A 55,868-nucleotide genomic window follows, 5' to 3' on the forward strand; every position below is an offset into this window, starting at 1 on the left:
CATGCTGCGCCTGGGCCTCACGCTGCTGGTCATGACGGTCGGCAGCAGCGGCATGTACGTGGTGTCGGTGATGCTGCCCGCGGTGCAGGCCGAATTCGGCGTCGCGCGCGCCGATGCCTCGCTGCCCTACACGCTGCTGATGCTGGGCTTCGGCTTCGGCGGTGTGCTGATGGGCAAGCTGGCCGACCGCGTTGGCGTGATGTGGCCGCTGCTGATGGGCTCCGTGTTTCTCGGTGCGGGGTACATCGCCACGGGTCTTTCGGGCGGCATCGTTTCATTCACCATCGCGCAGGCGCTGCTGGTCGGCCTGCTCGGCAGTTCGGTGGCTTTTGCGCCGCTGGTGGCCGACACCTCGCTGTGGTTCGTCAAGCGGCGCGGCATCGCGGTGGCGGTGTGCGCGAGCGGCAACTACCTCGCGGGCGCGGTGTGGCCGCCGATCGCGCAGCACTTCGTCGAAACGGTGGGCTGGCGCCAGACCTACATCGGCATGGGCATCTTCTGCGGGCTGACGATGGCGCTGCTTGCCCTGTTCTTCCGCGCGCGGCCACCCGCGCTGGCCGAGGCTCCACCCGTCAACGCATCGAACAATGCCGCCGCAGTGCGCGACATGACGCGGCCCTTCGGCCTGAGCATGGGCGCGGCGCAGGGCCTGCTGTGCGTGGCCGGCGTGGCCTGCTGCGTGGCGATGGCGATGCCGCAGGTGCACATCGTGGCCTACTGCGGCGATCTGGGCTACGGGCCGGCGCAGGGCGCGATGATGCTGTCGCTGATGCTGGGCTTCGGCATCGTGAGCCGGCTGGTGTCGGGCGCCATCTGCGACCGCATCGGCGGGCTGCGCACGCTGCTGCTGGGCGGCTTGCTGCAGTGCGTGGCGCTGCTGCTGTTCCTGCCCTTCGACGGATTGGTGCCGCTCTACGTGATCTCGGCGCTGTTCGGGCTGTTCCAGGGCGGCATCGTGCCGTCGTACGCGATCATCGTGCGCGAGCACTTTCCGCCGAAGGAGGCGGGCGCGCGCGTGGGCACGGTGCTGATGTTCACGCTGTTCGGCATGGCGCTGGGCGGGTGGATGTCGGGCAAGGTGTTCGACCTCACGGGCAGCTACCACGCGGCCTTTTTGAATGGCATCGGCTGGAACCTTGTGAACGTGAGCATCGCGGCCTTCCTGCTGTTCAGGACGCTTCGGCAGCCAGGCGGCCGAGTGTCTGCATTGCCTGCTCGCTGAGCGCGCTCCACGGGTGGCCGTAGTTCAGCCGCAGGCAGTTGGTGAAGGCGCGCGTGGCCGAGAAGATCGGCCCGGGCGCGACGCTGATGCCCAGCTCCAGCGCCTTGCGGTGAATCTCCAGCGCGTTCGCCCGCACCGGTAGCTCGACCCACAGGAAGTACCCGCCCAGCGGCCGCGTGGCGTGCGTGCCCGGCGGAAAGTAATGGCCCACGGCCTGCGCGAAGGTGGCCTGCTGCATTGCCAGCGTTTGCCGCAGCTTGCGCAGATGTTTGTCGAGCCCGCCCTTTTCGAGATAGCCCGCGAGCGCCAGCTGCGCGGGCGCCGAGGTGCTGAGCGTGGTCGTGAGCTTCTGCCGCGCGACCCTGCGCGCGAAGCGCCCGGCCGAGGTCCAGCCGATGCGATACCCGGGCGCGAGGCATTTCGAGAACGAAGAGCAATGCAGCACCAGCCCCTGCGTATCGAAGGCCTTGGCCGGCGCGGGACGCCGTTCGCCGAAGTAGAGCTCTGCGTACACGTCGTCCTCGATCAGCGGCAATTCGTGCCGCGCCAGCAGCTCCACCAGCGCCTTCTTCTTCGCATCGGGCATCAGGCTGCCCAGCGGATTCTGGAAGGTCGTCATGAGCCAGCACGCGGTGGGCTTGTGCGCCGCGATGGCCAACTCCAGCGCTCCGAGGTCGATGCCTTCGCCCGGATGCGTCGGCACCTCGATGGCCCGCAGGCCCATGCGCTCCAGCGCCTGCAGCGCGGCGTAGAAGGTGGGCGACTCGACGATCACCGCGTCGCCCGGCCGCGTGACCGCCGCGAGGCAGAGATTCAGCGCTTCGAGCGCGCCGTTGGTGATGACGATCTCGTCGGCCGGCACCGGCATGCCGTCGGCCAGGTAGCGCAGCGCGATCTGCCGGCGCAACGCCGCGCTGCCGGGCGTGAGGTCGTCCACGGTGCTCCATGGGTCGAGCGACTTGGCGCTGGCGGCCATGAACTGCCCGAGCCGCGCCAGCGGAAAAAGCAAGGGGCTCGGAAAGGCCGAGCCGAAGGGCACGACCTTGCGCGACATGCTGGCTTCGAGGATGTCGAAGACCTTGTCGCTCACGTCCAGCGACAGCGGCCCCTCGGCCGGGCGCGAGGTGAGGGTGGACTCGGGTGGCACATCGCGAAGGCCGCCACCGGTGACGTAATAGCCCGATCGGTCGCGCGCCCGCACCAGCCCGCGCGCTTCCAGCAGGTAGTAGGCCTGGAACACGGTCGATGCGCTGACCCCGCGGCTCTGCCCGGTGTGGCGCACCGAGGGCAGGCGGTCGCCGGTCTTCAGGGTGCCGTTGCGGATCGAGGCCTCGATGTCGGCGGCCAGGGCTTCATATCGCTTCATCGCAGGGTGTTCTTCATTCGGCAGCACTTTATCTGCACCGGTCAATTGGAGCGGATCTGCATCTGTTTTTTTGGGCCCGCCTGGGCCACACTCGACCTCATGTCGAATCTCATGCGCGCGGTGCGCGCCGTTCTCTGGAGTTTCATCGGACTGGGTGGCCGCCGCGCCGACGCCGACAAGCGGACCGCGCAAGTCGGCATCCTGCCGCTGATAGGCGTGGCATTCGTGATGGTGCTGCTGCTGATCGCGGGGCTGCTGGCACTGGCGCACTACGCTGCCGGCACATGAAGCGCGGATTTCGCTTCCTCGTACTCGGGCTGCTGCTGCTCGTTGTGCAGGGCATGGCAAGCGCAGCAACGCCCGCCACGGTGCCCGACACCATCGAGCAGCGCGTGGCCGCCTGCATCGCATGTCACGGCCGTGAGGGCGCGACCACCAATGCGGGCTACTTTCCGCGGCTGGCGGGCAAGCCGGCCGGCTACCTGTTCAACCAGCTCGTGAGCTTCAGAGACGGCCGGCGCTTCAACAGCGACATGGCGTACATGGTCCAGCACCTGTCGGATGCCTACCTGCGCGAAATGGCCGAGTACTTCGCCGGGCTGCAGCTCCCTTACCCGCCAATTTCTCCCACCAGCGATGCCACGCCCGAGCAGCTTCAGCGCGGCCGCCAGCTCGTGCGCGAAGGCGATGCGGCGCGCGGCATACCCGCCTGCGTGCAGTGCCACGGCGCGGCGCTCACGGGCGTGCAGCCGGCCATTCCGGGGCTGCTGGGGCTGCCGCGGCTCTATGTTTCGTCGCAGCTCGGCGCATGGCTCACGAACGAGCGGCATGCGCTGCCGCCCGACTGCATGGCCGACATCGGCCGGCGCATGAGCACCGCCGACATCAACGCCGTTGCGAGCTGGCTGGCGGTGCAGCCGATGCCGGCCGACACGAAGCCCGCGGCCTCGCTGCCCGCGCCGCTGCCCGTGACCTGCGGCGGCATGCCGAAGTGACGGAGCCGCGCCCATGAAACTGCGACACCTGGCCTGGACGCTGCTGACATTGATCGTGCTCGGCGCAGCCGCCGCCGGCGGCATCGTGGCGATGAACCTGCGTGGCGAAGACCCGCTGCCCGCGCAAGCCGAAGCCTTTGCCGCCACGCCGCAGCTCATCGAGCGCGGACGCTACCTCGCGCTGGCCGGCAACTGCGCGGGCTGCCACACCACGCGCGGCGGCCAGCCCTATGCGGGCGGCCTGCCGATCGATACGCCCTTCGGCACCATCTATTCGAGCAACCTCACACCCGACGACAAGGCCGGCATCGGAAGCTGGAGCAGCGCGCACTTCTGGCGCGCGATGCACAACGGCCGCAGCAAGGACGGGCGGCTGCTGTACCCGGCGTTTCCGTACCCCAACTTCACCCAGGTGACGCGCGAGGACTCGGACGCGATCTACGCCTACCTGCGCAGCGTGCCGCCCGCAGCTGAGCCCAACAAGGCGCACCGGTTGCGCTTCCCCTACGACACGCAGGCGGCGCTGGCCGTGTGGCGCGTGCTGTCGTTCAAGCCCGAGCCCTTCGTGGCCAATGCCGGCAAGCCGGCCGAGTGGAACCGAGGCGCATACCTCGTCAACGGCCTGGGCCATTGCATCGCCTGCCACGGCAGCCGCAATTCGCTGGGTGCGACCGAGACGAAGCTGGGCCTTTCGGGTGGCCTCATCGCCGTCGAGAACTGGTACGCGCCATCGCTCACCGATCCGCATGAAGCCGGCGTGGCCGACTGGCCTGCGGCCGACGTGGTGGCCCTGCTCAAGAGCGGTGTCGCACCGCGCGGCTCGGTCATGGGCCCGATGGCCGACGTGGTGTTCCGCAGCACGCAGTATCTGAGCGACGCCGACCTGACGGCCATGGCGAGCTACCTGAAGGACCTGCCTGATGCGCCGAAGCCCGAGGCGACGGCCGTTGTTGCGAAGGCCCCCATCCGCCGCGATGCCGGCACGATGACGCGCGGCGCGAAGATCTACGACCAGCGCTGCGCCTACTGCCATGGCGATCAGGGGCAGGGCGCAGCGGGCGCCTACCCTCCGCTCGCGGGCAACCGCGCCGTCAACATGGCGCGGCCCACCAACCTGATCCAGGTGATCGCGCACGGCGGCTTCCTGCCCTCGACCGCCGGCAATCCGCGTCCCTACGGCATGCCGCCGTTCGGCCAGACGCTGGACGCCGCCGAGGTCGCGGCCGTGCTCACCTACGTGCGCGGCTCTTGGGGCAACGACAGCGCACCCGTCACGCAGCTCGACACGATGCGGCGCTGAGTCAGATGTTCGTGCTGGAAGGAATCCGGCTCGGTAACAAGTGCTCGTAAGGCCGCGCGCGCGTCGTGTTGCGCTGGCGGATGGTGGCCTCGATGCCCACGAGCGCATTGCGGAAGCGCTCCAGTGGCCCGCCTTGCCCCGCGATGGCCGGGTCGAGCAGCACCGGCAGATGCGGGAACACGTTGTCCTTGTACTCGCCCAGCGGCCGGTAATACACGCCGCCGAGTATGTGGAACAGCAGGATCTGCTCCTGCGCCGCCAGCCGCGATGGCAGCATCTGCGACCAGCTTGCTTCGTTCTGACCCGCACTGCTCGTTGGTGCCGGCACACCGCCCGCGCCAGCGCTGAAGGGCGCATAGGTCATCACCGAGTACTGCGGGAAGTTCACCGCCGCATGCTGCGCGCTGGCGTTGAAGATGATCGCGGTCAGCACGTCGATGAGCTGCGCGCGCGTGGTGATCGGCCGGAAGCCGTGCACCTTGCCGCTGGTCGCGAGCTCGGTGGCCCAGGCCTTGAGCTCGTAGTCGCCGGTCACGTCGGCGTCGCTCAGGTAGTAGGTGGCCACGTAGTCGCCGACCCATTGCGCGATGGCGTTCCACACCAGCAGCGCGTCGTCGCGGTACGGGTAGTCGGGCAGCGCCGCCGTGTCGTCCACGCCGCGCGTGCGCAGGTCGTTGGGCAGCATCATGCGGTCGTAGAAGTCGTAGGCCAGCCGGTCGCGGCCGCACTGCTGCTGCAGCGTCTCGATGGGGGCGGTGAGGATCACGTCGCCCGTGGTCAGCGGTGCCATGATGATCAGCGTCGCAAACTCGTTGATGAACATCGCGCCTTCGAGGTGCGGCGACAGCAGCCGGCTCAGCGGATGCGCGGTCGCGAACTGGCGCTGCGTGGCCATCGTGAAGGCCTCCGACATCAGGTGCGTGCGGCCCAGGTGCACGAACATCTCGTGGTAGTTGAAGTCCGCCACCTGCACGGCAGTCTTTGCCGATTGCCAGGCCCAGTAGGCCTCGGCGTTGGCGGTGTCGTCCACGCGCAGGAAGATCGGGCTCAGCGTCGGGTCTTGCCCGCACTGGATTGCGACCGGCACCAGCGAGCGGCTGGTCTTCGGCCGCGCGAACAGCGCGATGGGCGCGTGGATGTAGGCCGTGCCCGTGAGCGGCTTGACCTGCGGGCCCGCCGGCGCCATGTCGCCCAGGCCTTCGTAGTCGAGCAGGTAGAGCCGGCCCGACGAGGCCGCATCGGCCAGGCTGTCGCCGGCGCCCATCACCTGCCGGTACTGCGCGTCGCTCAGCGGGAACTTGGTGGGCAGCGCCGTCGCACGCTGGATCAGCATCGGGTTGGGTCCGGACACGCGCATGGCCGCGAACAGGTCGTTGTCGTGCAGCAGTTGCGAGATGGCGGGCTTCTCGATGGTGACGAAGAGCGCGTCGTACTGCGCCACCGTCTTCGGTCCGTTCAGCGCGCCCAGCGGGCCTTGCGACAGCAGGTCGTGGTGAATCTGCTTGAGCTGCGTGGCGATGTCGCCCGCCGTACCCGTGAGCGTGCCCAGCAGGCTCAGTACCGCGGCGGGCAGCGTCGCCAATCCGCCGTTGGCCGCCAGCAGCTGATCGAAGCTGGCCTGCAGGCCAGCCAGGCGCGTGCGCAGGTTGTCGAGCGACTGCAGGCTGCCCGAGGCCAGCGCGCTGGTGGCGAACGAGGCCGCGAAATTGGTGACGGCTTCCACTGCCTTCGCGATGGTCTTGAGCTGGTGCTCCAGCGCCGGCAGCTCGGTCGCTGGCACCACCGCACCCATCGGCACGCCGGCCAGGTTGATGTGCGATTCGGTCCAGAGGTAAGTCGCCTGCCGCCCCACCAGTTCGAGCCGCCGCAGCGTGGCGCTGATCGGGTCGATCTTCTGCGGCAGCGTGGGCTTGAGCACCGGCAGGGTCGCCGATGCGGTGGATGGTTTGCCGGCCAGCAGGCCCAGGCCGCCCGCCGAGGCGGACCATTTGAGGATGTCTCTGCGCTTCATCGGGGAGTTCCCTGTTGTTTTGAATCTCGGGAAGGCCGACGGGATGTCCGGCCACTGAATAGAACGATCGTTCTATTTGGTGGGCGGATTCTGCGGAGGGGCTCCGGCGTTGGCAATGAGGGTTGGTGCCTAGCCCAAAGGTGCTCACCCGGCGCTGCCGGGGGGCTCAGGCCGTGTGCGGGTGCCGGGCGCCGTCGTAGAGCGTGCGTGCAAGGTCGCGATGCCTTGCCAGCAGTGGCGTCAGCTCCAGCCCGGTAAAGCCGCCGTCGCGGATGCGGACCGCCCCGTTGATCACGCTCAGCGACACCGAAGCCGGCGTGCAGAACACCAGCGCCGCCACCAAGTCATGCCCCGCACCCGCATGCGCCACCCCGCGCATGTCGAAGGCGACGATGTCCGCCGACATGCCCGGCGCGATCGCGCCGATGTCGTCGCGCCCCAGCACGCGCGCGCCGCCCAGCGTGGCGATCTCCAGCGCCTCGCGCGCCGTCATCGCCGCCGGGCCGTAGCCCACGCGCTGCAGCAGCATGGCCTGCCGCGCCTCGCCCAGCATGTGCGCGCCGTCGTTCGATGCGCTGCCGTCCACGCCCAGCCCCACTGGCACGCCTGCGCGGCGCATCGCGCCGATGGGCGCGATGCCCGAGGCCAGCCGCATGTTGGAACAGGGGCAGTGCGCCACGCCCGTGCCGGTGCGGCCGAACAGCGCGATGCCGGCCTCGTCGAGCTTCACGCAGTGCGCGTGCCAAACGTCGCGGCCGACCCAGCCCAGGTCTTCGGCGTACTCGGCCGGCGTCATGCCGAACTTCTCGCGCGAGTACGCCACGTCGTTGTCGTTCTCGGCCAGGTGCGTGTGCAGCGACACGCCGCGTTCGCGCGCCAGCTCGGCCGAAAGCCGCATCAGGTCGCGCGACACCGAGAACGGCGAACACGGCGCGAGCACGATGCGGCGCATCGAGTGGCGCGAGGCGTCATGCCAGCGGCCGATGAGGCGTTCGCTGTCGCGCAGGATGGCTTCTTCGGTTTCCACCACCTCGTCGGGCGGCAGGCCGCCGGCGCTGCGGCCCACGCTCATGCTGCCGCGCGCCGCGTGAAAGCGCATGCCCATGGCATCGGCCGCCTCGATCGAATCGTCGAGTTTCGAGCCGTTGGGAAACAGGTAGAGATGGTCGCTGGTGGTGGTGCAGCCGGAGAGCATCAGCTCGGCCATCGCGGTCTGCGTCGACACGCGGATCATCTCGGGTGTGAGGCGTGCCCACAGCAGGTACAGGTTAGTGAGCCAGCCGAACAGCTCTGCGTCTTGCGCCTCGGGCACCGCGCGCGTGAGGCTCTGGTACATGTGGTGGTGCGTGTTGACCAGGCCCGGCATCACCACATGGCCGTGCATGTCGATGGCCTCGGCCTGGCCGTTGCGCAGCGCCTCGTGATACGCGACGGGAAGGTCGGCCGTGGGGCCCGCCCAAGCCACCGCGGGGCCGTCGCACACCACGGCGCCGTCGGCGATTTCACGCCGGGCGGCGTCCATGGTGAGCAGAACGTCGGCATGTCGAAGAATCATCAGCATGCCGGCATTCTTGCCGGGGCTCAGAGGTCGGGCAAGCCCATGGCCGGGTCGCTCACCGTGTGCTTGCCGGTTTCCACGCGGCCGGCGAAGCGGCGGTAGTAGGCCGGGTCAGCATCGCAGGTGACTGCGAAGTCGTACCACTGGCCGCTGCTCGCGAGTTCCCAGTGTTGGTCCACACTGGCACCGCCGTTCACCGTCGCGGTCCATGGACCGTCGTTGCGATAGGCCTTGGCGTTGATGGTGAACTTGCACGCTGCCTTGCCGTCGTTTCGCATGGACAGGTAGACATTGCCATTGGTGATGTCGTAGCACACGCGTACTTCAGGCTGTGCCGCACCGCCTGCGCGCAGGGTGTTGAGATTGCCCTTGAAGTGGCGGTGGAAGCCGTTGGGCCCGAGCACCCACAGGTCGTAGAGGCCGGCGTCGTCGGTCATCGCGGCCCAGGTGTCGTCGAGCGTCTTGCCCGCCTCGACCATGTAGCGGCGCGGCAGGCGGTCCAGATGAAGCTTGTCGTAGACATGGAACACGGCGGCCGCTTTGCCGGTGTTGGAGAACAGCAGCTTGAGCTTGCCGCCGACCGCATCGGCCAGGGCGCTGGTGTGCAGTTCGTACGGCAGGGCGCGCGAGGGACGCGTGCCGGTGGGCTGGTTCGGCAACTGGGGATCGAGCGGCAGCGGCACCTGCGTCAACGCTTCCTGGTCGAGGCGCAGCTTGTCGGCCTCGGTCCTGTTCTTGCGGCCGGTGAGTGTGGGCAGGGCCTCGCTGTTGGGCGTCGCGAAGTTGAAGGCGCTCGTGAGGTCGCCGCACACGGCGCGGCGGTAGGGCGAGATGTTGGGCTCCTTCACGCCGAAGCGCGCCTCGATGAAGCGCAGCACCGAGGTGTGGTCGAACACCTGCGAGTTGACCCAGCCGCCGCGGCTCCATGGCGAGACCACATACAGCGGCACGCGCGGGCCGGGGCCGAACACACGGCCGTCGGGTGCAGGCTGCGAACGGCTGCCTTCCGGTGGCTGCTGCGTGAAGTACTCGTGCACCAGGTCGGCATTGGCGAGCGTCGTCTTGCCCGCGGCGGGGCTCCTGGAGTCGATGGGGTTGATCAGCGATGGCGCGGACGGCGACGGCACATGGTCGAAGTAGCCGTCGTTCTCGTCGAAGTTGACCAGCACCACGGTCTTGCTCCAGACCTCCGGCACGGCTGTCAGCGCGTCCAGTATTTCCTGCAGGAACCAGGCGCCTTGCACCGGGCTGGATGGGCCGGGGTGTTCGCAATAGATGGAAGGGGCGTTGATCCAGCTCACCTGCGGCAGGCGGCCGGCCTTGATGTCGCTCCGGAACGCATCCAGGTACTCCTCCGGCTTGTTGCCCGGCAAGGTGTTGGCGATGCCCTTGTAGAGTGGGTTGCCCGGGTTGTCGCTGGCGGGGTCGTAAGCGTGATAGGGCGTCGCCTGGCCACTGTTGGAATAGGGCGCGTTGGGGGCGCCGCCGCTGGAGACCGGAAAGGGCGAGGCCTGGTTGGCGCGCCTGAACTGGCGGAAGGCGCCGAGCATGTTGTCGCCCCATTCGTCGGGCATGTTCTGGTAGCAGATCCAGCTTACGCCAGCGTCTTCCAGCCGCTCGGCGTAGGTCTTCCACGTATAGCCGGTGTTCACGGCGGAAGCGCGTCCGTCGAGCCAGTCCCACTCGTTGTTGACGAAGGCAACGTTCTGCGCGGTCGAGCCGTTGGTGCCTGTCAGGTGGAAGGAGCGGTTGGCGTCCGTTCCGGTGTGCATGGCGCAGTGGTAGCTGTCGCAGAGCGTGAAGGCGTTGGCCAGCGAGAACTGGAACGGCACTTCCGCTTCCTTGAAGTAGCCCATGGCTGCGCTGGTCTTGTAGCGCGGCCATTGGGAGAGGCGGCCGCCGTCCCATGCTTCCTGGCTGTCGAGCCACTCGTGCGGCGTGCCGCTCACGCGCTGTGCGTTGCCCTTGGTCTGGTCGAGGTGGTAGGGCAGCACGAGCTTGCCATCGGCATCGCTCTGCTGCCACACGTTGCGCCCGCCCGGCAGCGGAACGGTGAAGCGGTCGCCGAAGCCGCGCACGCCCGGCAGCGTGCCGAAGTAGTGGTCGAAGGAGCGGTTTTCCTGCATCAGCACGACGATGTGCTCGACGTCCTGGATGGTGCCGGTCTTGTTGTTGGCCGGGATTGCAAGTGCGCGGCGGATGCTGGGTGGGAAGGCGCTGAGGGAGAGGGCGGCAAGGCCGGTGGTGGCCGTGCCGGTGAGGAATTTGCGGCGTGAATTCATGGGCAGCTTGTTGTTGTGGTTCTTCGGGCGATCAGGGAGCGCAGCGCTTTTCGGGCTTGACACCCGTATCCGGTGGGGGTGATGTGGTGTCCGGTGTGGGCAGGCCGGCGAAGCCGCCACCGTCGCTGCCGCCGCAGGCTGAAGTCACGCAGGCAATGAAGAGCAGCGCGCACGCGAGAGGCGTGCGCGAAGTGATGAATCGCATGGGGAGATCCTCTCGGTGTTGTGCCGCCGAGGCTAGGAAGCCCGGGTGACATCGAGATGAACCCTTCGCTGCCGAGGTGTAAGCGCGCATTGCGCGCGCTCCACGCCTCGTTATCGATGCATGGCGATGCTCAGAGGTCGGCCATGCCCATTGCCGGATCGCTCACCGTGTGCTTGCCGGTTTCCACGCGGCCGGCGAAGCGGCGGTAGTAGGCCGGGTCTGCATCGCAGGTGACTGCGAAGTCGTACCACTGGCCGCTGTTCGCGAGCTCCCAGTGTTGATCCACGTTTGCGCCGCCGTTCACGCTTGCAGTCCACGGGCCATCGGTGCGATAGGCCTTGGCGTTGATGGTGAACTTGCACGCCGTCTTTCCGTCGTTGCGCATGTTCAGGTAGACGTTGCCGTTGGTGATGTCGTAGCACACGCGTACTTCGGGAGCAGCGTTGCTCGTGCCCAGCGCATTCACATTGCCCTTGAACTGGCGATGGAAGCCGTTGGGCCCGAGCACCCACAGGTCGTAGAGGCCGTTGTCCCCGGCGACGGGCGTCCAGGTGTCGTCGAGCGTCTTGCCCGCCTCGACCATGTAGCGGCGCGGCAGTCGGTCGAGATGCAGCTTGTCGTACACGTGGAACACGGCCGCGGCCTTGCCGGTGTTGGAGAACAGCAGTTGCAGCTTACCGCCGGTCGCGTCGACCTTGGCGCTCGCGTGCAGTTCGTAGGGCAGCGCGCGCGAAGGCCGCGTGCCCGTGGCCTGCTGCGGCAGTTGCGCGTTGGCCGGCGGCACCACCTGCGGCAGCACGTCCTGGTCGGCGCGGACCTTGTCGGCCTCGGCCTTGGTGCGGTTGCCCGCGAGCACCGGCAGCACCTCGGTGTTGGGCGTCGCGAAGTTGAAGGCGCTCGTGAGATCGCCGCACACCGCGCGGCGGAACGGGCTGATGTTGTCTTCCTTCATGCCGAAGCGGGCTTCGACGAAGCGCAGCACCGAGGTGTGGTCGAACACCTGCGAGTTGACCCAGCCGCCGCGGCTCCACGGTGATATGACGTACATCGGCACGCGCATGCCGGGGCCGTACACGTTGCCGTCGGGCGTGGGCTGCGCGGTGGGAATACCGGGCGGCGCAGGGTGCGTGAAGTACTCGTAGCTCATGTCCTGCGCGGACAGCGTGCTCTTGCCCGCGAGCGTCGACGCATCGGGGTTGGGCGAAGGCGCGGAGGGCGAGGGCACGTGGTCGAAGTAGCCGTCGTTCTCGTCGAAGTTCACGAACAGCACGGTCTTGCTCCACACCTCGGGCACGGCGGTGAGCGCGTCCAGCACCTGCTGGATGTACCAGGCGCCCTGCACCGGGCTCGACGGGCCGGGGTGCTCGGAGTACACGTCGGGCGGAATCACCCACGACACCTGCGGCAGCCGGCCGTTCTTCACGTCGGCGCGGAACGCATCCATGATCGCGCCCGCGTCGAAGGCGGCCTGGTCGGCCACCGGCAGCGTGTTGGCTGTGCCCTTGTAGAGCGGGTTGCCCACGTCGTCGCCTGGCACGTAGGCCGGTGATTTGCCCTGAGGCAGCGAGGTGCTCACCGGCTTGCCCGATGCTTCGTTCGCCTTGCGGTAGGGCTTGAAGCCCAGCAGCGGGTTGCAGCCGTAGTTGTTGGGGATGTTCTGGTAAACCATCCAGCTGACGTTGGCCTCCTGCAGCCGCTCGGCGTAGGTTTTCCATTCGTAGCCTTCGGTCGACGGGCCGGTGGAGCTCCAGGCGTTGACGTTGTTCACGTAGGCCACGTTGGCGCCGGTGGGGCCGTTGGTGCCGGTCCAGTGGAAGGAGCGGTTGGCGTGCGTGCCCGTGTGCATCGCGCAGTGATAGTCGTCGCAGATCGTGAAGGCGTTGGCCAGCGCGAACTGGAACGGCAGCTCGGCTTCCTTCAGGTAGCCCATCGACTGCAGGTACGGCGTCTTGCCGGCCTTCTTGTAGCGCGGCCACTGGTACATGCGCCCGCCATCCCAGGCGTTGTGCGCATCGACCCAGGTGTGCGGCGTGCTCGACACGCGCTGGGCGCTGCCCTGCGTGCTGTCGAGGTAATAGGGCAGCACCACGTTGCCGGCGTCGTCGAGTTGCTGCCAGACCTTGCGGTCAGCGGGAAGCGGGATGGTGAAGCGATCGCCGAAGCCGCGCACGCCCATGAGCGTGCCGAAGTAGTGATCGAAGGCGCGGTTCTCCTGCATCAGGATGACGATGTGCTCGACGTCCTTGATGGTGCCCGTGGCGTTGTTGGCCGGAATGGCTAGGGCGCGGCGAATGCTCGGCGGGAAGGCGCTGAGCGCGAGGGCGGCAGCGCCCGTGGTGGCGGTGCTGGTGAGGAATTTGCGGCGTGAGGTCATGGATGTGTTGTTGTGGTTTTCATGGACGGGGTCAGCGGCACAAGTCGTGATGATGAGCGCAGGCACGAGGCGCCTGCGCTCATCCTCTCATTGGAATGTACCGGCGCTCAGAGGTCGGCTGTGCCCATTGCCGGGTCGCTCACCGTGTGCTTGCCGGTTTCGACGCGGCCTGCAAAGCGGCGGTAGTAGGCCGGGTCGGCATCGCAGGTGACTGCGAAGTCGTACCACTGGCCGCTGGCAGCGAGATCCCAGTGCTGGTCCACGCTCGCACCGCCATTCACGCTTGCGGTCCACGGACCGTCGTTGCGATAGGCCTTGGCGTTGATGGTGAACCTGCACGCCGTCTTGCCGTCGTTGCGCATGGTCAGGTAGACGTTGCCGTTGGCGATGTCGTAGCACACGCGCACTTCGGGCGTGGCATTGCTCGTGCGCACCGCGTTGAGGTTTCCCTTGAAGTGGCGATGAAAGCCATTGGGCCCGAGCACCCACAGGTCGTAAGCACCAGCGTCGTCGGTCATCGCGGCCCAGGTGTCGTCGAGCATCTTGCCCGCCTCGACCATGTAGCGGCGCGGCAGGCGATCGAGATGCAGCTTGTCGTACACGTGGAACACGGCTGCGGCCTTGCCGGTGTTGGAGAACAGCAGTTGCAGCTTGCCGTTGACCACATCGGCCTTTGCGCTGGTGTGCAGTTCGTACGGCAACGCGCGAGAGGGCCGCGTGCCGGTGGGCTGGCGCGGCAGCACCGGCGTAGAGGGCAGCGGCACCTGCGCCAGCGCTTCCTGGTCGAGGCGCAGCTGGTTCGCCTCGGTCTGGGTCCTGCGTCCCGCGAGGGTGGGCAGCACTTCGTTGTTCGGTGTCGCGAAGTTGAAGGCGCTCGTCAGGTCGCCGGCAATCGCGCGGCGGAACGGCGAGATGTTCGTTTCCTTCACGCCGAATCGCGCTTCGAGAAAGCGCAGCACCGAGGTGTGGTCGAACACCTGCGAGTTGACCCAGCCGCCGCGGCTCCACGGCGAGATGACGTACATCGGCACGCGCGGGCCGGGGCCGTAGACGCGGCCGTCCGGCTGGGGCACGCCGCTGGGTGTACCGGGCACCAGCGGGTGGTTGTAGCGCTCGAACGCGACATCGGCGTCGCCGAGCGTGGTCTTGCCCGCCGCGCTCTTGTCCGGGTTGATCGACGGCGCGGAAGGCGAGGGCACGTGGTCGAAGTAGCCGTCGTTCTCGTCGAAGTTGACGATGAACACCGTCTTGCTCCACACATCGGGCGATGCGGTGAGCGCGTCCAGCACCTGCTGGATGTACCAGGCGCCCTGCACGGGGCTCGAAGGCCCGGGGTGCTCGGAGTAATCGGCGGGCGCGACGATCCACGACACCTGAGCGAGCTTGCCGCTGGCCACGTCTTGCTTGAACGTGCCGAGCAGGCCGCCGTCGGGCATGGTGTTGGCGATGCCCTTGTAGAGCGGGTTGCTCGCGTCGTCGCTGGCGGGGTCGTAGGCCGGCAGCGTCGTGCCCACGGGTGGGCCGGCGTCGCCGTCGTAGCGTTCGTTGTTCTTGCCGGATACCTTGTTGGCCGCGCGGTATTGCTGGAAGCCGGCCAGCGGGTTGTCGGTGAAGTTGTCGGGCAGGTTCTGGTAGACGATCCAGCTGACCTTGGCCTCCTGCAGGCGCTCAGGGTAGGTCTTCCAGTTGCAACCGAAGGTGGTCGAATCGACACCGGGGTTGTCGGCCGGGTCCCATGGAAAGCGCAGGTTCTCCCAGGTGTTGTCCACCGAGGCGACGCCCGCCACGCCAGTGCTGGTCTGGCCCGAGGGGCCGTTGGTGCCGCTCCAGTGGAACAGGCGGTTCGAGTTGGTGCCGGTGTGCATGCCGCAGTGGTAGCTGTCGCACACGGTGAAGGCGTTGGCCAGCGCGTACTGGAACTGCAGTTCGGCCTCTTGCAGATAGCCCATCGATTGCGTGAAAGGCGCCGTGCCGGTGGCCTTGTACTTCGGCCATTGGTTGAGGCGCCCGCCGTCCCAGGCGTTCTGTGCGTCGAGCCAGCTGTGCGGCGTGCCGCTGACGCGCTGCGCGTTGCCCAGGGTCTGGTCGAGGTGGTACGGCAGCACCACCTTGCCGTCGGCGTCGCTCTGCTCCCACACGCGGCGCCCGCCGATCAGCGGAATGGCAAAGCGGTCGCCGAAACCGCGCACGCCCATGAGCATGCCGAAGTAGTGGTCGAACGAGCGGTTCTCCTGCATCAGGATCACGACGTGCTCGACGTCCTGGATGGTGCCGGTCTTGTTGTTGGCTGGAATGGCGAGTGCGCGGCGGATGCTCGGCGGAAAGGCCGAGAGTGCGAGGGCGGCGGCGCCAGTCGTGGCTGTGCCCGTGAGGAATTTGCGGCGGGAGGTCATTGTGTTGTTCCTGGCGGCGCTCAGGGCGCGCAGCGCATCTCGGGCTTCGGGGTGTTGTCGGGCGGGGTGGGGGTGGTCGGCGTCGTCGGCGTGCCGCCGAAGAAGCCGCCACCGCTGCCACCACCGCACGCCGAGAGCGCGCAGGCCAGGAACAGCACGGGCGCAAGCCGCGTGCGGATAAAAAGAAGTCGCATGGTTCGGTCCTTTGTTATGTGGTTCTGGAAGGTGCGGGAGGGGACGCACCTGGGCCACGAGACTAGGGAGAACCCGTTACCAACTGGTTAACTCGCGGTGACGCAGCGAAGTCAGGCGCGTGACAACGCCCCGCCCAGTGGCGGCGTCGAAATCAGTGGAATGACGGCGTGGCGCGGCCTGGCGCCGCGTTCACGCGCAGCGCTCAGGGCTCGTTGCTGATACCGCTGGATACATGCCCGGCGGGCACGTGGCGCGAGGCCGCATCGACGTGACCGGTCTGGTCGTCGAAGAAGAAGTCGGGTTCGAACTCGCGCAGGAACTCGCCCTTGGGCAGGCCGCCGAGGAACATGGCCTCGTCGACGCGGATGTTCCACTTCATGAGCGTGCGGATGGCGCGCTCGTGCGCCGGTGCGCTGCGCGCGGTAACGAGCGCGGTGCGGATGCGCATCTGCGCATTGCCGGCCATCTGCAGCCGGTGCAGCGCCATCAGCAGCGGCTTGAACGGGCCTTCGGGCAGGGGCAGGTCGGCCTTGCTGAGTTCGTGTGCCTGGAAGGCGTCGAGGCCCTCGGCCTGGAACACGCGCTCGGCCTCGTCCGAGAACAGCACCGCGTCGCCGTCGAAGGCAATGCGCACTTCGTTCGGCCAGGCGTCGCTGGCTTTTACCGATTCGACCAGCACGCGCGCGGCCGGAAAGCCGGCGATGAGCGCCTCGCGCACGTCCTGCGCATTGACCGAGAGGAACAGGTGCGCGCGCAGCGGGCGCAGGTAGCCGAAGGGCGGGCGGCCCTGCGTGAACACGCCGCGCTGCAGCTTGATGTCGGCCGCCGCGCTCGACTTGAAGATGCGCATGCCCGAGACCGGGTCGTTGCGCGAAAGAATCACCACCTCGACGCGCTGCACGCCGTCTTCGTTGAAGCGCAGCAGCTTGCGGATCAGCGAGTACGCAATGCCCGGTGCGGCCGGCACGTCGATGCGGTCGAGCTGCAGCTTCATGTAGCCCTCGTTGTCTCCGGCCTCGAAGATCTTGTTTTCTTCTTCGAGGTTGAACAGGGCACGCGAGGAGATCGCGACCACGAGCTTGTCTTCGAGCGTTACGGGCATGGTGCGCCTTGCTGGCTGGCCGTTGTTACTTGATGAACTGATTCAGCTGGATGATAGGCAGCATTACCGCCAGCACAATCAGCATCACCACCCCGCCCATCGCCACGATGAGCAGCGGCTCGAGGATGGTCGCCAGGTGCATCGCGCGGCGCTGTACTTCGGCACTGAGCTGGTTGGCCGCGCGTTGCAGCATCAGCGGCAGGGTGCCTGTCTGCTCGCCGAGGCGCGCGAACATCGACACCAGGCCCGGAAAGCGCTTCTTCTGCGCCAGCGCCGAGGCCAGCGGCGCGCCTTCGCGCACCAGCACCAGCGCGTCGAGCGCGTCGGCGCGCATCGCGCGGTTGCTCAGCGTTTCGGAAGCCGCCTGCAGCGCACGCAGGATCGGCACGCCGGCCGTGGCCAGCATGGCGAGCGTGCTCGCGAAGCGCGCCGCGTTGTAGCCGCGCGCGAGCTTGCCGACCAGCGGCAGCTTGAGCCAGGCGGCATCGAACTTCAGGCGGAAGGCCTCCTGTGCCAGCGCCAAGCGCGCGCTGATGGCCGCAAGCACGACGGCGCACAGCATCCACCAGCCGTAGTTGCGCACGCCCGCGCTCAGCGACAGCATCACGGTGGTGAGAAAGGGCAGCGAGCGCTTGGTACCCGCGAACACCTGCGCCACCTGCGGCACCACGTAGCTCACGAGGAAGATCACGATCACGATCGCCACCAGCGTGACGATGGCCGGGTACAGCGCCGCGCCGATCAGCTTCTGCTGCAGTGCCTGGCGCTCTTCGAGGTCGTCGGCGAGGCGATCGAGCACGAGGCCGAGGTTGCCGCTCTGCTCGCCAGCGCCGATCACGGCCGTGTAGATGGGCGAGAACTCGCGCGGATGCGCCGACAGCGCACGCGCGAACGGCGAGCCCGCGTTGACTTCGGCGCGCAGCGACGCGACCAGATTGCGCTGCTGCTCGGACTCGGCTTCGTCGGTGAGTGCCGTGAGCGCGCGTTCCAGCGGCAGGCCCGAAGAGACGAGGCCCGCGAGTTGCCGCGTCCACACCGAGAGGCCGGTGGAATTGAAGACGCGCTTGCCGCCGCCGAGCCAGCGGCTGAGGGTGCTGCGCTGGCCGGTGCCGTTGACGTGATCGCTGCCGACCGGCTTGACCGACAGCGGAATGAGCGCCTGCGCCCGCAGCAGGCTGCGCGCGCTGCGTGCGGTGTCGGCCTCGAGCACGCCTTCGCGGCTCTGGCCGCTGGCGTCGATGGCTTCGAAGGAATAGGCGGGCATGGGGAGCGCCGGAGCGGCTTAGTCGCGCGTGACGCGCAGCAACTCGGCGCGCGAAGTGACGCCAGCCTGCACCAGCCGTTCGCCGTCTTCGCGCATCAGGCGCAAGCCGCCACGCGCGCCGGCCTTGAGCAGTTCGCTCTCGGCCGCCTTGCTGTGGATCAGGCCCTGCACGGTTTCGTCGGCCACAAGCAGCTCGAAGATGCCGGTGCGGCCCTGGTAGCCGGTTTGGCCGCACACTTCGCAGCCCGCACCGGCGCACACCGTGCAGACCTTGCGCACGAGGCGCTGCGCGAGCACGCCGAGCAGCGACGAGCTGAGAAGAAAGGGCTCCACGCCCATGTCGGTCAGGCGCGTGACGGCGCTGACGGAATCGTTGGTGTGCAGCGTGGCCAGCACCAGGTGGCCGGTCAGCGAGGCCTGGATGGCGATCTGCGCGGTTTCGAAGTCGCGGATTTCGCCGATCATGATGACGTCAGGGTCCTGCCGCAGGATCGCGCGCAGGGCCTTGGCGAAGGTGAGTTCGATCTTGGCGTTGATCTGCGTCTGGCCCACGCCCGGCAGCTCGTACTCGATGGGGTCTTCCACCGTCATGATGTTGCTGCGGCTCGCGTCGAGCCGGGCCAGCGCGGCGTACAGCGTGGTGGTCTTGCCCGAGCCCGTGGGCCCGGTCACGAGGATGATGCCGTGCGGCTGCGAGATGAGCTTTTCGAAGCGCTCCAGCGTGTCGCCCTGCATGCCCACCGATTCGAGCGTGAGCTTCGATTCGCTCTTGTCCAGGAGGCGCAGCACGGCGCGCTCGCCATGCGCGCTCGGCAGCGTCGACACCCGCACGTCGACCGCGCGCGTGCCGATGCGCAAGGAGATGCGCCCGTCCTGCGGCAGCCGCTTCTCGGAGATGTCGAGGTCGGCCATGATCTTCAGGCGCGAGATCAGCGCGGCGTGCAGTGCGCGGTTGGGCTGCACCACTTCGCGCAGCGTGCCGTCGATGCGAAAGCGCACGGACGAGGTGCGCTCGTAGGGCTCGATGTGGATGTCGCTGGCGCCGTCTCGAGCGGCCTGCGTGAGCAGCGCGTTCAGCATGCGGATGATGGGCGCGTCGCCAGCGCTCGCCAGCAGGTCTTCGACCGCGGGCAGCTCCTGCATCATGCGCGAGAGGTCGGCGTCGTTCTGCACTTCGCTCACCACCGCGGCGGCGCTCGACTCGCCCTGCGCGTAAGCCGCGCTGATGCGCTGCGCCAGCGCGCCGTCGGCCAGCACCTCGAAGGCCTGCACGCCGTACTTGCGCGACACCTCGCCGACCGCGCTGCGCGCCGGGTGGCTCGACATCCACAGCGTGTAGCGGCCGTCGTCGGTCTCCTCGAGCAAAAGCTGCTGGCTGCGTGCGAAGGCGTAGGGCAAGGGGTAGCGCATGGACATCAAGGCAGTATCAAGGCAGTTCGCGCGTGCTCACGGGGTCGGCGGTCGGCGGCAAGGCGCCGCGCAGGGTGCTCGGCGCCAGCTTGCGGTTGTCGGCGGGCAGCGCGGGCGGCGGGATCAGTTGGGTGCCTTGCTCGCGCAGGCCTCCCCGGCTGTTGCTGGTGGTGCCCAACGGCGGCGACTCCGGCAGCACGGGTGCGGCATTCACGTTGCGCAGCATCACGTTGTCGGTGTTGGGCTGGGCCGCCTGCTGCAGGCCACGGATCTGGTCGTAGCGATCGAATGCGAAGGCTTCGGTCGACGTGGCGTCGCGCATCACCACCGGGCGCAGGAACATCATCAGGTTGTTTTTGACGCGCGAGCGGTTCTCGCTCTTGAACAGGTTGCCGACTACCGGGATGTCGCCGGCAAACGGCACCTTTTCAGTGTTGGTGCCGTAGGTGTCCGACAGCAGGCCGCCTAGCATGACGAGCCCGCCGTCTTCCACCAGCACGCTGGATTCGAGCGAGCGCTTGTTGGTGGTGGGGCCGTTGGGGTCGGTGGTGGTGCCGGGTGCGACGTTCGAGATCTCCTGGAAGATCGTCATCTTCACGGTGCCGTTCTCGTTGATGGTCGGACGCACGCGCAGGGTGAGGCCGACGTCCTTGCGCTCGACGGTGGTGAACGGGTTCACGCCCACCGAGCCCGAGGTGCTGGCGTAGGAGCCGGTCGGGAACGGCACGTTCTGGCCGATGACGATCTTGGCTTCTTCGTTGTCCAGCGTCAGCAGGTTGGGCGTCGAGAGCACGTTGGCGTCGTTGTCGTTGCTGAAGAAGTTCGCCACTGCACCCAGGATGTACTGGCCACCGATCTTGCCGGCAATGCCGAGGTTCAGGCCAGACTGGACCGACGTTGCCAGGCCGGAGGCATCCTTGGTGGCCAGCGCCTGGGTCAGCGCCAGGATGTTGCCGCCGTTGAGGGAGGAGTTGGTGCCGATGACGGCGTTGTTGCCCAGCGCGCTTTGCCACTGCACGCCGAACTTGGCGGCCTTGGTGGCGTTGACCTCGACGATCAGCGCCTCGATCATGACCTGCGCGCGCCGGCCGTCGAGCTTGTCGATCACGGCGCGCATCTGGCGGTACTGCGGCTCGGGCGCGGTGATGATCAGCGAGTTGGTCGTCGGGTCGGCCTGGATCTGGCCGCCGGTCGAGGGCTGGTTGGCGTTGTTCAGCGGCGCGTTGGCGGCGGCCGAGCCACCGCCCTGGCTGCCGCCGCTGTTCAGGTTCACCTGCATGGCTTGCGGCGCGCTCTGCTGGGGCGCCGCACCGCCACCCGCAGCGCCTGCCGCGCCCGACGTGGTGTTCTGCTGGTTCGCCGCCATCGCGGCGCGCAGCGTGGCCGCCAGGCGCACCGCGTCGGCGTTCTTCAGATAGACCACGTAGATGTTGCCGGCCAGGCCATTGCTGCTTTCGGTCGGCGCACGGTCGAGCTTCTCGACCAGCGTGCGCACCAGCGCCACGCGCGCCGGGTTGGCCGCGCGCAAGATCAGCGAGTTGCTGCGCGGGTCGGCCATGAGGGTGGTGCGGAACGACGCGTCGGTCGCACCAGGTGCGGCGCCGCCCGGGGCGCCGGAGCCGCCGCCGTCGACCAGGCGCTGCACCAGCGGCACCATGTCGGTGGCAACCGAGTGCTTGAGCTGGATGACCTCGATGTCGGAAGCATTCGGCACGTCGAGCGACGCGATGATGCGCGCCAGCCGGCGCATGTTGTCGGCGTAGTCGGTGATCACGAGCGAGTTGTTGCCCGGGTTCACGTTGATGGTGTTGTTCGGCGGAATCAGCGGGCGCAGCACCGGCAGCAGGTTGTTCGGCGACTCGTAGTTGAGCCGGAAGATCTGCGTGACGATCTGGTTGCTGCCGCTCGACGCCGTGGCGCTGATGGAGGTGTTGACGGTGCTGCTCTGCAGCTTGGCGTCGGCCTCGGGCACCACCTTGTAGAGGCCGTCGGCCTCCACCACCGCGAAGCCCTGCAGGCGCAGCGCCGAGGCGAACTGGTTGAAGGCGGCGGCAGGCTGGATGGCGCGGTCGGTGACCAGGTTCATCGTGCCCTTGACGCGCGGGTCGACCACCACGTCGCGGCCCGTGACCACCGCCATGGTGCGGGCCACGGCCTCGATGTCGGCGTTGGAGAAGTTCAGCGTGATCGGCTCGCCGCGGCGCGGCGCATCGCCGGTCTGCGCGAACGCGGCGGGTGCACCCTGCAGGAACGTGGCGGCGATCAGCACGCGCACGGCGAGTGCGACGGTGCCGGTCGAAAACAGTGGCTTCATCATGAGGATCAACCCAGGGTGATGATCGAACGCGCGTTCTCGCGCCGTCCGATGATGTTCAACAAATTGGAAAGCGCGTCTTCGCGGCCGGGCGCGGCACTGGCTTCGCCGTTGAAGCGGAAGGAAGTGCCGTTCCAGCTGCCGCTGCCGTTCAGTTCGAGGCTGCCCTCGCGCGTGCTGAGCAGCAGCGTGGGGCGGGTGCCGCCTTCGAGCGTGAGCCGGTAGCTGCCCATCGGCCGCAGGGTCGACAGGCTGGAGGAAACATCGGTGGCGTCGAGCGTGGCCTGGCCGGCAACGCGCAGCGCGGGGCCGTCCCACTGCATCGAGAAGGCCTTGGTGGACAGGTCGAGCGCGCCTTCGAGCTTGAGCGTGTTCCAGGGCGCGCCCAGGCCGGTGAGCAGGGTGGCGGGCCAGCGTGAGCGGCTGTCCTGCCACGCGAGCTGCATGCCGCCGGCGCGCGGACTGGCCTTGAGTTCGAGCGGCTGCGCGGCGCAGCAGGGCAGGTCGAGGCTGGCGGCGATGCCGCTCCAGCCCGGGCGCATGCGCCAGTGCAGCAGGCCGGGCAGCGACACCGCCTGCGCGCCGCCTGCGCCGCTGGCGAAGACCACGGCGGCCGTGCCGTTCCAGACGGTGCCGCGCGGGTTGGCCAGCACGAGGCGACCATGGCTCCAGTTCGACAGCGCCGCCGCGAGCCAGCGCGCCGGCGCGAACAGCACCACCGCCAGCAGCGCGCCGACCGTGATGCCGAGCAAGGCCCAGCGCCAGCCGCGGCGCGGCCGGGGTTCGGAGATGGGGGGGCGGGTCAGCATGCGGGCTTGCTGCTGCTCATCGCGCCGCGGGCAGCGCCATGACGACGGTGCCGTCCCAGCGGACCTGCGGCGTCTTCGGCGCGTCCTTCGCGCCGGGCGATGGTGTGGCGGCTGGCGCTGCGGTTGGCGCGCGGGTCAGGTGGACTTCGCGCGGCACGGCATGGGCGTTGCCGCGGGCCTGGCCGAGCCATTGGGCGACGGTGGCTGCTGGCGCGGACCGCAGCGAGACGGCGGCAGAGCCGTCGCCGCCGGCCGTTACGAGCTGCGCGTTGCCGGCGCCGAAGCTGTCGCGCACCGAGGTCTCGAGCGCGCGCAGCGCGTCGTCGCGGTTCAGGCGCGGCTGCGATTGCAGTGCCTTGGCGCGGTTCTGCAAGGTGGCCATCTGCTGCAGTTGCGCATCGAGTTGCGCATGTTCGGCCGGTGCCGCGGCCAGCGTGCGCAGCGCGGGGGCGAGCGCAATCCACCAAAGCAAGGCCAGTGCCACGAGTGCGGCGGCGGCGTAGACCATGCGGCGCTCGCGCACCTCCAGGGTGGCCCAGTGGGCCTTGATCTGTTCGCTGAAATTCATCGGTTGGCCTCGGCCTGTACCAGCAGGAGATCGCCTTCGGTGCGCACGTTGTAGCCGCGCGGCGCCATCGCGCCGGTGATCTGCGAGACCTCCGACGGCTGCAGCCCGAGGCCGCGCAGGCGCAACTGCCCGGCGCTGTAGTCGACCGCGCTCGGCACCTTGCCGGGCGGCAGGTTGGCGGCGAGCGCGCCGACCATGGGTTCGAAGTCGCTGCCCGCCACGTCGCCCACGGCCTGCTGCAATGCGGCAACTTCGCGCTGCATCTGCACCGGCGCGTCGACCACGATCTTTACCGAGGGGAAGGTCTGGGTCAGCATGGCCTTGGCGGCCTGGCGTTTCGATTCGAGCGCGCTGCGTTCCTTCCAGGCCCAGGCGTTGAGACCGATCAGCTGGGTCAGCAGCAGCACGACCACGCCCCAGCGCGCGGCGCGCCACTCGGGCGCATAGCGCAGCGTTTGCAGGACCGATGCGAATTTCTTGCCGGCGCGTGCGCGGCCAGTCGCGGCGAGGTCGAACTGCGCGAGCTCCCAGGACGTGCGCGCGGCCTGCAGCCAGCGCTGCGGCGATTGCACGATGGGCACGCGGCGTTCGAGCAGTTGCTCGGCTGCTTCGGCCACGGCGGGCTCGGTGGTGATGACGGCGGTGTCCAGCGGCAGGCCGCCCGACAGGGCCAGCCCCGCGCCGGCCAGCGGCAGCGAGACCACGCCGTCGGCGTCGCACACCGTGAGCTGCGGCGCCTCGGGCTCGCCCGTGACCAGCAGCAGCGGCGGGCCATCGACCGGCTGCGGCGCGAACTCGGGGACGATGCGCACCACGCGCCGCCCGGCCGCTTCGAGCCCTTGCACGACGCTGCGCAGCCAGATGCGGTTGCAGGCCGCGACCCACACGGGCGCGCCGGCCTTGGCATCGGGCTCGAGCGCGAAGTGCAGGGCCTCGGGCTCGTCGAGCAGATGCTCTTCGAGTAGACCGTCGAGCACGGCGCGCAGCTTCGACGCGCTGCCCATGCTGCCCTTGGGCAGCGTGACGCGGTGCCACGAGAGCGCGACGGAAGGAATGCCGAGCATGACCTCAGCGCTCGAGGGCAGGAGCGCCAGCAACGCGCGGCCCTGGTTGCGCAATGCAATGCCGTCGTCGCCTGCCTGGGCCCAGTCGTACTCGCCCGCGGCATCGGCCGGAGGGAGGGGGGCAATGAGCAGCAGGGGAGTCATGTGGATCTTGGAAAAGCCGGTGATTGTAGGTGCGCGTCTGACAGGCTGACGCTCTTGTTTCGATAGCGTGTTGCGCAGACGCCATGCGCGTTCGAAGGCTTTTTGTCTACAAATAGGGCATCGAAATCAGGGTTTGACCGTAGTGTCCGTTGCGCCGGCGCCGCGGGTGCGCCAGATCGTCGTTACCGTGACACCGTTGCGCTGTAGAAGCGAGCGCTCCTCGACGTAGGTGCGCTCCAGCCGCAGCCTGCCGTAGACCTCGAAGTACTGCGTGCCCACGCCGTGCTGCGTTGCATTGAAGGGAGTGCTGCCGCTGGGGAGCGCTAGATTGGCCGAGGGAAGGTCCTTGAAGAAGGTGCGTGTGCGGCGCTCCACCAGCTGGCGCGCGCTGGCGATGTTGAGCGACTCCATGCTGGCGCTGATGGCTTCGGCGCTCGCGGTGTTGAGGTTGAGCGTGGTCTTCACCGGCAGGATCGTCACGTAGGGTTCGAGCGCGGCGGCGGTCGAGGGCGACAGGCCCAGCCACACCAGCTGCGAGACCTGCTGCGGCATCAGCGGCGCGGCGCTGGGGTCGTCGCCACCGCCACTGCTGCTGCCATCGGTCGCGGTGCCCGTGGCAAGGGCGGCCACCAGGCCTGTGGTCATCCGACTGAGTTCCGACGCCGGCAGGCCCAGCAGGTTGAACAGCCGGGTGAAGGTGGCGACGCTGGCGGGCACCGGCTTGCCGTTGTCGACCAGCGACAGCACGTTGAGCTTGGACTGCGCATCGACGATGCGGCCTGAGAGGAAAGCATCGGGCAGTCCTTCGAGGCTGTCGCTCGACACGTTCTTGTCGGCCGCCAGAAAGCTCGTGAGCCGCGCTTCCTCGAGCGGCACGGCCCAGGGCTCCGTCAGGTTGTCGGCGCCACCGGTGCGGCCGTCTTCGCTGAGGATCAGGCGCGACCAGTCGAGCGCGCCGATCAGCACCCAGGCAGCCTGCACGCGTGCGCGCTCGGCGCCTTCGACCTCGGCCGCGCGCCATTGCTGCCACAGCGCCGCGGCGGCGAAGGTGGCCACGAGCATCACGGTCAGCATCGCGGCGAGCAGGGCGGCGCCGGACTGGCGCTTCTTTGTTGCCGTCATGATGATTTCGCCGATCCGACGGTCGGCTTGACCCAGTCGCGCGTGAGCGTGCCCGAGAGGCCGTCGCCGGGTGGCAGCGTGATGACGAGGCGCACGCCGTCGGGCATGGCGACGACGGGGCCCGCGGGATTGTTGGGGTTGGGCGCGACGGTGGGCAACTGGCTGGCCGGCACCCAGACGTTGTCGCGGAAGAAATAGAGCTGCCAGCTGCTGGCTGGCACCAGCGGCACGTCGCTGTAGCCGCCTCCGGCCGCGCCAGCGCCGCCGTCCTGTGCCCAGGCGGCCGCGAAGTTCCAGGCCTGCTGCCATTCGCCGCGCGTGGTGAAGGGCTGCGATTGCCAGCGCCGCCAGCGCACGCCGTCGGAGTCGGACTTCAGCATCCAGGCCACCACCTGCACTGAAGGCGCCGTGTCGTCGCTGCCACGGCGCGTGAGCCGTAGCACGCGGCCGTCCCAATCGATCGGGCGGGTCTGTGCGAGCGTGGTCACCGCGTCGAGGTCGGCGCCCCACTGCGCGAGCGTTGCCTGCAGCGTGAGGACGGCGTCGGCTCGCTGCTGGTTCTGCGTCGTGGCGCGGGACATGCTGTCGAGCCCGCGCCAGCTGATGAGCGAGAGCAGGGCCATCACCGCGATGGCGACGAGCAGCTCGATCAGCGTGAAGCCGCGGGGCTTGGGGGCGAGCATCAGTACCTCCCCACGATGGTGGAGATGCGCAGGATTGGCGCGTCGGCCTCGTCGCGCACCTGCACGTCGACGCGCCGGAAATTCGGGTTCAGCGTGGACGTGGTCGAAGTGGTCACGTTGAACGAGACGCCAGCCTGCAGGCAGATGGAGCCCGAGTCGCCCACCGCTGGCATCTGCCGCGACAGGCGGGCCTTGGCGAGTTCGTTCTCAGCGCACAGGTCGGCCAGCACGAGGTCAGACTGGCGCTGTGCATTGCGTGTGAGCGACATCGTGGCCTGCGAACCCGCGGCCAGCGCCAGCGCGACGATGCCGAGCGCGATCAGCACTTCGATCAGCGTGAAGCCGCCGATGCGCGAGGACTGGGCAGGGCGTCGCGCGTTCATTGCACGGCCGATACGGTGAAGGGGCGCACCCCATCGGTCGCGATGCGCAATGCACGCGCGGGCGGGCCGGCGGAATAGAGCATGACCTGCTGCGCCGTGATGATCGGATCGGGCCCAAGCTGCAGCGCGGGAACCAGCGTGCCGTTGGTGAGAGAGGCCTGTGCGGTGATGCCTTCGGCGGCCCAGCCGTTGGGCAGCGAGCCGGGCGGGAGGCCGTCGAACACGAAGCTGCCTTCGACGGGCCGCCACCGCACCACGATGCCGCTGGCGCGCGACTGGGCGCGGGCCGATTCGAGCAGGGCGGCGAGCCGGTCGGCTTCGCGGTCGAGCTTGGCGGCGTTGGTGTCGCGTATGGCGAAGCTGACGGCAGCGGTGGCGATCGCGATGATGGCGATCACCACGATCAGCTCCAGCAGCGTGAAGCCGCGGGCCGGTTGGATGTGGGGGCGTGGATACCGGTTGCGGCGCAGCGCGCCCGAGCCGCTATTGCCAGCTGCCGATGTCGGCATTCTTGCCCTCGCCGCCGCTCTGGCCGTCGGCGCCGAACGAGAGCACGTCGATCTCGCCCTTGATGCCCGGGTTCATGTACTGGTACGGATGGCCCCAGGGGTCGTTGGGCAGCTTCTCGACGTAGGCCTTCCAGTTGGGCGCGGCCGGACCGGTGGTCGGGCGCGTGAGCAGCGCCTGCAGTCCCTGCTCGGCGGTGGGGTAGCGCTGGTTGTCCAGGCGGTAGAGCTTGAGCGCCTGCATCAGGTTGTTGATGTCGGTGCGGGCGGCCGTCACGCGGGCGTCGTCGGCGCGCTCGATCACGTTCGGCACGATCAGCGCCGCCAGCACGCCGATGATGACCAGCACCACCATCAGTTCGATCAGCGTGAAGCCGCGTTGGGCGGTGCGGGTGGCGGCACGGAGGAATTTGTTCATAGCTTGGGCGGACATGATTCGGAAAGCGCGCTGCATGATAATCCGCAGCCATGACAAGTCCCTACTCAGCCGCTCGCTGGCATGCCCCACTTGCAACGACTGGGCTTTGGGCGCTGGCGGCCGGTGCCGCGGTGTTCTGGGCGCTGCGCCTGGCTTCGCCAGCCGACGCCGTGGCGGCCGCCGCAACGATGCCGCGGCCTTCGGTGACGGCCGATTCGGATGCGGTGGCCCGGCTGCTGGGCGTGCTGCCTGCGTCTCGCACGGCCCAGGTGGCGCCCGAAGCGGCCAGCCGCTTTGCGCTGTCGGGTGTGGTGGCCGACCCTTCGAAGCAGGGGGCCGCGTTGATCTCCATCGATGGCAAGCCGCCGCGGCCGTTCCGTGTGGGCTCGGTGGTCGGCGACAACTATGTGCTGCAGTCGGTGGGCCTGCGCTCGGCGACCATCGGCACGCAGGCCGACGGGCCGGCGGCGTTCACGCTGCAATTGCCGGTGCGCGCGCCGATCAGTGTTTCCAGCCCTGGGCTGCCGGCGGTGCCGATGTCTGCGCCGCCCGGGCCTCTGCCTGCGACGATGCCGGCTGTGATGGCCCCGCCGCAGTTGCCGCAGCAACAGCAGCAACTGGGTGGCCCGTTGCAGCCGCCTGCTGCGATGGCGCCGCCGCAACAGGCACCTGCGCAATAGCAGCGGACAGCTGAACGAGCGAGCGACCCACCAACGATCGAAGCCGGCCTTGAGCCGGCTTCCGCTTTTTCAGGCCTGCAGAAAGAGCCGGTACGCCGGATTGGCCGTTTCCTCGACGTAGGGGTAGCCCAGCGTTTCGAGGAAGGCGTCGAACTCGGCGGCTTCGCCGGCCGGCACCTGCAGGCCCACGAGGATGCGGCCGTAGTCGGCGCCCTGGTTGCGGTAATGGAACAGGCTGATGTTCCAGTTCGGCTGCATCAGGCTCAGGAACTTGAGCAGCGCGCCGGGACGCTCGGGAAACACGAAGCGCAGCAGGCGTTCGTCATGCGCGAGGCCGGTGCGTCCGCCCACCAGGTGCCGCAGATGTTCCTTCGCAAGCTCGTCGTGCGTGAGGTCGAGCGTGTTGAATCCGTGCTCGTCGAAGGTCCGCGCGATGAAGGCCGACTCGCCGCGCGCCGAGGTCGTGAGACCGACGAACACATGCGCCTTGGCTGCGTCGCTTATGCGGTAGTTGAACTCGGTCACGTTGCGCGGTGCGCCGCCGGTGCCCGTGGCTTCGGCGTCGCTCGCGGGCATCTCGCCGATCAGCTCGCAGAAGCGGCGGAAGCTGCCGCGCTCTTCGGGCATGGTGACCGCGAACAACGCTTCGCGCTCTTCACCGACTTCGGCGCGTTCGGCGACGAAGCGCAGCCGGTCGAAATTCATGTTGGCGCCGCACAGGATGGCCGCATAGGTCTCGCCGTGGCGGCCGTGCTGGGCAACGTACTCTTTGATGGCCGCGACTGCCAGCGCACCCGCCGGTTCGACGATGCTGCGCGTGTCCACGAAGATGTCCTTGATGGCGGCGCACACGGCATCGGTGTCGACGGCGATGTATTCGTCGACCAGCTCGCTGGCGATGCGGAAGGTTTCCTCGCCGACCAGCTTGACCGCCGTGCCGTCCGAGAACAGGCCGACGTCGGAGAGGTTCACGCGCTGGTGGGCCGCGACCGATTGCATCATCGCGTCGGAGTCGTTCATCTGCACGCCGATCACCTTGATCTCGGGTCGCACGGCCTTGATGTAGTTGGCCACGCCGGAGATCAAGCCGCCTCCGCCGATTGCGACGAACACTGCATCGAGTGGGCCCTGGTGCTGACGCAGGATTTCCATTGCGATGGTGCCCTGGCCCGCGATGACATCGGGGTCGTCGAAGGGATGCACGAAGGTCAGGTTTTGCTGCGCCTGCAATTCGAGTGCGTGCAGATAGGCATCTGAATAGCTGTCGCCATGCAACACGATTTCGCCGCCGAAACCACGCACCGCATCGATTTTCAGTTTGGGCGTAGTCACTGGCATCACGATCACCGCGCGTGTGCCGAGCTTGCGCGCACCCAATGCAACACCTTGCGCGTGATTTCCAGCCGATGCGCAAATTACGCCGCTTGCCAATTGCGCAGCATTCAGATGTGCCATCTTGTTATAGGCGCCGCGCAGCTTGAAGCTGAAGACCGGTTGCTGGTCTTCGCGCTTGAGCAGCACGGTGTTGCCGAGCCGTTCGCTGAGCGCGCGCGCCTTCTCGAGCGCGGATTCGACGGCAACGTCGTAGACCCGAGCGTTAAGTATTTTTCTGAGATAGTCGGCGGGCGTGAGCGCCGGATTAACAGGCGCATTGCGCACGATTGTTTCCATGGGAGTTTTCATTTGCTAACTGTTGATGATAAGAGGCATCGGGATTGCATGCGGGATATGACATGGACACAAATGTCATAAACCTCTTCAGCAAAGCCCCAGCTGCAAATGATTCGGGATTTTTTGGACGCGCCTATCCCGCGATTCATCCGACCGCCAATCAATTTACAAATGAGCAGAATCTGTTATCAATTTCTGTCAGTGACCTTTCGAAAGGGCTGATGCAGGCGGAGGCCGCGCGCGTTCAGCGAAAAGAAATTGGGCGTGCTACATGGCAGGTGATGGGCAACAGATTGCGTGCGCACATCGTTCCGCTGCTTGGCGATGTGTCGGCGCAGTCGTTTGCAACCGCCGACGCGCAACGCTTGATCGATCACCTCGGAGAGCAGGGCTTCACCAGCACGACGATTGCCCAGTACCTGGTGCTGTTGCGCAAGGTGGTGATGCACGGTGTGCACATCGGTGTGCTTCGCGATGCGCCCCCTTTTCCAAAGGTCAAGGTGCGCAGCCAGCCGCGCGGCAGCTTCAGCGTTGCGGAGTACCGCACGATCATCAAGACCGCGCGCAGCTTGCGCGGGCATTCGCATCCGGTGCTCGATCAACTCGCGGCCGGCGAACGTTTCTGGATTGCGCGCGAGCTGCTCGTCATGCCGGACGAGTTGCCCTGGCTGATCCGCTGGATGGTGAACACCTTCGTGCGTCCGAGCGACATCAAGCTCATGAAGCACAAGCACATCGAGGTCGTGCGCGGCAAGCACGTCTATCTGCGGATGAACCTGCCTGAGACCAAGCGGCACAGTCAGCCCATCGTGAGCCTGCGTCCTGCGGTGCGGGTCTATGAATGCTTGCTCGCCTATCGCGGCGAGCACGGGTATGGCGGGGCGGAAGACTACATCTTCCTGCCGCAGTTGAAGAACCGTGAGCATGCGTTGGCGGTGCTCAACTTCTTCTTTCACTGGGTGCTCGAGAAGGCGGGGCTTGAGAAGGGGCCACTGGGCCAGTCGAGGACGCTCTACTGTCTGCGTCATACCGCGATCACGCTGCGGCTCTTGTACGGGCAGGGGATCGACATGCTGACCTTGGCACGCAATGCCCGCACGAGCGTCAACATGGTCGAGCGCTTCTACGCATCGGTGTTGAGCGGAGAAATGAATGTGGGGCTGCTGCAAAGCCGGCGTAGCCGGGCGAGCTGAGAGAAAGAGAGGGAAAGAGAGAGGGAAAGGACAAAAAGCCGCCCGGTGTGAGCCGGGCGACTTGAGGCTTTGCTGATTCGAACTGGCGAGAGCCAGCATCGGGATCAAACGAAGAAGATCAGAAAGCGTGACGAATGCCGAAGTCGTAGCCCGTCGAGGTCTTCGGTGTGAACACGCCAGCAGCCGCGTTGTAGAAAGCCGGGCCACCCACGGTCAATGCCGCGCCGTTCTTGTTGCTCACGCGAGCAACGGTGGCGTAAAGGGCGGTGCGCTTCGACAGGTTGTGCACGTAACCGAGTGCCAGCTTGTTGGCCTTCGGGTCGCGTTGGTTGGCGGTGACCGGCAGGTTGTAGTCGTACTTGACGGCCGAGTAGGACGCCCTGATCAAACCAGCGCCAACCGGCACGGTCACACCAAGCAGATAGCCGTTCAGATCGGTGTCGGGGCGGCCGCCGGCGATGGGGGTGATTTCGTAGTCGCGCGAGTTCTTGGCACGTGACAGTTCACCGAATAGCTTCACGGGGCCGAAGTCATACGAGGCACCCAGGTTGAAGGTCTTTACAGAATCGGTGGTGCCGGCGTAGTACTGATCGCCAACCGTGCTGTTGCCGTAGGCCACTGCCACGTCCAGAGGACCGTTGGCGTAGCCGAAGCGACCGCCGATGTAACGGCCTGCGCGGCTCTTCGAGGTTGCACTGTCTTTCGGGGTGAAACCGCCGTTGCTGTACTTGTCGTTCTCGTGGAACGCATACATCACCTGGCCATAGAAGCCACCCAGGTTCGACGGCAGGAAGTAGCCGATCGAATTGCTGGCGCGGGAGTAGTTCTGGTTGCCGCCGAAGCCGCCGGTGTCCTTGGCGCCGTTGGTTACAGCGTTGAATCCGTTGGCCGTGTTGATCAGGCTGGAGCCAACGCCGTTGGTGCCGAACGGATCGAAGACGGTGTCGTTCCAGAACGTCGGGGTGTAGTCACGACCCAGGCGGAGTTCGCCGAAACCACCCGACAGGCTCACGGTTGAGCGACGTACGAAGCTCGAAACGCCGGTGGCGCCGTCGTCATTGGTGATCGGGGCTTCGAGCCAGAAGCTGGCTGCCAAGCCACCACCCAGGTCTTCCGTACCACGGAAGCCCAAGCGGCTGGTGTTGTAGCCAGAGTGGGCCAGCGCAGTGCGGCGGACCTTGACGCTGCCCTGGTTCGTATAGGTGGGAACGCCGAAGCTGTTGCGCAGAACGGTAGGCTTCTGGTCACGCGAACTGGACGAGTAGCCGCTGATCGACGCGTCGACCACACCAAACAGCGTGACGGACGACTGAGCCGAGGCAACACCGGCAACAGCCAGGGCAGCCAGAGCAACTGCCCTTTCGGCGCGAAAACTAGAGTGGCGCCAAGGCCGGTGAGGGTGGCCTGGAAAGAAAAAAGCCCCGAGCTTTGCAGCTCGGGGCTAAATCCACCAATTGGAAGGGTGGAGGAGACAACTGGGTGCGCATACGTTTGCGCAATGAAATAAAGTATATCGACTGTTTGTTGCGTTGCAACAAGCGAGTGATGCTTTTCCCACACACAAATGGATGTCGGCGTGCATTTTTGCCCGACATCCCAGATTTGGAACTCCGAAAACCATGGAATGCACAGTAAGTTGGACCGGTGACGCAGGTACGCGATCAGCCATGGGCTTCGTTGCCGAGACGGGCAGTGGTCACGTCCTGATGATGGATGGCGCACCGGATGCCGCGAAGCCCGAGAACGGCGGACAGAACCTCGCGGCGCGGCCGATGGAGACCGTTCTTGCCGGCACCGGGGGATGCACTGCCTACGATGTCGTGCTCATACTGAAGCGCGGACGTCATCGCGTCGAGCGCTGCAGCGTCAAGCTGACCAGCGAGCGCGCCGAAAAGGACCCGAAGGTCTTCACGAAGATCCACATGCATTTCACTGTGGCGGGCAAGGGAATTCCGGCCTCTGCCGTGGAGCGCGCAATCGCACTGAGTCACGAAACCTACTGCTCCGCCAGCATCATGCTGGCGAAGACAGCCGAAATCACCACCAGTTTCGAGCTGATCGAAACCTGAGTCGGCTGGCCTAGATGCGGTGCGCTAGCGTGGTCATCACGCGGGAAGCCACGCGCATCAGGGCCTTGGCCGGTGCCGGGAGTTCCGCCGCGCCGGCGTCGACAGCCTGCGATGCATGGCGGGCTTCGTCGAGCTTCATCTGCTCGACCACTGCCTTGGATGCACTGTCTCCGGGCGGGAGGCGATCGAGATGGCTGTCCAGGTGAGCCTCTACCTGGCGCTCTGTCTCCGCGACGAACCCCAGGCTCAACGGGTCCCCCAGACGGCCTGCGATGAGACCGAGGCCGAAGGCGCCCGCATACCAGAGAGGATTCAGGATCGACGGACGCGCGCCCAGCTCGTCAAGCCGTTGCCGGGTCCAGGCCAGGTGATCGGTTTCCTCGTGCGCGGCCTCGATGAAATGGGCGCGCAGCGCAGGATCGCGTGTCACCGCTGCCTGGGCTGTGTAAAGCGCCTGAGCGCAGACTTCACCCACATGGTTCACCCGCATCAGCGCGCCGGCTTCCCGACGTTCCGCTTCACTCATTTCGCCCGGCGCCTGTGAGGGGACGGGCGTCGCCCGCGTGGCATGGGGTCGGGCAAAAAGCGTACGTAATGCCGCGTCGGCCGCGGTCAGAACAGGGTCGATCATGAGCGTCATGCGCCTATTTGAACGCACATGCGAAATGCCACGTCGGAGCCTCGTCATATTTCACATAGTGGTGTACCGAGGGGCCTAAGTCCTTTGTTGCAAGCGTGCAACGAAACGCGCGAGCCACCCAAGATTTCGGGCGAATTGTTTTGCCCTGCCGCAGCGGCTCTGGTGCAATAGCATCAACTTCCCAAAAGGAGGTTGGCCCGGGGTCCGGTGGGAGCACAAAAGTGCCAGTCACGGTGAGCCCTTCGCACCGGAGCCCTATGTTTAACCTTGGAGAAACTTGCAATGAAAAAATCTCTAGTTGCTCTGGCTGCCCTGGCTGTTGCCGGTGTTGCCTCGGCTCAGTCGTCCGTCACGCTGTTTGGTGTGGTCGACGCGTCGATCAGCGGCTATTCGAGCACCTCGCGTGACCTGAACACGGCCACGCTCGCGAATCCGTTCTATCTGAACCAAGGCAGCCGCAAGGTCAGCCGCACGGAACTGGCTAACTCGGGTTACAACTCCAGCCGTCTGGGCTTCCGTGGTACGGAAGACCTCGGTGGTGGCCTGGCAGCCAGCTTCTGGCTCGAAGCCCCGATCAAGAACGATGACGGCTCTGAAGGTGTTGCAACGTTCGCTCGTCGCTCGACCGTCAGCCTGTCGGGTGGTTTCGGTGAAGTTCGCCTGGGTCGTGACTACACCGCCACGTTCTGGAACGACACCGTGTTCGATCCGTTCGGCACCAACGGCGTTGGCACCAACCTGATCTTCTCGTCCAGCGCTGCGCTCGGCGCCTTCGGTACCCCCGCAGCGTCGACCGGCGCCGCCACCAACACCGGCACCAGCAACTACGTTCGCGCAAGCAACGTCGTTGGCTACTTCCTGCCGCCGAACCTGGGTGGTTTCTACGGTCAAGTGCAGTACGGCTTCGCAGAGAAGACCAAGTACAGCCCTGGTCTGTCTACGCCTAACGTGGCTAACAGCCAACGTCAAGGCCGTTACGTCGGTGGCCGCTTCGGCTACGCCAACGGTCCTCTGGACGTTGCGCTGGCTTATGGCAGCAGCACCGTTGGTGACGACTACTACGCTGGCACGACCACCAAGACCAACACGCTGAACCTGGGCGCTTCGTATGACTTCGGTCCCGTGAAGCTGTTCGGTGAACTGTCGAAGGTCAAGAACAAGGTCGACTACGAAGTGACGCCGCTGGCTGGTGGCCGTGCTGACACCGATGTGACCGGTTACCTGCTCGGCGCAACCGTGCCGGTCGGTGCTGGCCTGATCCGCGCTTCGTGGTCGCACGTCAAGTACGACCTGAACGCGCCTACCACGCTGTTCGGTGTGAACACGCCTGATCCCAAGGCCAACAAGCTGGCTCTGGGCTACGTGCACAACCTGTCGAAGCGCACGGCTCTGTACGCTACCGTTGCTCGCATCAGCAACAAGAACGGCGCAGCTCTGACTGTTGGCGGCGCTTCGTTCGTGACCACCGGTGGCTTCACGCCCCGTTCGTCCACCGGCTACGACTTCGGTATCCGTCACGCTTTCTAATTTGACGCTGGCGTAAGCCAGCTTCGAATCAAAAGCTCGAAAGCCACTCGACGAAAGTCGAGTGGCTTTTTTTCGTCTGGGCATCCTTGGGGAAATCACGAGGCGCACCCCCGGGGAACCACCGTGCGGGCACGCACCTTGCACTGCTAGCATGCCCCGTTCACTCCGCTCGATGAATGATTGCCTTTGTACTGCGCCGCCTGATCCAGGCCGTGATCGTGATGATCGCGGTCGCGTTCATCGCCTTTCTCCTCTTCCAATACGTCGGCGATCCCGTCGTGTTCCTCCTGGGGCAGGACGCCAAGCCTGAGCAGATCCGCGAGCTGCGCGCCGCATTGGGGCTCGACCAGCCCTTCTTCGTGCAGTTCTGGCACTTCCTTGTCAACGCCGCACAAGGTGAGTTCGGCCTGAGCCTGCGCCAGGGCGCGAAGGTGTCGCGCCTCATCGGCGAACGCTTCCCGGCCACGCTCGAACTCGCGCTCGTCGCGGCCGTGCTGGCGCTGTTCATCGGCATTCCGATGGGCGTCTACACCGCGTTGCGCCGCGGCACCTTCATGAGCCAGGTGTTCATGACCGTGTCACTGCTCGGCGTGTCCCTGCCCACCTTCCTGATCGGCATCCTGCTGATCCTCGTCTTCGCAGTCACGCTCGGGTGGTTCCCGAGCTTCGGCCGCGGCGAGACCGTGAAGCTCGGCTGGTGGACCAGCGGCCTCTTCAGCGCCGACGGCTGGCAGCACATCGTGTTGCCGGCGGTGACGCTGGCGATCTTCCAGCTCACGCTGATCATGCGGCTGGTGCGCGCCGAGATGCTCGAGGTGCTGCGCACCGACTACATCAAGTTCGCGCGTGCGCGGGGCCTGACGAACCGCGCCATTCACTTCGGCCACGCACTCAAGAACACGCTGGTGCCGGTGATGACCATCACCGGCCTGCAGCTCGGCGGCCTGATCGCCTTCGCGATCATCACCGAGTCGGTGTTCCAGTGGCCCGGCATGGGCCTGCTGTTCATCCAGGCCGTGACTTTCGCCGACATTCCGGTGATGGCCGCCTACCTGTGCCTCATTGCCCTGATCTTCGTGGTGATCAACCTCGTGGTCGACCTGCTGTATTTCGTGGTCGATCCGCGATTGCGCGTCGGCAAGGCGGGAGGGCACTGACATGACGGCAGCGACAGCAGAGGCCCCGCGCCTGAAGGCCTCCGGCCGCGCATTCGCGCACATCGCGAACTTCTATCCTGAGATCACGGCCTTCCGCCGCGACCTGCACGCACACCCCGAGCTCGGCTTCGAAGAGGTCTACACCTCCGGCCGCGTGCGCGAGGCCCTGCGTGCCTGCGGTGTCGACGAGATCCACGAAGGCATCGGCAAGACCGGTGTGGTCGGCGTCATCCGCGGCCGCTCGACGGCCAGCGGCCGCATGATCGGCCTGCGCGCCGACATGGACGCGCTGCCCATGCGCGAGGACAACGACTTCGGCTGGCGTTCCGCAAGCGACGGCCTCATGCACGGCTGCGGCCACGACGGCCACACCGCCATGCTGGTCGGCGCTGCACGCTACCTGGCCGAGACGCGCGACTTCGACGGCACCGCCGTGCTCATCTTCCAGCCCGGCGAAGAAGGCTTCGCCGGCGCGCGTGTGATGATCGAGGACGGCCTGTTCGACCGCTTCCCGGTCAACGCCGTCTACGCGATGCACAACTGGCCCGCCATGCCGGCCGGCACCGTCGGCATCAACCGCGGCGCGATGATGGCCGCGGCGGACCGCATCACCATCAGCATCAAGGGCAAGGGCGGCCACGGAGCGCATGCGTACCAGACCGTCGACCCGGTGATCGTCGCGGCGCACATCATCACGGCCGCCCAGACCATCGTCTCGCGCAACGTGCGCCCGATCGATGCGGCCGTCATCAGCATCTGCGCGATGCAGGCCGGCGACCTCGGTGCGATGAGCGTGGTGCCGGGCGAGGCCACGCTGGTCGGCACCGTGCGCACCTTCAGCTCGCGCGTGCAGGCGCAGGTCGAGCAGCGGTTGAACGAACTGTGCACGGCCATCGCCTCGGGCTTCGGCGCCAGCGCCAGCATCAAGTACGAGCGCATCTACCCGGCCACCATCAACACCTCGCCCGAGGCCATGTTCGCGGCCGACGTGGCCGAGTCGCTGGTGGGCGCGAAGAATGTCGAGCGCAGCATGGAGCCCAGCATGGGCGCCGAAGACTTCTCCTTCATGCTGCAGAAGAAGGCCGGCGCTTACCTGCGCATCGGCCAGGACGTGCGCGAAGGCGCCTACCTGCACAACAGCCGCTACGACTTCAATGACGAGATCCTGCCGCTTGGCGCCGCGCTGCATGCCGGCCTGATCGAGCAGGGCATGCCGCTTGCCGTTACCCGCGGTGCGCAGCCAGGGAAAGCCGCCGCCACCGCGGCGACGTGATGTGTTTGATTCCAACCCGAGGAGTGTTCCCATGAGTTTCAAGAAAAGTGTGGCCGCGGCCGCCGTTTTGTGCGCCCTGAGCGCCGTCAGCATGGTCGCCGGCGCGCAGACCATCCGCATCGCGAACCAGGGGGACGCGCTATCGCTGGACCCGCACTCGCTCAACGAGTCGCTGCAGTTGAGCGTGACCGCCAACGTCTATGAAACCCTCGTGGGTCGCAACAAGGACCTGAGCCTTGCGCCGCTGCTGGCCACCAGCTGGAAGCAGACCTCGCCGAACGTCTGGCGCTTCGAACTGCGCAAGGGCGTGACCTTCCACGATGGCACCCCGTTCTCCGCCGACGACGTGGTGTTCAGCTTTGCGCGCGCCCAGGGCGACGGCTCCGACATGCGCGCCACGCTGAGCGACATCAAGGCCGTGCGCAAGGTCGGCGACCTCGCCGTCGAGATCGAGACCAACGGCCCCTTCCCGATCCTGCCCGACGTGATCTCGCTCACCATGATCATGAGCAAGAAGTGGTGCGAGGAAAACCAGGCCACCAAACCGGTGGACCGCCGCAAGGGCATCGAGAACACCGCCTCGTTCAAGGCCAACGGCACCGGCCCGTTCCGTGTGCGCGAGCGCCAGCCCAACGTGCGCACCGTGTTCACGCGCAACGGCACCTACTGGGGCAAGATCGACGGCAACGCGCAGGAAATCATCTTCACGCCCATCGCCAACCCCGCCACCCGCGTGGCCGCATTGGTCTCTGGCGAAGTCGACGTGATGGAACCCGTGCCGGTGCAGGACATCGCCCGCATCAACGCCGCGCCCAACGCCCGCGTCATCACCGGCCCCGAGATGCGCACCATCTTCCTGGGCATGGACCAGAAGCGCGACGAGCTGCAGTACTCGAACATCAAGGGCAAGAACCCGTTCAAGGACAAGCGCGTTCGCCAGGCCTTCTACCAGGCCATCGACATCGTCGGCATCCAGAAGACCGTGATGCGCGGCGCTTCCAAGCCCACCGGCCTGCTGGTCGGCCCCGGCATCAACGGCTGGAGTGCCGACCAGGACAAGCGCTTGCCCTACGACGTCGAGGCCGCCAAGAAGCTGCTGACCGAAGCCGGCTACCCGAACGGCTTCGAGGTGTCGCTGAACTGCCCGAACGACCGCTACGTGAACGACGGACAGATCTGCCAGAGCGTGGCCTCCAACCTCGCGAAGATCGGCGTGAAGATCAACCTCGTGGCCGAGACCAAGGGCACCTACTTCCCGAAGATCCTGCGCCGCGACACCAGCTTCTACATGCTGGGCTGGACCCCGACCACCTACGACTCGCACAACGCGCTGAGCTCGCTCACGGCCTGCCCCGACGACAAGGGCACCGGCCAGTTCAACCTGGGCGCGTACTGCAACCCCAAGCTGGACGAGCTGACCAAGAAGATCCAGTCCGAGAGCGACAAGGCCAAGCGCAACGAGCTGATCAAGGAAGCGTTCAAGATGCACGCCGACGACATCGGCCATCTGCCGTTGCATCAGCAGTCGCTGGCCTGGGGCGTGAGCAAGAAGGTCGAGCTGGTGCAGCTGGCCGACAACTTCATGTACTTCAAGTGGATGAGCATCAAGCCGTGATCCCGCTGGCCGCCCGCAAGGCGGCCTGACCATGGGCCCGCTTCTTGCGGGCCCATTCCTTTTGCCTCACGATGAAAAAAACACTCGCCCGTTGGCTCGACAGCGATGTCGGCTACAGCTTTCGCACATCGCCCGTGGCCATTGGCGCGGCGCTGATCGCGCTGGTCTGCGTGGTCTGCGCGGTGTTCGCCGGATGGGTGTCGCCGCACAACCCCTTCGACCTCGCCACCCTCGAACTGAGCGACGCGCGCCTGCCGCCCGCATGGAGCGCCGATGGTTCGTCCAAGTACCTGCTCGGCACCGATGACCAGGGCCGCGACATTCTCTCGGCCGTCATCTATGGCGCGCGCATCTCGCTGATCGTCGGCCTGGTGTCGGTGGTGCTGTCGGTCGTCGTCGGCGTCGTATTTGGCCTGCTGGCCGGCTTTCTCGGTGGCTGGCTTGATTCCTTCCTCATGCGCGTGTGCGACGTGATGCTGTCGTTTCCGCCCATCCTGGTGGCGCTGCTCATCGCCGGCGTCGGCCGCGCGCTCTTTCCCGGCGCGCACGAGTCGCTGGCCTTCGGCGTGCTGATCATTTCCATTTCGCTGACCGGCTGGGTGCAGTACGCGCGCACGGTGCGCGGCTCCACGCTGGTGGAGCGCAACAAGGAATACGTGCAGGCAGCGCGCGTCACCGGCGTGGCGCCGATGCGCATCATGCTGCGCCACGTGCTGCCCAACGTGATGGGGCCGGTGATGGTGCTGGCCACCATTCAGGTGGCGACCGCGATCATCACCGAGGCCACGCTGTCATTCCTCGGCGTGGGCGTGCCGCCGACTTCGCCTTCGCTGGGCACGCTCATCAGCATCGGCAACCAGTACCTGTTTTCGGGCGAATGGTGGATCACGGTGTTTCCGGGCCTGATGTTGGTGCTGATCGCGCTCAGCGTGAACCTGCTCGGCGACTGGCTGCGCGACGCGCTCAACCCGCGTCTGCGCTGAAGAGAAAAGAGAAGGAGAACGCCACCATGACGCTGCTCCAGGTCAAAGACCTCGTCGTCGAATTTCCGCATCGCCGCGGCACGCTGCGTGCGCTCGACCGCATTTCATTCGACATCGCGCCCGGCGAAATCCTCGGCGTGGTGGGCGAATCGGGCGCCGGCAAGTCGCTCACGGGCGCGGCCATCATCGGCCTGCTCGAACCGCCAGGCCGCGTGGCCGGCGGCGAGATCCTGCTGGAGGGCCAGCGCATCGACAACCTCGGCTTCGATGCGATGCGGCCCATTCGTGGCCGCAAGATCGGCGCGATTTTTCAAGACCCGCTGACCTCGCTGAACCCGCTCTACACCGTGGGCCGGCAACTGGTCGAAACCATCCGCGCGCATCTGCCCGTGACCGAGAGCGAAGCACGCAAGCGCGCCATCGGCCTGCTGCAGGACACCGGCATTCCCGCCGCCGAGCAGCGCATCGATCACTTCCCGCATCAGTTCTCCGGCGGTATGCGGCAGCGCGTGGTGATTGCGCTGGCACTGGCGGCCGAGCCCAAGCTCATCGTGGCCGACGAGCCGACCACCGCGCTCGACGTGTCGATTCAGGCGCAGATCATTCAGCTGCTCAAGCAGGTCTGCAAGGACCGCGGCGCTGCTGTGATGCTGATCACGCACGACATGGGCGTGATCGCCGAAACCTGCGACCGCGTGGCCGTGATGTATGCCGGCCGCATCGCCGAGATCGGCCCGGTGCATGAAGTGATCCATCAGCCCGCGCACCCCTACACCTCGGGCCTGATGGCATCGATTCCCGACATGACGAGCGACCGCGAGCGGCTCAACCAGATCGACGGCGCGATGCCGCGGCTCAACGCCATTCCCACGGGCTGTGCCTATAACCCGCGCTGCCCGCGCACCTTTGCGCGCTGCCTCACCGATCGGCCTGAGCTCATGCACGCCGGCGCCACGCGCGCTGCCTGCTGGCTGCACGATGCCGCCGATCCGCATGCCGGCCAGGCCGAGATCGCGGCAAGGCACCACGACGCATTGGCGGCCGGCGAACGCGCCACGCCCGAAGCGGCCGAACCCATCGTGGAGGTGACGCGATGAGTGCCACAACGAGCGAACCCCTCGTGGTCGCGCACGACCTCGCGCGCACCTTCGACGTCTCGCCGCCCTGGCTCAACCGCGTGCTCGAACGCAAGCCGCGCGTGCTGCTGCACGCGGTCGATGGCGTGAGCTTTTCCATCGAGCGTGGCAAGACGCTGGCGCTGGTGGGCGAATCGGGCTGTGGCAAGAGCACCGTGGCGCGTCTGCTGGTGGGCCTGTATGCGCCGACGCGCGGCGGCCTGCAGTTCGACGGGCAGGACGCGCATGCCGCCTTCAAGACCCCCGAAGGCCGCAAGCTGCGCCGCCGCATCCAGATGATCTTCCAGGACCCCTACGCGAGCCTCAACCCGCGCTGGATCGTCGAGGACATCATCGGCGAGCCGCTGCGCGAGCACGACATCCTGAGCGACAAGGCCGCGCTGCGCGAGCGCGTGGGCGAGTTGCTCAAGTCGGTCGGCCTCTCGCCGCTGGACATGAGCAAGTACCCGCACCAGTTCTCGGGCGGCCAGCGCCAGCGCATCTCGATTGCGCGCGCACTCGCCACGCAGCCCGAGTTCCTGGTGTGCGACGAGCCAACCTCGGCGCTCGACGTGAGCGTGCAGGCGCAGGTGCTCAACATCATGAAGGACCTGCAGCGCGAGCAGGGCCTGACCTATCTCTTCATCTCGCACAACCTCGCCGTGGTGCGCCACGTGGCCGACCAGGTCGGCGTGATGTACCTGGGCCGGCTGGTCGAGGTGGCCGACAAGCAGAAGCTGTTCGCGGCGCCGCAGCATCCATACACCCGCATGCTGCTCGACGCCATTCCGCAGATGAAGCACACGGGCCGCCAGCGCACGCCGGTGCAGGGCGAGGTGCCGAACCCGCTGAACCCGCCCACGGGCTGCGCCTTTCATCCGCGCTGCCCGCATGCCAATGCGCGCTGCTCGGCGGAGCGGCCGAAGCTGCTGAGCATCAAGGGCGTGCAGGTGGCTTGCCACGCGGCAGAAGAGGGGCGCATCTAGGGCCTGTCAACGCTATTTCCGGGGTCGCGTTGGCTGGACAGCCAACCCTTCGGGAAGGCCTGCCAGGGCGGGCCACTCCGCGTTGCGCTCCTTGCGTGTGCGCATGCACGCGCGGCGTCGCGCGCCTTGATTGGCCCACCCTGGCATGCCTTCGCGACCCCGGAAATAGCGTTGACAGGCCCTAGCACGGCCGCTTAATCCGGGTCGGCGCCGCGTGTTCGGCTTCAGGTCTATAACCCCTTGGTGCTTTCGTAAAAATCACACCAAGGAGAACAGCACATGTGGGCCTTGCTCTTGTTGCCCTTCATCGGGCTTCTGTGGCTGCCGTTCTACAACAGCCCCTTGCCGGAGCTGTTCGGCTTTCCCTTCTTCTACTGGTACCAGCTGCTGTGGGTGCCTGTCACCGCGCTGCTGATCTGGATCGTCTACCGCAGCGGGTATGAAGAGGGAGACGAATGATGGACGGCCAGATCAACTGGACCGCGCTGTCGGTCTTCGTTTTCTTCTTCCTCCTGGTCACCGTGATGGGCTTCTGGGCCTCGCGCTGGCAGAGCGGCGGCGCCAAGGGCAAGGGCGCGCACCTCGACGAGTGGGGCCTGGGCGGTCGCAACTTCGGCACCTGGATCACCTGGTTCCTGGTGGGCGGCGACTTCTACACCGCCTACACGGTGATTGCCGTGCCTGCGCTGGTGTACGCCGTGGGCGCCTATGGCTTCTTCGCGCTGCCGTACACCATCCTCGTGTACCCGATCGTCTTCATCATCATGCCCAAGCTCTGGCATGCCGCGCACAAGGCCGGGCACGTGACTGCCGCCGACGTGGTGTACGGGCGCTACGGCTCGCGCGCGCTGGAGCTGGCCATTGCCGTGACCGGCGTGGTCGCGACCATGCCCTACATCGCGCTGCAACTGGTCGGCATGGAGGTCGTCATCAAGGCGCTGGGCCTCACGGGCGAGCTGCCGCTGGCTGCGGCCTTCGTGATCCTGGCGCTCTACACCTACTCGGCGGGGCTGCGCGCGCCGGCGCTCATTGCCTTCGTGAAGGACCTGATGATCTACATCGTGGTGCTGGTGGCGGTGGTGCTGGTGCCTATGAAGCTTGGCGGCTACAGCAGTGTGTTCCACGCGGCCGGCGATGCCTTCGCGGCCAAGGGCGGCGCGACTGGGCTCACGCTCAAGCCGGCGCAGTACCTGCCGTACGCGAGCCTGGCACTGGGCTCGGCGCTGGCGGCCTTCATGTATCCGCACACGCTCACCGGCATCTTCGCGGCGAAAAGTGCCAACACCATCCGCAAGAACGCCGTCTTCCTGCCGGCGTACACGGTGCTGCTGGGGCTCATCGCGTTGCTGGGCTACATGGCCTATGCGGCCCATCTCACGGTGAAGAGCAACAACGACGTGGTGCCGGCGCTCTTCAATGCGCTGTTTCCGTCGTGGTTCGCGGGCTTTGCGTTCGCGGCCATCGCCATCGGCGCGCTGGTGCCGGCGGCGGTGATGTCGATCGGCGCGGCCAACCTGTTCACGCGCAATTTCTGGAAGGCCTACGTGCGGCCCGACGTCACGCCAGCAGGCGAGGCCAAGGTCGCGAAGATCGTGTCGCTGGTGGTCAAGCTGGGGGCGCTGGTGTTCATCCTGTTCCTGCCGACCCAGTTCGCGCTCGACCTGCAACTGTTGGGCGGCCTGTGGATCCTGCAGACCTTCCCGGCGGTGGTGTTCGGCCTGTTCTTCGGCTGGTTCCGTGCACCGGCGCTGCTGGCGGGCTGGGCCGTGGGGCTGCTCGGTGGCAGCTGGCTGGCGTTCTCGGACGGCATCAAGCCGGTCCACACCTTCGTGATCGGCGATGGCAGCTACACGCTCTACACCGGGCTGGCGGCGCTGGTGCTGAACATCGTGGTCGCGGTGGTGGTGCAACTCGTGGTCAAGGGAGCGCCGCTGCGCGAGGCGCCAGTGCTCGCCAGGAAGTAGGCCGCCTTTCTTTCGAAAAAGTGTGCGCAAAGGCACCGCCTTGCGCCGGAAACTGTTGCAGAGTGCCGCCATGCCAATGACGACAACGCTTGCAACCTCCGAACTGGGCCGCCGCGGCTTCCTGATGGGCACCGCCATTGGCGCGACCGCGGTGCTGGCCTCCCTGGCCTGCAGCGTGCAAGCCGCCGATGCTCCGGCGCGCCGCATGCCGGTCATCTTCATCGGCCATGGCTCGCCGATGAACGCCATCAGCGACAACGCCTTCACGCGCCGGCTGTCGGCATGGGGCCGCGAGCTGCCCCGGCCCTCGGCCATCCTCAGCGTGTCGGCGCACTGGCTCAGCCGCGGCGCCACCGGTGTCGGCATGCAGACGAGGCCCAAGACGATCCACGACTTCGGCGGCTTTCCGCAGGCGCTGTTCGACATCGAATACCCCGCGCCGGGTCATCCCGCACTTGCCCAGGAGACCGTCGGCGTGGTGAAGCAGACGCCGGTGATCGCTACCGAGCAATGGGGCCTCGACCACGGCACGTGGTCTGTGCTCAAGCACCTGTACCCCAAGGCTGACATTCCCGTGTTTCAGCTCAGCATCGACTACGACAAGCCGGCTGCCTTCCACTACGCGGTGGGCCGTGACCTCGCTGCGCTGCGCGACAAGGGCGTGCTGGTGATGGGCAGCGGCAACGTGGTGCACAACCTGCGCGCCACCGACCGCGGAACGCCCGACGGGCCCAGCGCAAGCCGGCCATGGGCGCAGTCATTCGACGATGCGGTGAAGTCCGCGCTGGCGGGCCGCGATGACCGCGCATTGGTCGACTACGCGAAGCTGGAAGGCGCATCGACCGCCGTGGCGATGCCCGATCACTACTACCCGTTTCTCTACGCCCTCGGCGCCGCCGGGAGCGGCGAGCGTGCGAAGACGGTCTACGAGGGCTTCCAGTCGGGCACGCTCAGCATGCGTTGCCTGCAGTTCGGCTGAGCGAGGCCGGGCCGGGCGTTACTGCTCTTCGCCCCAGGCGAAGCCGTCGCGCGCAATCATCGCGCTCGACGCGCTCGGGCCCCAGGTGCCGGCCGCATAGGGGCGCGGGCCGCCGTCCGAATCCCAGCTGTCGATCAGCGGCTCGACCCAGCGCCATGCTTCTTCCTGCTCGTCGCTGCGCACGAACAGGTTGAGGCGGCCGTCGATCACGTCGAGCAGCAGGCGCTCATAGGCGCCCACGCGCTCGGAGCCGAAGCGCTTGTCGAAGTCGAGGTCGAGTTGCACCGGCGCGAGTTGCGCGGCCGCGCTCTGGTTGCCGTTGGTGCGCTGGCGGTTGTCCTGGGCCTGCGCGAGCATGTGCAGCTCCAGCCCGTCCTTGGGCTGCAGGTTGATCACCAGCTTGTTGACGTTGCCGGCCGGCGCACGATAAATCGCATGCGGCGTGGGCCGGAAGTTGACCTCGATGCGCGCGTCGCGCGAGGCCAGCCGCTTGCCGGTGCGGATGTAGAAGGGCACGCCGGCCCAGCGCCAGTTGGCGATTTCGGTGCGCAGCGCCACGAAGGTCTCGGTGCGGCTGTCGGGGTTCACGCCCGGCTCGTCGCGGTAGCCCTGCACCCGCTCGCCGTAGGCCGTGCCGGCCGTGTACTGGCCGCGCACCGTGTGCAGGCCCAGGCTCTCCGGCGTCCAGGGCTTCAGGGCGCGCAGCACCTTGAGCTTTTCGTCGCGGATGGCGTCGGCATGCGCATTGATCGGCGGCTCCATGGCCACTGCGCACAGCAGTTGCAGCGCGTGGTTCTGCACCATGTCGCGCAGCGCGCCGGTCTGGTCGTAGAAGGCGCCGCGCTTTTCCACGCCCAGGTCTTCGGCGATGGTGATCTGGATGTTGGCGATGTGCTCGCGTCGCCAGATGGGCTCGAACAGTGCATTGCCGAAGCGCATGGCGAACAGGTTCTGCACCGAGGGCTTGCCGAGGTAGTGGTCGATGCGAAAGACCTGCTTTTCCTCGAGCACCTTGCCCACGGCGGAGTTGATGGCGCGATTCGATGCCAGGTCGTGGCCCAGCGGCTTCTCCAGCACGATGCGGGTCCTGGGGCCGTTGAGCCCGGCCGCCGCGATCTGCTCGATCACCTGGGTGAAGAGCGCGGGCGCCGTGGCCACGTACATCACCACCGTCTTGGCGTCGCGCTGGTTGAGCAGGCTCGCCAGGCGGGCATAGTCGTCGGGCTTGGACAGGTCCATGCGCAGGTAATGCAGCATGGAGGCGAACTTCTCGAACTCCTCGGGCGAGGGCCGCTTGGCGCCTTCGACAGCGCTGAAGCGCGACTGGATCAGCTCCCGGTACTGGTCGTCCGACAGGTCGTCCCGCGCCACGCCGACGATGCGGCCGTCAGGTGGCAGACTGCCGTGCCGGAATGCCTGGAACAGCGCGGGCATCAGCTTGCGCCACGCGAGATCGCCAGTACCGCCGAACAGAACGAGATCGAAGCTCATGAGAAAACTTTCCTTTGTCTGAGTGCCGAGGCAGGCTGCATGCGTCGCTGATGCGACATGCGCCAGTCGCGATGGTACTTGTACCGATTAGTAGTGGCCTGTACTAAAACTACGCTGCCCCATGGCCGCAAGGCCATTTTTCATATCCGAGAGATTTTCGAGAGGGAGGGAGGACCAATGAAGAACAGCATTCTTGCCGCAGCCGCGCTGCTCGGCCTGCCGGCCGCCGCGTCGGCCCAGACCGTCAACGTGATCTGCTCGGTGCAGGCCGAGTGGTGCAGCGCGATTTCCACCGTCTATGCCCGCACCACCGGCGTGCGCGTCAACATGGCGCTCAAGAACTCGGGCGAAGCGCTGGCCCAGCTGAACGCCGAAAAGGACAACCCAAAGACGGACATCTGGTTCGGCGGCACCGGCGACCCGCACCTGCAGGCGGCCGAGCAGGGGCTCACGCTCGAATACAAGTCGCCCACGCTGCCGCGGCTGCATCCCTGGGCGCAGCAGCAGGCGAAGCAGTCGCGCTACAGGGCGGTCGGCATCTATTCGGGCCCGCTGGGCTTCGCCTACAACCCCGAGCTGCTGGCGCGGAAGAAGCTGCCGGTGCCCAAGACCTGGGGCGACCTGCTCAAGCCCGAGTACAAGGGCGAGATCCAGGTGGCCAACCCAGCCTCCAGCGGCACGGCCTACACCATGATCGCCACGCTGGTGCAGCTGATGGGCGAAGACAAGGCTTTCGATTACCTGAAGGCGCTGCACAGGAACGTGAGCCAGTACACCCGCTCCGGCACGGCCCCGATCAAGGCGGTGGCGCGCGGCGAGGCGGCCGTGTCGATCAGCTTCGTGCACGACGGCCCGGGCGAGAAGATGCAGGGCTTCCCGCTCGAGACCATCACGCCGGGCGAAGGCACCGGCGCGGAGATCGGCTCCATGAGCATCGTCAAGGGCGCGCGCAACCTCGATGCCGCCAGGAAGTTCTACGAATGGGCGCTGACGCCCGACGCGCAGGAGCTGGGCGCCGCCAGCAGGCAGTTCCAGCTGCCGAGCAACGTGAACACCAGGCTCGACCCGCGCGTTCCCGATTTCAGGAAGATCAGGTTCATCAACTACGACTACGCCAGGTACGGCGCCAGTGCCGAGCGCCGCCGCCTGATCGCGCGCTGGGAGAAAGACGTCGGTTCGTTGCCGCACTAGGAGCCCATGGCGCGGGCGTGGAACTCGGCGCGTGAAACAATGACGGCCATGAACGTGGTTTTCGACTTGGGCGCCGTGCTGTTCGCATGGGAGCCCACACGGCTGGTACAGGCCCATCTCTCCCAACACGCACCCACTGAAGCCGCCGCGGCGGCCCTGGGCAGGGCGCTTTTCCATCACGACGACTGGACGGGTTTCGACTGCGGCACCCGTACGCTGGACGACGCCATCGCCCGCATGACGGCGCGGCTGTCGCTGCCGGCCGAGCCGCTGCACGCCATGCTCGAAGGGCTGGGCGAGCGGCTGGAGCCCATCGGTGTCACGGTCGACATGCTCGAACAGCTGATCGCCCACCGGGAAGCCGGCCAACCGCTGCGCCTGTACTACCTGTCGAACATGCCCGCGCCGTACGCCCGTGCCCTCGAGCGCCGGCACGCGTTCATGCAGCGCTTCGACGGTGGTGTGTTCTCGGGGGACGTGAAATTCCTCAAGCCCGAGCGCGAAATCTACGAAGTGCTGGCGATGCGCCACGGCCTCGATCCAGCGCAGACCGTGTTCATCGACGATTCGGCCGCCAACGTGGAGGCGGCGCGCGCCTTCGGCTGGCAAGCCATTCATTGCACCGCGCCGGCCATGCTGCCGTCGCAGCTGCAGCGCTACCTGCCGGTGAGCACCACCTTGTCGGTGTCGAACCCCAGGCTGCGGGCGTAGTCCAGCTCCGCGCGCAGCACGGCCTCGTCGAGGCGCGGCGCGCGCGACAGCACCCACAGGTATTGGCGGTCGGGCGTGCCGACCAGCGACACCTGGTAGTCGCGGTCGAGCTTCAGGATCCAGTAGTCGCCCCAGACCATTGGCAGCCAGCCGAGCCACGCCGGCGCAAAGCGCACCTGGAGGCGGCCCGCGCCAGGCTGGCCCGCCACCGGTACCACGCGGGCCGCTCCGACGGCCTCGTCGAAGTTGCCGTCTTCCCGCACGCAGCGATTGAGCACCTGCACGGTGCCCTCGGGCTGCGGTGTGTACTCGGCGATCACCGGGCCGGCGCATTGTTTCTGGAAGCGGTTCGGCAGGCGGGCCTGCTCGTGCCAGATGCCTGCATAGCGCTGCAGGTCGACCGGCGCCACCACCTGCAGCGGCGCGCGCATCAGCGGTGCGCCGTCGGCCGGGCCGGCTGGCCGGGCGCGTGCGGTGCGCGCTGCGTCCATGGCGAACCAGGTGGCCACGCCGCCCACGACGAAGGCCGTGGCCATTGCGCCGATCGCATTGCTGGTGCGGCGGTCGTCGAAAGGCCGGACGGCGGTGGCGTCGGCACGCGTGCGAGGGGTCATGAGGCACTCCTGAGGGATGAAGACATTCGGCGTAACACTCAGGCTAGCCCGGGGGCAGGGCAGGCGGCCGTCAGCCACGGACCACAGGCGGTGTAGGGCGGGGAGGCCGGGGGGAGGCCGGAAAGTGGGCGGATACCAGCGGGCAGCGGGCAGACAACCACACGGGCATCAGGCCGATGGAGCCGCGTGAAAACCCGTGCTACGGTGCGCATGAAAACATCGACCGACGCGCAACTGCGTGCAGGACTTGTCACAACCCGCACTGGATAATGATTTCATGAACCAACTCGATGCCCTCCGCCAATGGACCACCGTCGTCGCCGATACCGGTGACTTCAAGCAGCTCAGCGTTTCCAAGCCGCAGGACGCGACCACCAATCCGTCGCTGATCCTCAAGGCCGTGCAGAAGCCCGAATACCGGCCGCTGCTCGACGAGACCGTGAAGAAGCACGCGGGCAAGCCGCTCGACGAGGTCATCGACCGCCTGCTGGTGCGCTTCGGCACCGAAATCCTCTCGATCATCCCGGGCCGCGTGTCCACCGAAGTCGACGCCCGCCTGTCCTTCGACACCGCCGCAACCATTGCGCGCGGCGAGCGCATCGTGGCGCTCTACAAGGCCGAAGGCATCGACACCGAAAAGCGCCTGCTCATCAAGGTGGCCTCCACCTGGGAAGGCATCGAGGCGGCGCGTGCCCTGGAGCAGAAGGGCATTCGCACCAACCTCACGCTGCTGTTCTCGTTCGCGCAGGCCGTGGCCTGCGGCGCAGCCGGCGTGCAGCTGATCTCTCCCTTCGTGGGCCGCATCTACGACTGGTACAAGAAGTCGGCCGGCGCCAAGTGGGACGAGGCCGCAAGCGCCGGCGCGAACGACCCCGGCGTGAAGTCGGTGCGCGAAATCTTCAACTACTACAAGCAGCACGGCATCAAGACCGAAGTCATGGGCGCAAGCTTCCGCAATGTGGGACAGATCCAGGCGCTGGCCGGCTGCGACCTGCTGACCATCAGCCCCGAGCTGCTGGCCGAGCTGGCCGCCAGCAACGAGCCGCTGCAACACGCGCTCGACGCCAAGGCCGCAGCCGGCGGCGACGTCGCCAAGGTCAGCTACGACGAGGCGAGCTTCCGCTTTGCCCTGAACGAAGACGCCATGGCCACCGAGAAGCTCGCCGAAGGCATCCGCGCCTTCGCGGCCGACGCCGTGAAGCTCGAAAAGCTCATGCAGGAAAGCGGCAAGTAAACATGGCCATGACCCTTCGCTGCGATCGCGCGCCGGCCTGGGCGCAACTGCAGTCCAGCTTCGAAATCGCAGGCCGCCAGTTCGACGTGCGCCATGCCTTTGTCGACGACGCGGGCCGCTTCGCGCGCTTCAGCCAGGAGGCGCCGTATGTCTTCGCCGACCTGTCGAAGAACCTGATCGACGCGCGCACCGAAGAGCTGCTGCTCGATCTGGCCCGCGAATGCGGCCTCGAGGCGCACCGCGACGCCATGTTCGCCGGCGAGCACATCAACAACACCGAAGACCGCGCCGTGCTGCACACGCTGCTGCGCGCGCCGGCCGATGCGCCGACCGGTCCGAAGACCGCGCACGAGCTGCGCGAAGTGCACACCACGCTCGACGCGATGCTGGCCTATGCCGAGAAGGTGCGCGCCGACCACACGATCACCGACGTGGTCAACATCGGCATCGGCGGCTCCGACCTCGGCCCGCAGATGGCGGTGCTGGCGCTGGCCGAGTTCGCCGCGCCGGGCAAGCGCTTTCACTTCGTCTCGAACGTCGATGGCCATGAGCTGGCCGGCGTGCTGCAGGGCCTCGCGCCCGAGCACACGCTGTTCCTCATTGCCTCGAAGACCTTCACCACGGCCGAGACGATGACCAACGCGCTTTCTGCCAAGCGCTGGTACGAGCAATCGGGCGGCACCGACATCGCGGGCCACTTCGCGGCGCTCACCACCAACGTGGAAGCGGCGAAAAAATTTGGCATCGACACCACCTTCGGCTTCTGGGACTGGGTGGGCGGCCGCTATTCGCTGTGGTCGGCCATCGGCCTGCCGATTGCGTTGGCCATCGGCGCCGACGGTTTCCGACGGCTGCTGGCGGGCGCACATGCAATGGACGAGCACTTCCGCACCGCGCCGCTCGCGCAGAACCTGCCGGTGCGGCTGGGCCTGCTCGACGTCTGGTATCGCAACTTCCACAAGTTCACGAGCCGCAGCATCGCGCCGTATCACAGCGCGCTCAAGCGCGTGCCGGCCTACCTGCAGCAGCTCGAGATGGAAAGCAACGGCAAGCAGGTCGATGCCAGCGGCAAGCCGGTGGCCTTCGGTACCTCGCCCGTGCTCTGGGGCGAGCCCGGCACCAACGGCCAGCACGCCTACTTCCAGATGCTGCACCAGGGCACCGACGTGATCCCGCTCGAGTTCGTGGCGGTGCGCGATGCCTCGCACGACCTCGAAGGCCACCACCCCAAGCTGTTGGCCAATGCACTCGCACAGGCGCAGGCGCTGATGGTGGGCAAGCTCGACGAGGGCGGCCACAAGAACTTTCCGGGCAACCGGCCGAGCACCTTCTTCGTGTTCGAGAAGCTCACGCCCGAATCGCTGGGTGCCTTCCTCGCGATGTACGAACACCGCGTGTTCACCAGCGGAGCGCTGTGGGGCATCAACAGCTTCGACCAGTGGGGCGTGGAACTCGGCAAGGTGCTTGCAAAAGACATCGAGCCGCGCCTCGCATCGGGCGATGTCATGGGGCTCGATGCATCGACCGCGGGCCTGCTGAAGCGGCTGGGCAGCTGAACCAGGGCCTTCAGAAGCCAATTCATAACCCGTTTGTTTGCAGGCCGGCTATCGCTTCTAGCCGAGTTTGCCGTTGAAAGACGCATCTATATGATGGCCCGGGGAAATTTCCCTGGGACCAATCAAGAGGAGTCGATCAATGGATATTCAAACAGCGGTCAAGACCTGTCTTAACAAGTACGTGGACTTCACCGGGCGCGCATCGCGCTCGGAGTTCTGGTGGTTCGTGCTTGCGCAGCTGGTCGTTCTCATCGTGGCAAGCCTGATTCATCGCTTCGTGTACGGCATCGCGGCCCTGGCCCTGTTGCTGCCCGCGCTGGCCGTGGGAGCGCGCCGCCTGCACGACATCGGCAAGAGTGGCTGGTTCCTGCTGCTGGCGCTCATCCCGCTCGTGAACCTCGTGCTGATCTATTTCTACGTGCAGCCGACGCAGCCCGAGTCCAACAGCTACGGCGAACCACCGACCGCCTGAGTTTTTAAAAAGGGCTGCGTAAGCGGCCCTTTTTGTTTGGTCCTGCCGAGAGACTCACGCAGCTACTGCCTGAGCGGGCGTGCGCGCCGGCGCGCCGCTCGCCATGCGCACGCACAGGTCGAAGGCCTGCTGCAGCCCTTCGATCTTCGCAATGCCCTGGCCCGCGATGTCGAAGGCACTGCCACTGGCCGACGTGGCCACCGGCACCGGCAGGCCGCCGTGCAGCGTCACGCCCTGTTCGAAGCCCATGAGCTTCATCGCGATCTGGCCCTGGTCGTGGTACATCGACACCACCGCATCGACATCGCCGCGCCGCGCGCCGATGAACACCGTGTCGGGCGAGAACGGGCCGCGCGCATCGAAGCCCTCGGCGCGCAGCTGTTCGACGGCGGGCGCGATGATCTCGATTTCTTCCATGCCGATGGAGCCCCCGTCGCCCGCGTGCGGGTTGAGCCCCGTCACCGCGATGCGCGGATGCGCCACGCCCGCGCGGCGCAGCGCCGACGCGATGATCTTCACGGCGTCGCTCACGCCTTGCACGGTGATGTGGCTCGCCACGTCCTTCAGCGGAATGTGGGAGGTCACGCGCGAGGTCCATAGCGAACCGGTGAGGTTGAACTCGCAGACGAAGCCCGTCACTGCGAAGCGCTCCTGCATGTAGCGCAGCTCGTCTTCATGCACGAGGCCGCCCAGGCGCAGCGAATGCTTGTTGAGCGGCGCAAAGAGAATGCCTTCGGTCTGCCCGCGCCGCACCGCCAGCGTGGCCAGCTCCAGCGCCTCGAACGAGGCCCGGCCAGACTGTTCATTCGACTCGCCCAGCACCGGCTCCTGGCCTTCCATCCAGTCGCGTGTGAGCAGGCTGGGGCGGCCGTCTTCGAAGCGCAGGGTGTCGAGGTTCTCGACTTGCAGCGGGTCCAGCTTCACGCCCGCCGCGCGCTCGCCGGCGGCCAGCACGATCGGGTCGGCAATCAGCAGCACGCGCGCGGCGTCCAGGTTGCGCTGGCGCGCCAGCAGCTTCACGGCCATTTCGGGGCCGACGCCGCTGGGGTCGCCCAGCAGCACGACGATGCGGGGTTTGGCGGAGATCACGCTCGAGGTCTTGGTAGTGGTGGACATGGTGTGGCTCGGATGCAAGTTGAATGAAAAGGGAGGGGGCCGGCTCATTCGGCCTTGATGTTGGCGTCGCGCACGAGCTGGCCGTAATGGTCGAACTCCTGCTTGTTCATCGCCGCGAAGGGCTCGCCGGTGAGGGCGCCGGGCTCGCCGCCCAGCGCCTTGATGCGCGCCTGCACGTCGGCCAGCTTCAGCGTGCGCGTGAGCTCGGCGCTCAGCCGCTCGACCGCGGGACGCGGCGTGCCGGCCGTGACGTAGAGGCCGTACCAGGTGGACACGTCGGCGCCCTTGATGCCCTGCTCGGCCAGCGTGGGCACGTCGGGCAGCTCGGGTGAGCGCTGCGGTGCGCTCACGGCCAGCGCGCGGAACTTGCCGGCCTTGATCTGGCCCATGGCCGAGGAGGTGCTGTCGAACATCATGTCGACCTCGCCCGCGATGATGTCGATGTGCGCCTGCGAGCTGCCCTTGTAGGGCACGTGGATCGACTTCATGCCGGTGGCCAGGTTGAAGGCCTCGCCGCCCACATGCTGCGTGCTGCCGATGCCCGACGAGGCGTATTTGAAGCCGCCGGGCTTGGCCGCCATGGCCGTCACCAGCTCCTTCACCGACTTGTAGGGCGAGCTGGCCGACACCACCAGCACGTTGGGCATCACGGCCACCAGGCCCACGGGCTGCAGGTCTTTCAGCGGGTCGTACTTGAGCTTGAGGATGTGGGGCGCCACCGCCTGCGCCGTGTTGGTGGCCAGCAGCAGCGTGGCGCCGTCGGCCGGCGCGCGGGCCGTGAGTTCGCCGGCGATGGTGTTGGAGGCGCCGGGCCGGTTCTCGACCACCACGGGCTGCCTGAGCGCGGGCGAGAACTTGTCGGCCAGCACGCGCGCCAGGATGTCGGTGCCGCCGCCGGGAGAGGCGCCGACCATGATGCGCATCGGCTTGTCGGGGTAGCTCGACTGCGCGCCGGCCGCTGACACGGCCAGCAAGGCGGCAGCAGCCAGCCCCGCCGCGCGGGCGAGAAAGGAAAATTTCATCGGATGTCTCCTGCTTGTAATGAGCCCGAGCGTACGGAGCTTCGCCCTCGCGATCCAATCGAAAAAGCCTGAAGATCCATATACTTTTGCGTATGACTTCCGGACTGACCGATGCCTCGCTGATGCTCCATGTCCGGCCGCGCCAGCTGCTGCTGCTGGCCCGGCTCGATGCCCATCGCCACCTCGGCCGGGCGGCCGAGGCCATGAACATCAGCCAGCCCGCCGCCACCAAGCTGCTGCAGCAGCTGGAAGATTCACTCGGCGAAAAGCTCTTCGAGCGCCTGGCGCGCGGCATGGAGCCCACGCCCTATGGCGACATCCTGATCCGCTACGCGCGCCGCGTGCTCAGCGACTTCGGCACCGCCCGCGAGGAGATGCTGGCCCTGCGGTCGGGCCTGAGCGGCGCCCTGCGCGTGGGCAGCGTGCCGGGCGCGGTGCCAGAGCTGCTGGCGCCGGCTCTGGTGGAGTACCGCCGCCGCCACCCGCAGGTGGCCGTGTCGGTGGTGGTCGAGACCAGCGATGTGATCCAGGCGCAGCTGGAGCAGGGCGACGTCGATCTTGTGCTGGGCCGCCTCACCGAGAGCCACGACGAGGCGAAGTACGCGAGCGTGCCGTTGCTAGGCGAGTCGATGGTGGTCGTGGTGCGCACCGCGCACCCGGTGTTCGAGCGCGCCACCGTCACGCTGGCCGGCATGGCGAACTGGTCGTGGGTGCTGCAGCCGCCGGGCTCGCCGCAACGCGGGCGCTTCGAGGCGGCGATGCGCGAGGCCGGCATCCAGACCCGGCTCGACATCATCGAAACGGCATCGCCCATCGCCATCACCGCCTTGCTGGAGAACTCCGACATGGCGGCCGTGATGCCCGCCTCGCAGGCCAACCACTACGCCCGGCTGGGCGTGCTGCGCACCGTGCCGGTGGAGC

The 55,868-nt window shown here is 67.0% G+C and carries 50 protein-coding genes (2 of these 50 cut by a window edge); 23 read left to right on the forward strand and 27 right to left on the reverse strand.

Annotated elements, in window-relative coordinates:
• On the forward strand, window positions 1-1,222 hold the 3' portion of the coding sequence (locus ACSFBF_RS25565) for an MFS transporter (protein ID WP_435471928.1). The gene continues 47 nt to the left of window position 1, outside the view; 1,222 of the gene's 1,269 nt are visible here — the last part of the coding sequence; the start codon falls outside the window, past its left edge; the stop codon is at window positions 1,220-1,222.
• On the opposite strand, the gene ACSFBF_RS25570 is transcribed toward ACSFBF_RS25565, so the two are convergent.
• The gene (locus ACSFBF_RS25570; RefSeq protein ID WP_435471930.1) at window positions 1,170-2,588 is read right to left on the reverse strand and encodes an aminotransferase-like domain-containing protein; all 1,419 of its coding nucleotides are present in this window, start codon (window positions 2,586-2,588) and stop codon (window positions 1,170-1,172) included. The genes ACSFBF_RS25565 and ACSFBF_RS25570 overlap by 53 nt on opposite strands.
• Window positions 2,589-2,687: 99 nt before the next feature.
• Here ACSFBF_RS25570 and ACSFBF_RS25575 point away from each other — a divergent pair, with 99 nt between their 5' ends.
• The 3 genes from ACSFBF_RS25575 to ACSFBF_RS25585 are packed head-to-tail and all read left to right on the forward strand — an operon-like array spanning window position 2,688 to window position 4,883.
• A complete protein-coding gene (locus ACSFBF_RS25575; RefSeq protein ID WP_093050271.1) occupies window positions 2,688-2,876 on the forward strand; it encodes a DUF2970 domain-containing protein in 189 nt (62 codons plus the stop codon).
• Window positions 2,873-3,583 (forward strand): c-type cytochrome, encoded by a 711-nt coding sequence (locus ACSFBF_RS25580; RefSeq protein WP_435471933.1) that lies wholly within the window; start codon window positions 2,873-2,875, stop codon window positions 3,581-3,583. The genes ACSFBF_RS25575 and ACSFBF_RS25580 overlap by 4 nt, the downstream gene beginning before the upstream one ends.
• A gap of 13 nt (window positions 3,584-3,596) precedes the next feature.
• Window positions 3,597-4,883 carry a c-type cytochrome gene (locus tag ACSFBF_RS25585; RefSeq protein WP_435471935.1) on the forward strand — a complete coding sequence of 429 codons (1,287 nt, stop codon included), beginning with the start codon at window positions 3,597-3,599 and terminating at the stop codon, window positions 4,881-4,883.
• Window position 4,884: 1 nt separating this feature from the next.
• Here ACSFBF_RS25585 and ACSFBF_RS25590 read toward each other — a convergent pair whose 3' ends face one another.
• The 19 genes from ACSFBF_RS25590 to gspG all read right to left on the reverse strand — a co-directional run bounded on the left by ACSFBF_RS25590 (window position 4,885) and on the right by gspG (window position 27,688).
• On the reverse strand, window positions 4,885-6,894 hold the full coding sequence (locus ACSFBF_RS25590) for a lipoxygenase family protein (RefSeq protein ID WP_435471937.1): 2,010 nt from the start codon (window positions 6,892-6,894) through the stop codon (window positions 4,885-4,887).
• Window positions 6,895-7,060: 166 nt separating this feature from the next.
• Window positions 7,061-8,455, reverse strand: coding sequence for an 8-oxoguanine deaminase (locus tag ACSFBF_RS25595; protein WP_435471939.1), 1,395 nt, complete (start codon window positions 8,453-8,455; stop codon window positions 7,061-7,063).
• A gap of 20 nt (window positions 8,456-8,475) precedes the next feature.
• Complete coding sequence (locus tag ACSFBF_RS25600) at window positions 8,476-10,734, reverse strand: phosphocholine-specific phospholipase C (protein WP_435471941.1); 2,259 nt, start codon at window positions 10,732-10,734, stop codon at window positions 8,476-8,478.
• Between the two features lie 31 nt (window positions 10,735-10,765).
• On the reverse strand, window positions 10,766-10,939 hold the full coding sequence (locus tag ACSFBF_RS25605; protein WP_435471943.1) for a hypothetical protein: 174 nt from the start codon (window positions 10,937-10,939) through the stop codon (window positions 10,766-10,768).
• 130 nt (window positions 10,940-11,069) lie between these two features.
• Window positions 11,070-13,313 (reverse strand): phosphocholine-specific phospholipase C, encoded by a 2,244-nt coding sequence (locus ACSFBF_RS25610; RefSeq protein WP_435471945.1) that lies wholly within the window; start codon window positions 13,311-13,313, stop codon window positions 11,070-11,072.
• A 107-nt stretch (window positions 13,314-13,420) separates the two neighbouring features.
• Window positions 13,421-15,706 (reverse strand): phosphocholine-specific phospholipase C, encoded by a 2,286-nt coding sequence (locus ACSFBF_RS25615; RefSeq protein WP_435471947.1) that lies wholly within the window; start codon window positions 15,704-15,706, stop codon window positions 13,421-13,423.
• Between the two features lie 20 nt (window positions 15,707-15,726).
• The gene (locus ACSFBF_RS25620; RefSeq protein ID WP_435471949.1) at window positions 15,727-15,900 is read right to left on the reverse strand and encodes a hypothetical protein; all 174 of its coding nucleotides are present in this window, start codon (window positions 15,898-15,900) and stop codon (window positions 15,727-15,729) included.
• A 203-nt stretch (window positions 15,901-16,103) separates the two neighbouring features.
• On the reverse strand, window positions 16,104-17,003 hold the full coding sequence (locus ACSFBF_RS25625; RefSeq protein WP_056509256.1) for a 5'-nucleotidase: 900 nt from the start codon (window positions 17,001-17,003) through the stop codon (window positions 16,104-16,106).
• 25 nt (window positions 17,004-17,028) lie between these two features.
• A complete protein-coding gene (gene gspF / locus ACSFBF_RS25630; protein WP_435471951.1) occupies window positions 17,029-18,267 on the reverse strand; it encodes a type II secretion system inner membrane protein GspF in 1,239 nt (412 codons plus the stop codon).
• Between the two features lie 18 nt (window positions 18,268-18,285).
• The gene (locus ACSFBF_RS25635; RefSeq protein WP_093048284.1) at window positions 18,286-19,677 is read right to left on the reverse strand and encodes a GspE/PulE family protein; all 1,392 of its coding nucleotides are present in this window, start codon (window positions 19,675-19,677) and stop codon (window positions 18,286-18,288) included.
• A gap of 16 nt (window positions 19,678-19,693) precedes the next feature.
• Window positions 19,694-21,994, reverse strand: coding sequence for a type II secretion system secretin GspD (gene gspD / locus ACSFBF_RS25640; RefSeq protein ID WP_435471953.1), 2,301 nt, complete (start codon window positions 21,992-21,994; stop codon window positions 19,694-19,696).
• 5 nt (window positions 21,995-21,999) lie between these two features.
• Entirely contained in the window at window positions 22,000-22,800 is an 801-nt protein-coding gene (gspN, locus tag ACSFBF_RS25645) for a type II secretion system protein N (protein ID WP_435471955.1), read from the reverse strand.
• Window positions 22,801-22,816: 16 nt separating this feature from the next.
• A complete protein-coding gene (gspM, locus tag ACSFBF_RS25650) occupies window positions 22,817-23,368 on the reverse strand; it encodes a type II secretion system protein GspM (RefSeq protein WP_435471957.1) in 552 nt (183 codons plus the stop codon).
• Entirely contained in the window at window positions 23,365-24,576 is a 1,212-nt protein-coding gene (gene gspL, locus ACSFBF_RS25655) for a type II secretion system protein GspL (RefSeq protein WP_435471959.1), read from the reverse strand. The genes gspM and gspL overlap by 4 nt, the downstream gene beginning before the upstream one ends.
• Window positions 24,577-24,702: 126 nt before the next feature.
• Window positions 24,703-25,698 carry a type II secretion system minor pseudopilin GspK gene (gspK, locus tag ACSFBF_RS25660; RefSeq protein WP_435471961.1) on the reverse strand — a complete coding sequence of 332 codons (996 nt, stop codon included), beginning with the start codon at window positions 25,696-25,698 and terminating at the stop codon, window positions 24,703-24,705.
• Window positions 25,695-26,381, reverse strand: coding sequence for a PulJ/GspJ family protein (locus ACSFBF_RS25665; protein ID WP_435471963.1), 687 nt, complete (start codon window positions 26,379-26,381; stop codon window positions 25,695-25,697). Before ACSFBF_RS25665 ends, gspK begins: the two co-directional genes overlap by 4 nt.
• On the reverse strand, window positions 26,381-26,764 hold the full coding sequence (gspI, locus tag ACSFBF_RS25670) for a type II secretion system minor pseudopilin GspI (RefSeq protein ID WP_435471965.1): 384 nt from the start codon (window positions 26,762-26,764) through the stop codon (window positions 26,381-26,383). Before gspI ends, ACSFBF_RS25665 begins: the two co-directional genes overlap by 1 nt.
• Window positions 26,761-27,273, reverse strand: a complete 513-nt coding sequence (locus ACSFBF_RS25675; RefSeq protein WP_435471967.1) for a prepilin-type N-terminal cleavage/methylation domain-containing protein — start codon at window positions 27,271-27,273, stop codon at window positions 26,761-26,763. Before ACSFBF_RS25675 ends, gspI begins: the two co-directional genes overlap by 4 nt.
• Window positions 27,248-27,688: a type II secretion system major pseudopilin GspG gene (gspG, locus tag ACSFBF_RS25680; RefSeq protein ID WP_093048308.1), complete on the reverse strand. Its 441-nt coding sequence runs from the start codon at window positions 27,686-27,688 to the stop codon at window positions 27,248-27,250. The genes ACSFBF_RS25675 and gspG overlap by 26 nt, the downstream gene beginning before the upstream one ends.
• 50 nt (window positions 27,689-27,738) lie before the next feature.
• On the opposite strand from gspG, the gene ACSFBF_RS25685 reads away from it, so the two are divergent.
• Complete coding sequence (locus tag ACSFBF_RS25685; protein WP_435471969.1) at window positions 27,739-28,368, forward strand: type II secretion system protein N; 630 nt, start codon at window positions 27,739-27,741, stop codon at window positions 28,366-28,368.
• A 69-nt stretch (window positions 28,369-28,437) separates the two neighbouring features.
• Here the strand turns inward: ACSFBF_RS25685 and ilvA are convergent, their stop codons facing one another.
• Window positions 28,438-30,051, reverse strand: a complete 1,614-nt coding sequence (gene ilvA, locus ACSFBF_RS25690) for a threonine ammonia-lyase, biosynthetic (RefSeq protein WP_435471971.1) — start codon at window positions 30,049-30,051, stop codon at window positions 28,438-28,440.
• Window positions 30,052-30,101: 50 nt separating this feature from the next.
• On the opposite strand from ilvA, the gene ACSFBF_RS25695 reads away from it, so the two are divergent.
• On the forward strand, window positions 30,102-31,232 hold the full coding sequence (locus tag ACSFBF_RS25695; RefSeq protein ID WP_435471973.1) for a hypothetical protein: 1,131 nt from the start codon (window positions 30,102-30,104) through the stop codon (window positions 31,230-31,232).
• A 118-nt stretch (window positions 31,233-31,350) separates the two neighbouring features.
• Here ACSFBF_RS25695 and ACSFBF_RS25700 read toward each other — a convergent pair whose 3' ends face one another.
• Window positions 31,351-32,580, reverse strand: coding sequence for a porin (locus ACSFBF_RS25700; protein ID WP_435472369.1), 1,230 nt, complete (start codon window positions 32,578-32,580; stop codon window positions 31,351-31,353).
• 271 nt (window positions 32,581-32,851) lie between these two features.
• Between ACSFBF_RS25700 and ACSFBF_RS25705 the strand changes: the two genes are divergently transcribed.
• Window positions 32,852-33,301, forward strand: coding sequence for an OsmC family protein (locus tag ACSFBF_RS25705; protein ID WP_435471975.1), 450 nt, complete (start codon window positions 32,852-32,854; stop codon window positions 33,299-33,301).
• Window positions 33,302-33,311: 10 nt separating this feature from the next.
• Here ACSFBF_RS25705 and coq7 read toward each other — a convergent pair whose 3' ends face one another.
• Window positions 33,312-33,941 carry a 2-polyprenyl-3-methyl-6-methoxy-1,4-benzoquinone monooxygenase gene (coq7, locus tag ACSFBF_RS25710; protein ID WP_435471977.1) on the reverse strand — a complete coding sequence of 210 codons (630 nt, stop codon included), beginning with the start codon at window positions 33,939-33,941 and terminating at the stop codon, window positions 33,312-33,314.
• A 282-nt stretch (window positions 33,942-34,223) separates the two neighbouring features.
• Between coq7 and ACSFBF_RS25715 the strand changes: the two genes are divergently transcribed.
• From ACSFBF_RS25715 to ygiD, 10 genes are all read left to right on the forward strand, one after another.
• Window positions 34,224-35,468, forward strand: coding sequence for a porin (locus ACSFBF_RS25715; protein ID WP_435471979.1), 1,245 nt, complete (start codon window positions 34,224-34,226; stop codon window positions 35,466-35,468).
• Window positions 35,469-35,644: 176 nt separating this feature from the next.
• Window positions 35,645-36,625, forward strand: coding sequence for an ABC transporter permease (locus ACSFBF_RS25720; RefSeq protein WP_093048330.1), 981 nt, complete (start codon window positions 35,645-35,647; stop codon window positions 36,623-36,625).
• 1 nt (window position 36,626) lies between these two features.
• Window positions 36,627-37,898 (forward strand): M20 aminoacylase family protein, encoded by a 1,272-nt coding sequence (locus tag ACSFBF_RS25725; protein ID WP_435471982.1) that lies wholly within the window; start codon window positions 36,627-36,629, stop codon window positions 37,896-37,898.
• 31 nt (window positions 37,899-37,929) lie between these two features.
• On the forward strand, window positions 37,930-39,513 hold the full coding sequence (locus ACSFBF_RS25730) for an ABC transporter substrate-binding protein (RefSeq protein WP_435471984.1): 1,584 nt from the start codon (window positions 37,930-37,932) through the stop codon (window positions 39,511-39,513).
• Window positions 39,514-39,584: 71 nt separating this feature from the next.
• Entirely contained in the window at window positions 39,585-40,496 is a 912-nt protein-coding gene (locus tag ACSFBF_RS25735; RefSeq protein ID WP_435471986.1) for an ABC transporter permease, read from the forward strand.
• Window positions 40,497-40,522: 26 nt separating this feature from the next.
• Entirely contained in the window at window positions 40,523-41,593 is a 1,071-nt protein-coding gene (locus ACSFBF_RS25740) for an ABC transporter ATP-binding protein (RefSeq protein WP_435471988.1), read from the forward strand.
• A complete protein-coding gene (locus ACSFBF_RS25745; RefSeq protein ID WP_435471990.1) occupies window positions 41,590-42,597 on the forward strand; it encodes an ABC transporter ATP-binding protein in 1,008 nt (335 codons plus the stop codon). Before ACSFBF_RS25740 ends, ACSFBF_RS25745 begins: the two co-directional genes overlap by 4 nt.
• A 279-nt stretch (window positions 42,598-42,876) precedes the next feature.
• On the forward strand, window positions 42,877-43,056 hold the full coding sequence (locus ACSFBF_RS25750) for a DUF3311 domain-containing protein (protein WP_435471992.1): 180 nt from the start codon (window positions 42,877-42,879) through the stop codon (window positions 43,054-43,056).
• Window positions 43,056-44,561 (forward strand): monocarboxylate uptake permease MctP, encoded by a 1,506-nt coding sequence (gene mctP / locus ACSFBF_RS25755; protein ID WP_435471994.1) that lies wholly within the window; start codon window positions 43,056-43,058, stop codon window positions 44,559-44,561. The genes ACSFBF_RS25750 and mctP overlap by 1 nt, the downstream gene beginning before the upstream one ends.
• Before the next feature lie 70 nt (window positions 44,562-44,631).
• Window positions 44,632-45,540, forward strand: a complete 909-nt coding sequence (ygiD, locus tag ACSFBF_RS25760; RefSeq protein WP_435471996.1) for a 4,5-DOPA-extradiol-dioxygenase — start codon at window positions 44,632-44,634, stop codon at window positions 45,538-45,540.
• Window positions 45,541-45,558: 18 nt separating this feature from the next.
• Here ygiD and zwf read toward each other — a convergent pair whose 3' ends face one another.
• On the reverse strand, window positions 45,559-47,031 hold the full coding sequence (gene zwf, locus ACSFBF_RS25765) for a glucose-6-phosphate dehydrogenase (RefSeq protein WP_435471998.1): 1,473 nt from the start codon (window positions 47,029-47,031) through the stop codon (window positions 45,559-45,561).
• 177 nt (window positions 47,032-47,208) lie between these two features.
• Between zwf and ACSFBF_RS25770 the strand changes: the two genes are divergently transcribed.
• Together ACSFBF_RS25770 and ACSFBF_RS25775 are read left to right on the forward strand one after the other, a co-directional pair.
• The gene (locus tag ACSFBF_RS25770; protein WP_435472000.1) at window positions 47,209-48,222 is read left to right on the forward strand and encodes an ABC transporter substrate-binding protein; all 1,014 of its coding nucleotides are present in this window, start codon (window positions 47,209-47,211) and stop codon (window positions 48,220-48,222) included.
• 48 nt (window positions 48,223-48,270) lie between these two features.
• Entirely contained in the window at window positions 48,271-48,933 is a 663-nt protein-coding gene (locus ACSFBF_RS25775; protein WP_435472002.1) for an HAD family hydrolase, read from the forward strand.
• Here the strand turns inward: ACSFBF_RS25775 and ACSFBF_RS25780 are convergent.
• Entirely contained in the window at window positions 48,879-49,547 is a 669-nt protein-coding gene (locus ACSFBF_RS25780) for a lipocalin family protein (RefSeq protein ID WP_435472004.1), read from the reverse strand. The two genes, ACSFBF_RS25775 and ACSFBF_RS25780, sit on opposite strands and share 55 nt — an antisense overlap.
• Before the next feature lie 277 nt (window positions 49,548-49,824).
• Between ACSFBF_RS25780 and tal the strand changes: the two genes are divergently transcribed.
• From tal to ACSFBF_RS25795, 3 genes are all read left to right on the forward strand, one after another.
• Window positions 49,825-50,781, forward strand: coding sequence for a transaldolase (gene tal / locus ACSFBF_RS25785; RefSeq protein WP_435472006.1), 957 nt, complete (start codon window positions 49,825-49,827; stop codon window positions 50,779-50,781).
• A gap of 2 nt (window positions 50,782-50,783) precedes the next feature.
• The gene (gene pgi / locus ACSFBF_RS25790) at window positions 50,784-52,337 is read left to right on the forward strand and encodes a glucose-6-phosphate isomerase (protein WP_435472008.1); all 1,554 of its coding nucleotides are present in this window, start codon (window positions 50,784-50,786) and stop codon (window positions 52,335-52,337) included.
• 139 nt (window positions 52,338-52,476) lie between these two features.
• On the forward strand, window positions 52,477-52,809 hold the full coding sequence (locus ACSFBF_RS25795; protein ID WP_435472010.1) for a DUF805 domain-containing protein: 333 nt from the start codon (window positions 52,477-52,479) through the stop codon (window positions 52,807-52,809).
• A gap of 54 nt (window positions 52,810-52,863) precedes the next feature.
• Here ACSFBF_RS25795 and ACSFBF_RS25800 read toward each other — a convergent pair whose 3' ends face one another.
• A complete protein-coding gene (locus ACSFBF_RS25800; RefSeq protein ID WP_435472012.1) occupies window positions 52,864-53,925 on the reverse strand; it encodes a 4-hydroxythreonine-4-phosphate dehydrogenase PdxA in 1,062 nt (353 codons plus the stop codon).
• 44 nt (window positions 53,926-53,969) lie between these two features.
• Window positions 53,970-54,947 carry a Bug family tripartite tricarboxylate transporter substrate binding protein gene (locus tag ACSFBF_RS25805; protein ID WP_435472014.1) on the reverse strand — a complete coding sequence of 326 codons (978 nt, stop codon included), beginning with the start codon at window positions 54,945-54,947 and terminating at the stop codon, window positions 53,970-53,972.
• Window positions 54,948-55,039: 92 nt separating this feature from the next.
• Between ACSFBF_RS25805 and ACSFBF_RS25810 the strand changes: the two genes are divergently transcribed.
• Window positions 55,040-55,868: the 5' portion of a LysR family transcriptional regulator gene (locus ACSFBF_RS25810; RefSeq protein ID WP_435472016.1), read on the forward strand. 101 nt of this gene lie beyond the right edge of the window; only the first 829 of its 930 coding nucleotides appear in the window; the start codon lies at window positions 55,040-55,042; its stop codon lies off the right edge, out of view.

The organism is Variovorax nivicola, assembly GCF_051216475.1.
Taxonomy (GTDB): domain Bacteria; phylum Pseudomonadota; class Gammaproteobacteria; order Burkholderiales; family Burkholderiaceae_C; genus Variovorax.

Bases quoted from the DNA above. Each gene is read 5' to 3' on its own strand.
- ilvA (WP_435471971.1), bottom strand. From the start codon at position 30,051: ATGAAAACTCCCATGGAAACAATCGTGCGCAATGCGCCTGTTAATCCG.
- ACSFBF_RS25705 (WP_435471975.1), top strand. From the start codon at position 32,852: ATGGAATGCACAGTAAGTTGGACCGGTGACGCAGGTACGCGATCAGCC.
- zwf (WP_435471998.1), bottom strand. From the start codon at position 47,031: ATGAGCTTCGATCTCGTTCTGTTCGGCGGTACTGGCGATCTCGCGTGG.
- ACSFBF_RS25600 (WP_435471941.1), bottom strand. From the start codon at position 10,734: ATGAATTCACGCCGCAAATTCCTCACCGGCACGGCCACCACCGGCCTT.
- ACSFBF_RS25750 (WP_435471992.1), top strand. From the start codon at position 42,877: ATGTGGGCCTTGCTCTTGTTGCCCTTCATCGGGCTTCTGTGGCTGCCG.
- ACSFBF_RS25665 (WP_435471963.1), bottom strand. From the start codon at position 26,381: ATGCTCGCCCCCAAGCCCCGCGGCTTCACGCTGATCGAGCTGCTCGTC.
- ACSFBF_RS25595 (WP_435471939.1), bottom strand. From the start codon at position 8,455: ATGCTGATGATTCTTCGACATGCCGACGTTCTGCTCACCATGGACGCC.
- mctP (WP_435471994.1), top strand. From the start codon at position 43,056: ATGGACGGCCAGATCAACTGGACCGCGCTGTCGGTCTTCGTTTTCTTC.
- ACSFBF_RS25570 (WP_435471930.1), bottom strand. From the start codon at position 2,588: ATGAAGCGATATGAAGCCCTGGCCGCCGACATCGAGGCCTCGATCCGC.
- ACSFBF_RS25585 (WP_435471935.1), top strand. From the start codon at position 3,597: ATGAAACTGCGACACCTGGCCTGGACGCTGCTGACATTGATCGTGCTC.
- gspL (WP_435471959.1), bottom strand. From the start codon at position 24,576: ATGACTCCCCTGCTGCTCATTGCCCCCCTCCCTCCGGCCGATGCCGCG.
- ACSFBF_RS25800 (WP_435472012.1), bottom strand. From the start codon at position 53,925: ATGTCCACCACTACCAAGACCTCGAGCGTGATCTCCGCCAAACCCCGC.
- ACSFBF_RS25685 (WP_435471969.1), top strand. From the start codon at position 27,739: ATGACAAGTCCCTACTCAGCCGCTCGCTGGCATGCCCCACTTGCAACG.
- gspD (WP_435471953.1), bottom strand. From the start codon at position 21,994: ATGATGAAGCCACTGTTTTCGACCGGCACCGTCGCACTCGCCGTGCGC.
- ACSFBF_RS25745 (WP_435471990.1), top strand. From the start codon at position 41,590: ATGAGTGCCACAACGAGCGAACCCCTCGTGGTCGCGCACGACCTCGCG.
- tal (WP_435472006.1), top strand. From the start codon at position 49,825: ATGAACCAACTCGATGCCCTCCGCCAATGGACCACCGTCGTCGCCGAT.
- ACSFBF_RS25740 (WP_435471988.1), top strand. From the start codon at position 40,523: ATGACGCTGCTCCAGGTCAAAGACCTCGTCGTCGAATTTCCGCATCGC.
- ACSFBF_RS25590 (WP_435471937.1), bottom strand. From the start codon at position 6,894: ATGAAGCGCAGAGACATCCTCAAATGGTCCGCCTCGGCGGGCGGCCTG.
- gspN (WP_435471955.1), bottom strand. From the start codon at position 22,800: ATGCTGACCCGCCCCCCCATCTCCGAACCCCGGCCGCGCCGCGGCTGG.
- gspG (WP_093048308.1), bottom strand. From the start codon at position 27,688: ATGAACAAATTCCTCCGTGCCGCCACCCGCACCGCCCAACGCGGCTTC.
- ACSFBF_RS25775 (WP_435472002.1), top strand. From the start codon at position 48,271: ATGAACGTGGTTTTCGACTTGGGCGCCGTGCTGTTCGCATGGGAGCCC.
- ACSFBF_RS25575 (WP_093050271.1), top strand. From the start codon at position 2,688: ATGTCGAATCTCATGCGCGCGGTGCGCGCCGTTCTCTGGAGTTTCATC.
- ACSFBF_RS25675 (WP_435471967.1), bottom strand. From the start codon at position 27,273: ATGCCGACATCGGCAGCTGGCAATAGCGGCTCGGGCGCGCTGCGCCGC.
- ACSFBF_RS25795 (WP_435472010.1), top strand. From the start codon at position 52,477: ATGGATATTCAAACAGCGGTCAAGACCTGTCTTAACAAGTACGTGGAC.
- ACSFBF_RS25730 (WP_435471984.1), top strand. From the start codon at position 37,930: ATGAGTTTCAAGAAAAGTGTGGCCGCGGCCGCCGTTTTGTGCGCCCTG.
- ACSFBF_RS25625 (WP_056509256.1), bottom strand. From the start codon at position 17,003: ATGCCCGTAACGCTCGAAGACAAGCTCGTGGTCGCGATCTCCTCGCGT.
- ACSFBF_RS25695 (WP_435471973.1), top strand. From the start codon at position 30,102: ATGGACACAAATGTCATAAACCTCTTCAGCAAAGCCCCAGCTGCAAAT.
- ACSFBF_RS25615 (WP_435471947.1), bottom strand. From the start codon at position 15,706: ATGACCTCCCGCCGCAAATTCCTCACGGGCACAGCCACGACTGGCGCC.
- ACSFBF_RS25780 (WP_435472004.1), bottom strand. From the start codon at position 49,547: ATGACCCCTCGCACGCGTGCCGACGCCACCGCCGTCCGGCCTTTCGAC.
- ACSFBF_RS25715 (WP_435471979.1), top strand. From the start codon at position 34,224: ATGAAAAAATCTCTAGTTGCTCTGGCTGCCCTGGCTGTTGCCGGTGTT.
- ACSFBF_RS25725 (WP_435471982.1), top strand. From the start codon at position 36,627: ATGACGGCAGCGACAGCAGAGGCCCCGCGCCTGAAGGCCTCCGGCCGC.
- ACSFBF_RS25605 (WP_435471943.1), bottom strand. From the start codon at position 10,939: ATGCGATTCATCACTTCGCGCACGCCTCTCGCGTGCGCGCTGCTCTTC.
- coq7 (WP_435471977.1), bottom strand. From the start codon at position 33,941: ATGACGCTCATGATCGACCCTGTTCTGACCGCGGCCGACGCGGCATTA.
- pgi (WP_435472008.1), top strand. From the start codon at position 50,784: ATGGCCATGACCCTTCGCTGCGATCGCGCGCCGGCCTGGGCGCAACTG.
- ACSFBF_RS25580 (WP_435471933.1), top strand. From the start codon at position 2,873: ATGAAGCGCGGATTTCGCTTCCTCGTACTCGGGCTGCTGCTGCTCGTT.
- ACSFBF_RS25770 (WP_435472000.1), top strand. From the start codon at position 47,209: ATGAAGAACAGCATTCTTGCCGCAGCCGCGCTGCTCGGCCTGCCGGCC.
- ACSFBF_RS25620 (WP_435471949.1), bottom strand. From the start codon at position 15,900: ATGCGACTTCTTTTTATCCGCACGCGGCTTGCGCCCGTGCTGTTCCTG.
- ACSFBF_RS25805 (WP_435472014.1), bottom strand. From the start codon at position 54,947: ATGAAATTTTCCTTTCTCGCCCGCGCGGCGGGGCTGGCTGCTGCCGCC.
- gspF (WP_435471951.1), bottom strand. From the start codon at position 18,267: ATGCCCGCCTATTCCTTCGAAGCCATCGACGCCAGCGGCCAGAGCCGC.
- ACSFBF_RS25735 (WP_435471986.1), top strand. From the start codon at position 39,585: ATGAAAAAAACACTCGCCCGTTGGCTCGACAGCGATGTCGGCTACAGC.
- gspM (WP_435471957.1), bottom strand. From the start codon at position 23,368: ATGAATTTCAGCGAACAGATCAAGGCCCACTGGGCCACCCTGGAGGTG.
- gspI (WP_435471965.1), bottom strand. From the start codon at position 26,764: ATGAACGCGCGACGCCCTGCCCAGTCCTCGCGCATCGGCGGCTTCACG.
- gspK (WP_435471961.1), bottom strand. From the start codon at position 25,698: ATGACGGCAACAAAGAAGCGCCAGTCCGGCGCCGCCCTGCTCGCCGCG.
- ACSFBF_RS25635 (WP_093048284.1), bottom strand. From the start codon at position 19,677: ATGCGCTACCCCTTGCCCTACGCCTTCGCACGCAGCCAGCAGCTTTTG.
- ACSFBF_RS25610 (WP_435471945.1), bottom strand. From the start codon at position 13,313: ATGACCTCACGCCGCAAATTCCTCACCAGCACCGCCACCACGGGCGCT.
- ACSFBF_RS25720 (WP_093048330.1), top strand. From the start codon at position 35,645: ATGATTGCCTTTGTACTGCGCCGCCTGATCCAGGCCGTGATCGTGATG.
- ygiD (WP_435471996.1), top strand. From the start codon at position 44,632: ATGCCAATGACGACAACGCTTGCAACCTCCGAACTGGGCCGCCGCGGC.